The organism is Nostoc sp. 'Peltigera membranacea cyanobiont' 210A (genome assembly GCF_002246015.1).
Lineage (GTDB): Bacteria > Cyanobacteriota > Cyanobacteriia > Cyanobacteriales > Nostocaceae > Nostoc.
Window position 1 is genome coordinate 690,162 of record NZ_NOLJ01000003.1, and the last position, 57,671, is coordinate 747,832.

Below are 57,671 nucleotides of genomic sequence, written 5' to 3' on the forward strand. Positions count from 1 at the left end.
ACAGGGGGCAGGGGGCAGGGGCAAGCTTGCCGTGAGCGTAGCCGAACGGGAGCAGGAGAGAGGGTTTGCAGATTTTATACAGCTTAGTATTGGCTGCTTTAGCTAAACATTACTTAGGTAGCGGTGAACGAATTGAATGGCGATCGAACCTTCTCCCACACCAGATGCCACCCGTTTAATTGAGCCATAGCGGACATCTCCGGCTGCGAAGATTCCGGGAATGTTGGTTTCTAGCAAAAAAGGAGAGCGTTCCAAATTCCACCCACGAGGAGATCTGCCATTATGCACTAAGTCTGGCCCTGTGATGATAAACCCCTGAGCATCGCGTTGAATAACGCCATCGAGCCAATCAGTTTTGGGGCTAGCACCGATGAAAATAAACAGCGATCGCGCTGGCACGGTTTCGGTTTGTCCAGTGTTAGCATGGGCGATCGCAATTGCTTCTAAATGTTCCTCTCCCTTTACTTCCACGACGCTGCAACCCGTGCAAACTTTGATATTTTCAGTCGCAGCAATTTGGTCAATCAAATATTGAGACATACTTGATGCTAGTGACTCACCCCGCACTAACATAATCACTTTGCTGGCATACTTAGAAAAATGCATTGCTGCCTGTCCAGCAGAGTTTGCCCCGCCTACCAAGTAAACCTCTTCGTTGGTGCAGGCGATCGCCTCAGTCATGGCAGCACCGTAATAAATTCCTGCCCCTGTGAGCTTCTCTGCTCCTGGAACCTTTAGCCAACGGTAGGAAACACCGGTTGCAACTAAAAGTGAATGGCAACTAATTTCGCTACCATCTGCTAATTGCAGAATCCGATAAGGATCTTCTAGTCGAACCCCAGTTACTACTTGAGGAGTGAGAATTTCTACCCCAAATCGCCGCGCCTGGGTGACTCCCCGCCTTGCCAAATCACTGCCACTCAAGCCAATAGGAAACCCCAAATAGTTCTCAATCCGCGAACTCGTACCGGCTTGGCCTCCTGGCGCTTCACGTTCAATTAAGACAGTACTCAATCCCTCAGAAGCGCCATAGACTGCGGCTGCCAGTCCGGCAGGGCCAGCACCCACGATCGCTAAGTCATAGAAAGGTCGCTCTGCCTGAGTTTGCAGTCCAATTTTGGCGGCAATCTCTAAATTAGATGGTTGAATTAACCGGGAACCATCGGGAAACAGCACCAATGGCAATTGCTGTCTGCCGTCAGCTTGGGCGTATTCTACTAATTTTGCGGCATCCGGTTCCAGTTCAATATCTAACCACTTAAATGGAACCTGGTTACGTGCCAGGAAATCTTTCACCTGATGTGAAAAAGGCGACCAGCGATTACCAATGACTCGAATGCCTTCAAAGGGTGGGCGAAATCCAGCTAGCCAGTCATCTAGCAAATCATCTAAAACCGGATATAGTCTTTCTTCTGGTGGATTCCAGGGCTTGAGTAAGTAATAATCAAGTCTGGCACTATTAATTGATTTTATCGCAGCATCCGTATCTGCATAGGCAGTCAACAAGGCACGTTTCGCATTGGGAAAGATGCCTTTTGCCCGTTCCAGGAACTCCACGCCTCCCATTTGAGGCATACGTTGATCCACCAAAAATAGAGCAACTGCTTCATTCCGCAATTTGAGTTGCTGCACTACATCCAGAGCCGTGATACCTGAATCTGCCCGGACAATGCGGAAGCGATCGCCATACTGATGACGCAAGTCTCGTGACACCGCTTGTAATACTTCTGGATCGTCATCGACGGTTAAAATTGCTGGTTTCGCCATAACTACTGTTACTTAACAATTGCAGTGTCTAGCCGTTGTCTTCAAAAATTTGTCGTCAAAATATCTACTGTTTAACCAGTTGCTTTAAACGAAAGTATGCCTCTTCTGGTGTCAGCGGTTCCGATTGACTTTGATTGGGTATATAAAATACCCAGGTATCAGGAAAGTAATGCACTACAAAGCTGGGAATCAAACCCAAGCTTACTGCTTGCTTACCGAGTTTTTCAGTTTGTTCTTCTAAACTCAGTTGGTCATGAAATGAGTGTTCAGCCATACTTTTGCATCTCCCTGTACTTTCTTTGACCCTGGAAGAAGGTTCAAAACCAGCATTGCACGAATTTAGCTAAAGGTGATTTACTATTCACCATGTTTTAGAATGAGCTTGAGAATATTTTGGTAGTAAACCTAAATAATTTCAAATATGCTTTCGTAGAAAATCATAAAACTATTTTGGTCATTCAGGGTAACTGAAATTGGATTGAATCAGGCAACAGGGCATTCCTTGCGTTGAGGTCTGAAGAAATCATCTGTTTCCCTCTATACTCGTACTCGGCACTATAAGTAAGTATGCGAGCGCTCCGGCTTGCGTGGGTACAGTGATGGACAGAGTACAAGGGAGCCATAAAATGAATGATGATTGTGTCACCGATGACTCGCTAACGCTTCTGCACTCGCGTTCGCTATCGGTGACACTAGCTAGTTCCCAGAGGAGTTGTAAGACGGATAATTTATGTTGTCTCTCTCACTTGCTTCCAACTGTTGCCTTTTGGCACAAGCAATAACAATGCTTGTCTACCATTGCACCAACTTTAGAGGGAAAAGCTCAATTTCCACAAAATCGCAATCCTTATCTAAACCCCAATGGGAACAAATCTCTCCAATCGGCTAATTGTTGGCTGTAATGACTGGGCTTCAACAAATAGCGCACTTTGCTCATCAAAAGCAGTCCAATTTTGGTTATTGGATAAAGGCTCAGAAGCAACAATAACTTGGTTTGGCTGCTTGAGTTCATCACAAGACCAATAAAGAGTAGGTGCTTGTGTGCGATAAGCATAGCGAATTGCTGCAACTGCTTGACCATCACTGACAATGACATTGGCACTAAAGCTGGTGTCGTGTTCTGATGCCAACTTAGTCAATTTTTGAAGTGTGGCATTTAATGCTGACAACAGAGTGCTGTCTGGAGACGACTGCCATATTTCCATTAGTAGGGCGAAGATGTGTTCAGAATCAGTCGTGCCTTTAATCAGGCGGTAAGTGGAATCAGAAAGGCTCTCACGTATTGGTCTACAAAGAGTTTGTTGAAAGTTTGATATCTCGCCATTATGCACAAACAAAAGTTTCCCACTACGAAATGGCTGACAATTGCTAATGTCAAGCGATTCACCTGTTCCAGCTAATCGGACATAGCCTACAGTACAACTGGATTGTACATAGTTGCTCAACTCTTCCAGATTCGGCTCGTTCCACAGCGGGATAGTATTTCGGTAAATAAAGGGTTTACCCACTTCGTCGTACCAGCCTACACCTACTCCGTCTCCACAAACTACTCCTGATTTTAATTCCAAAGAACTATAACTTTGTTTGTAGAGCGAATGCTCTTGTTTATACAGCAACTCATCTAAGAGGATGGCGTTACCAAGATAGCCAATTAATCTACACATAAAAAAATGATGTTGCTGAAAGAGTAAGGAAAATCAGTCACAAGCCCCGATAGAAATCGAACTTTTTAACTGGACAATTATTGCAAATCATTACTAATTTAACAAATATTGTTTATCTTGTGTATGTTTGATCTGTGACTTTAGTCATGGTTTTGTTGTCTTGCTAAAGATATAGAACAGAAGCTAAAGTAATATTTATTCCTTACCTTTGTTTGAGCTTGATTTGTAAATTATCCGTTCGCATTCAAAGGATTTTAGAGAACTATGCAAATTAAAAAACACATTAATCTTAATCAAGGATGTTTCCTTAATCCCGCAAATCAACAGATAGTTGTCAATTTAGCTAGTGAAGATATTTTAAATTTAATCACGCAAGAATTAAAAACTCGTTACTCTCCAGAAACTCAAAAAACTCTACTTGAGGAGAGTTCAAAATTATTACCTAATTTTGTATTTCAAGAATTATTACAACGCCAACAGCAGGTAGTAGATATTAACCCAGATAGTTTAATTGTCGTTAGCTGTCAGATAGCAGAGGCAGAAGTCGATGATTTGGGATTTGATTTAAATGTCGAAGTATATTTTGTAGTTGGAGATACAAAAGGTCAAAACCATTTTCGGGCTAATCAAATAGTCCTTTGGTCGAATATATGGGGTGATGAAGAACAGCCTTTTGATTTAGAAGATGAACTAGGTGAACAATTCTGGACAAGTTATCAAATTCAGTTGCTTTTTGATGAAAAAGAGCAGCAAACAATTGAACTGGAACTATCACAAACAGATGATTATGCCGCGAGGTTAGAATTTTCCCCATCACTAAAAAGATTTTCACCATCCATAGTTCCCTTTACGGATAATGATTTATAAAAATTACTATCCGCACATACAGTGAATGTAAATTAATCATTTACAGCAGAATTCAGAATTCAGGAGTCAGAATGGGCTACGCCCCGCTGCGCTAACAGGAGTAAAACACGGTTTATATCTGGGTAACAGACTTAGCTTGTGTACCTCACCAACTTGAAATCTGCTGTATATTCACTGAGGGTTTTATTTTTTGGAAGTTCTCTTTTAAAAAGATGAAGTCTTCACTTCAATCCCTCCTACATCCTCATTGTGGTTCGATAATTGAACCCATAAACAAAATGTTTCCCGTCTGATTATCTCTAATGACACAGAAGAAGGGGCGATCGGCAATCATTCGGAATGGTTCTGGTTCTTCTCTCGAAGATGTTGCTACTATTCCCACTGAAGTAGCAGCAGCCGCTTCAGTGCCTTCTTCATTCACTTCAACAAAAGTTTTATGCTTAACTTGGCTAATGGCAAAATTTTTACCCATGCCAGAAAAATTGGCTTTGTTGCTGAAAGCCTCCCCCATACCTAAAGTTTTTAAAGCATGATTGAGTGTAATATCGTAATCTGTTTTGAAACGGGGTAGGCGAATAAACCCTTTTTGATTGTTGAACTGAGTCATCCATTTTTCCCAGTTATCAACATTCAAGTTTTGATAGAATGCTTTGAGGTTAGAGTTTTGTTTGGGTAGGAAGATATAAAAACTGACCTTACCATCTTTACCATAAGGTAAACTAACTGCCTGAAACTTTTCGCTTTCATAGTATCTATAATCACCCTCCTGTGACATCATTGGGTGTTGTTTTCGCCTGCCAGATGTGATGTAAAAAGGGTATGGAGCAGTTTCTTTCTTGTCAAACTCGTTAGTCCAATTACCTTTAAAATATATGGCATTAATCAAAAATAATACCTGATTTGGTTCAATTTTTTCAACTATTTTAGTGATTTTGCCGTTAGTATTTTCTTTGACCCAGTTATTGATAATATTAGATGCGGCGGCATCTTGAAAGTTTAAATTGCTGACTTTGGCTTGATAGAAGTCCTGGGTTCTTTTGAGAAAGTCTGGTGCAAAGCTAACATTTTGATTTGCCCAAAGTGAGTTAGCAATTTTCAATTGCACTTTCGTATCCGAATTGTCTAAAAGCTGTTTTAATACCGCCGCATAAGAAGAGTTGATTTCTGGTAGATTCATCCCCTGTAATTCTAGAGTTTTTGCCATTGCTTGTTGAGTCGAGCCGCTAGCGCCGTTGTAAGTCATAGCAAGAGCGATCGCAACACTCGAAGGTGAGATAAAAATATTCTTCTCACCCCGATCGTTTTTCAGAACTTCTGAAAATAGTTTGAAGCCAAACTTATTGCTAGACTCAACTATTTTTGTATCAGTGTTGGCTGTTTTTTTTTGCAATGGAGTTTCTGGCTGAGGTAAACTAGATTGGGCAAGGGCACTTTTATTACTATCGACTTGAGAACACCCTAATACACTGAATAAAACGACACTTGCAGCGGCCAGAGCATAACGTCTACCTAGACTCACACCGTAACGTCTTTGCAGGAAATTTTCTTTTGCATCACTCAATTTATGGCGATTCATTCTGCTACCTCACTTGCCAAAGATTCCCGATTTGTGCTCAGATTTGACGCAGATACTGTGTCAATAACTAACTATTGCATTTACTCCAATAGAAAAATGGGACTGTTACAGTTTTCGTAACAGCAAATTAGTAGCTCAGAGTAATTAAACACAACTTGTGGAGTTGCTAATTCCTTATTGAGACGGCTATACAGACGACTTATAAAAAATTTTGATTTCTAATAATTTTTATCTTTACGTATAAACGTATTGTAAGCTACGTAATCCTAAAATAACCACTTCTGTGAGGTTTTTATAGATCGAATAAGGTTTCTCAGAGGCATGAAATCTCGTTCCCATGCTCCGTATGGGAACGAGAAAAATACTGTAATTTTACACAGATATTTGTGCTAACTTATTTCAATTAATAGGTACACTCCACCAAGCTAAACTATAGGGTTGAGTAGCTTCATTCAGCTTTTGACGAAACTGGACGCGGATTTTGTAATTGCCACTAGCAGCAACGGGGCAAAAAATATGTTCTACACTATCAATTTGGCTGATTGAGGAGCAAACAGCACCAGCTTCAGAATTTTGAGCATCAGCTTTTACTAAGTATAGGTCGAGATTATTTAAGCCGCGATCGCGAAAATTTTCGCCTACGTCATATTGCTGGTTTTTATTTTTATCGTTGAGTTCTACCAATCGATCCCAACTCAGGGTGACAGCAACAAAACTTCCCTGCTTCAACGGTTTTGCTAATATATAGTCAACAGATGCTCCAACATCAACTGTACGATAATCCCAACCAATAGCCGGCACCGCAGCGGATGCTTGCCATTGACCAGCACTAAATTGCTGATAAGCGCGAAATACATTTAAATGACCCGCTCCCATTTGGGCATCTAAGGGAATTTTTGGATCTTTATAAGCATCAGAATCTAGCCAGTTTTGATTTTGCTTATCAATTAGCGTCCGAGTCATTCCCAACTTTAAGCCATCGCCGCTATCTAGAAGTTTGTCTGCTGAATTCAGCAATACAGCTTTCATCACTTGATGACGCCGAGAATCAATGCTCCAGTGGGGTTGTTTTGTCCGCATCTGTCGGTCTGCAAGTTCCTGCAACAGAGCAACGGTAGCTGTAACTTGAGGTGTTGCAAAACTTGTACCTGTAACCTTGTTCAATTTGCCATCTGGATTGAGCAAAGGAATATTATTACCAGGAGCAACTAAACTGATAGCGCGACGCCCATCAAGGTCAAATTCCCTTCCAGCTAGTCTTTGATTCACCCCTTGGTTAACACCCGCCAGATTAGCCACGTCTACTTTGTTAAAAACTCCCCCTCGGCGGGATGAAAAAGCCACGTTTATTCCGTTAAAATTATCTGTAGGAATAGGAATACCACCTTTCCCCTGGTTGCCTGCGATCGCATACAAAACATCATGAGCGCGACTAGACCAGTCAACACATAAAGTTAGTAAAGCATTGCCGTCTAAAGTAGCTTCCGGTCGAGGATCGCGACTCAGAGGTTCCCCAAAGCTAAAGTTAATCGCACGGACATCGCCACCATTTTGTAGCGCTATGTGCTGTGCCGACAAACACTCCTCTGGCTGACCCATGTTTTTAGTCGAACCCACCGCTGATGAATACAATCGCGCTCCCGGCGCAACTCCTGGCAAAGCTTTGTCTTGACTCACCATCACACCAGCGACATTGTAGGCGTGGGGGTCAACACCAGTATTAGACTTAGCTGGGCCATTGCGTAAGAAAACCGCCGCTAAAGATATGGCACGATTTTTAGACACCGCCTTATCCCATCCAAACATTCCCGGTCGGCCAATTTCAACTTGACCAATAGCAATCTTACGACCGATTAAATTATAAGGAGGTTTGTGTAGCTTCAGAGCATCAATGCCATTAGTTCCTAGTGCAGATTCTAAAGCTGAAGCAATTACCGGCGCACTCAGACAAGAAGCAGTTAATCCCCAAAATATCCAGGTTAGTTTTTTAGTCATTAGTTATTAGTCATTAGTCATTGGTCATTTGTCATTGGGTATGGAGAAGAGACAAGGTAGACAAGGAAGAGGGGGGAGACAAAGGAGAGACTTGTTCAATAATTCCCCCTTGTCCCCTTGTCCCCTTGTCTCCCCTGCCCCCTGCCCCCTGCCCCTTGCCCCCTGCCTCCCCACTCTCCAAAAAACCGGGATCAAAATTATGAGTCTTGTTCAATGTTTTGTTACAATGCGTACAGACGAGGACGCTTAAAAACCCACTAGCCATGACCCAAAACCTATCTCAAAAGCCCATTGTAATTTCTCCATCTATCCTATCAGCCGATTTTAGTCGCTTGGGTGACGAAATTCGTGCCGTAGACGCAGCTGGAGCGGATTGGATTCATGTTGATGTCATGGACGGTCGTTTCGTACCTAATATTACGATAGGCCCTCTGATTGTGGAGGCGATTCGTCCGATTACAACCAAGCCTCTGGATGTCCATTTGATGATTGTGGAGCCAGAAAAGTATGTAGAGGGATTTGCTAAGGCGGGTGCTGATATTATCTCCGTACACTGCGAGCATAATGCTTCCCCACACCTGCACCGCACCTTGGGGCAAATAAAAGAGCTTGGTAAGAAAGCTGGTGTTGTACTTAATCCTGGTACCCCTCTAGAACTAATTGAATATGTTCTAGATTTGTGCGATTTAGTACTAATTATGAGCGTCAACCCTGGTTTTGGTGGTCAAAGCTTTATCCCTGGTGTATTACCCAAAATCCGTAAGCTGCGCCAAATGTGTGATGAACGTGGTCTTGACCCCTGGATTGAAGTGGATGGGGGACTGAAGGCAAATAATACCTGGCAAGTTTTGGAAGCGGGAGCCAATGCAATCGTCGCCGGTTCAGCTGTGTTTAACGCAAAAGATTATGCTGAGGCTATTACAGCAATTCGCAACAGCAAGAGTCCTACCCCAGAATTAGCCAAGGTTTAATTCATTTTTGAATTAATCAATCATTAAACATGGAAGTGAAAAATAATGTAGAGACGTAGCGGTGCTACGTCTCTACAAGGGTTCTAGATTAATTTCACCAGATGTCTAGTATTCACAAAAAATAAGGTGGGCAATTTGCCTACCTTATTTATTTTTATATATAGATAAAAAACTGGAAGCTATTCAAGTTTTGAACTTCCAGTAGTTGCTATATAAATTGAAAGTTTAGAAACCAAAGATAATCCAGGTTGGGAGGACTAGGATTACAATAGTCGAAAGAGAAGCGTATGAGCTACTAGTTCTACCAGCCAAGGACAACAATTTCACCGTAACTTTTCTATTTCCGTTCCTAGAATTGATGTTAAGCGTTTGCTTTATTAACTAAAGCAACATCAACCACAGGATAGAAAGTTTTATCAGCATTACTCGCACTGTCTGCAGTCAGTGAAAGCTGTGTAAAATTTGGATTGGGGGAATCCACCTCGCCAAATTCTCTTTGCTCAGACTTCCTCAGAAAAAGAACCACCAGTAGTAACAGTTGGATTATTGGTCTTGGTCTAGGAGTTATTTACTCCATGAAATGCTGACTACTTTTGTAATCAGTTTGATTTATTTCATAGTTAGAACTAATCGTTGATTTTATTTTTTAAATTAACTTGCTTGCCAAATCACCTCTATTTTGGTTTAGGTTGTAGTTGTTATTAGTTTACCAATATCATTAGTATATATTTGCCATTTTGGCAGATTTTTGCAAAATATTATCAAATTCATGACTGCTATAGAAAACCTGTCATGCTATAAATTTACAATTAGCATAACAGGCTTTCAGATAATCAATCAACTTTAGAGCAGAATCTATTGATTCCAAATACTTTTTAATTGAATCCACAGGATTTCAAGGAAATGTCTTGAACATTTTCTGGTTTTAAAGGCGATTTGCTTGATTGATGTTCGTTAATTTGCTGTGTCAATCTCTGGTCTAAACTACCAGCACAGATTTCTGCTTTTTGCTTTCTAACTACTTCTAGATAAGCTACGTCTTTAATTTTGCTGAAGCAGCTTGATGAAACATTATTATCAGACTGGGAATTATGAGTGTGTTTCAGCATTTTTAGATTTTCACTTTGCTGTTGTTTTGTCCTATCGGCTTGAGAGTTCTCTTTGAGCAATCGATTGTAGGTGCGATATGGAATGTAATGCAGAGGATTATAACCACCAAATCGCAGCATTAAAACACATGCCCAGGAATACTTTCCAGCAAGAATTGCTTCAACTACTTTGTCAAATTGTTGAGCTTTCACTGTCTTATCTAAGTTACTACTAATACCAGCAAGGTCTTGATTCATCATAGTGTTTAGTTATTTTGGGTGAAGTAAACTATTTTCTTCTCTGCGATTGTTGATGTTTCAATTGAGGTGTACAAACTGCACTAGCCTTTTTGCAAATCTTGAATTGCTTGTGGCAAATTATCAGCAGTGGAGCGGTGTTTGATGTTTACAAGGGATACAAATCCATAAGTAAATAAATTTTCTTGGTTCACACGCTTATATTTCTTACTACTGTTGGATTAGGCAATTTCCGGGAAGTTTGCATATTTTTTTAGACTAAGAGAGAAAATATATTTATCTTTGAGCGTTAACAACACCATTCGTATTTATACTATTTTTTGTCGTTGCTGTCATCTACTAATCTAGTGTATTTATAGGTCAAATTTACTGAATATATTCCTATACTTACTTGTGTATTGTGCAGCTTTTAGTTTTGTCCTCTTTTGCTAATTCTTGAGGGGGTCTTACCCCTCACCCGATATCATTTTAAAACCTTTATTATTGTCGAGTAACTAGAAAACAATACCATTAAATAGAATGTAAAACAACTTGTAAAAATATTCTTCGAGAGAGAATAAACCCTTTCATAGCAATAGGATTGAACTTATTTTTCAATAAGTTCGATTAGACAATCATACTTATTGGACTTGTGTTTATTGGTTTGCAAAGACCACAGCTTTAGCGTATCTAAATATAATCGCTGTCAACTGATTACGAATATTTCATAACGAGCAGCCAGTCATTATAAAATAGACCAGTTGTAAAAGAAAATTACTGGTTAGGGATAATATAAATAGATAGTTATAACTAGCCTTAGTTGAGTCAATAAAAAGATCCGCAAATGGATATATTGACTCAAAAACTGTCGCAGGCTAAGTCTGTATAATATTAGAGAATTTAAGAATAGATATAAAGCTAATTAACACAGAATATTATTAAGTTGATTCAGCAAAAAAATCTATAAGATATGAATATTTAACAGATTTAGAGAATTGAGATTACAAATGTAGTTGCAATTGAGCTAAATGGTGGTACAAGCAAGACCAAAAATCAATATGCGATCGCCTTTATCTCTCCAGACAACTACGCAACGAATTATTTGACAATGAGCTATCCAAGGGTTATAATATGAGTCCAGCTTACTCAGACTAGTCCTTACTGATAGCGCTTCACATCCTGAAGTTTGGACTGCTTGTACTAAAGGCTGGTGAAATGCACCTGTAAAACTTACTGGCGTTCAGTTATGCAAACTGTAGGGGTTTAAGCATATGCACCAGTGTCGGCTAATCATTGCCAAACACGCAGTGCCACAATCTGATTAACTTTGCTGTTGAGTAAAGAAATAGGCACGTCATAACCTAGTTTTTGATTGTGAACTTAGTCTGGGAAGCATTAGCAATATTTATAGCTAAAGCTAGTAATATTTGCATTTTTTGAAACAGTAGTCTTAAATTCTCAATGCTTCAACTCTTACCATTACTGAAATTTTCCTTCGCTTCCGGAAACACTCGGAAAATAAAATCGCAAACCTAAAGTCTGCTTTCTCAGATGAAGACAGGTTAAATTTGCTAGGGACGCACATCTATTATAGGTGTCAACTTAAGGTAGAAGTTATTTAAGAGTAAGGGTTCTAGGGTTGCTTGCCCTCATCCCCTAACCCCTTCTCCCAATATGGGAGAAGGGGGACTGGAGAATTCGTTTCCTTCTGCTAATTTTGGGAGAGGGGCTGGGGGTAAAACTTATACATTCAGAAGATTTCAGCTTAAGTTGGCACCCATGACACCTACGTGTGTTGCATCAAAACGAGAACCGCTTTGATAATCAATAGACCTCTTGCATAAATCAAAAATAAGAAAGAACCCCACCCCGCCAAAGCTACGCTTTGTCTCCCCTCCCGAAGAGCGGGGAGGGGTTGGNGGTGGGGTGTTAGGGACTTTTGCAAGAGGTCTAATCAATTAATAACTAAGTAAATTCCCCAAATCGCCATTGGCCGCAGGTAAGTGCTAGCGCGAAAAGTACCAGTTGCGGTGATAGCTTCTGGCGTGCGAAATTGCAGACCATTTTCATAAATTTGCTGCACTACAGCTTGCGTCAACCTTAACGCTTCATCTTTCATTCCCATCTGCACGAGAAAAGCCGCCAGCCCAAAGTTTATTCCCGTCCAAACTTCTAAGGGATGAGTAGCTTTGGGATTTTCTGGTGAACCATCACGACGAACACCATTAGCAGTACCAAACTCACCATTACAGAATTTCAAAAAGCAAGCATCGTAAACAGTTTTCAGCGCAGAAAGGGCGCGATCGCTCGGTACAATATCAGGTAAGTCCAGTAGTCGGGCGTAAAATTGTCCGCACAATTGATCTGCCATCACCACATCGGAACCACTTTTACTATCAAGTCGGTAATATTCGCCATTCCAAAGTTTTTCTTGGTAAATAGGAAGAGATTGTTGTAACCAAGTTTCATAAGTGGATTTTTGCGCCGCCAACTCTGTTGTGTTACCTGTCTGATAAGTTAATAAAATATCGCTAATTGCGATCGCAGCTTCTAACGCCGCTAACCACAATCCCCCACAATAGGCGCTGACACCTTGTAATCGCCAATCATCAAAAGTTTGATCGGGTGCGCCAGAATTTTCAGGAATCCCATCGCCATCGAGGTCAAAAGTTTTCAGGTAGTCGAGGGTTTGAACGATCGCATTCCAGCAATCTGCCAAGAATTCCACATCGTCAGCACCCGTGAGTAAAAAATCACGGTATACTTGCAAAACGAAATCACTACCTAAATCTTTCCATAAATTACAGTCTTGATAGCTGGTGTAGTTGGTTTTCTCCCAAACGTGTTCGTTGGGTGCGCCTAAATCGTGGGGTGTTGCACCTGCAACTTTGCGAACTGCAATCGGGCTTTCGGCCTTAATTGTCAGGTAATAGCCAATTATTCGGGGAGTATCATCACCTTGAGGAATCGCCCGTGCAAATGCCCGAATTACCGACTTTTCTAATTCTGGGAACAGCATCAGCAGCGCAAAAGAGCCATACAACCGCACATCTAGACTTTCATACCAACGGTAATCTAAGCACTCCAGCACCGCAAACTGACCGATGGGGTTAAGTTCTGATGCTGCACTCCAGAGAGTACCGCCGCTGGTGAGGTCATAAAGCTCATTAAATAGAGCCATTTTAAACCAGTTGGGTAAATCTTCCCGGTCGAGAATGGGTTTTTGCCAACTTTGAATTTGCGATCGCCAGGTTTGGTATTCTTGTAATGCAGTAGATGCGATCGCCCAAGCTTTGTTGCCACTTTTACCAAAAAAATCTGTATATCTGCGGTAATAATTGACTCCAGCCGCAAATTCTGTTATCGGCAAATCCCAAGCCAGGACAAAGGGAATTTCGAGAGTTTCGCCTGGTTGGAGAGTGAAACGGATTGCGATGCCTGCGGCCGGCGTAGCCATCGCAGCCCCGATTTGTGTATTCTCTGTTGCTGTAGTATCAACATAATTGGGCAAAGAGCCATCTTTAGCAAAACTTTGCCATATTTCCTCACCCGTCCCCTCAGGATTCCAGCGGCTATGGTGAAATACTTCCACTTGGGGATGTTTCAGCGTTGCAATACACCAAGTTCCATCGCCTTCTTGCAAAGGTTCATCAATACCAACCCGGCCTAAAACACAGGCAAACTGTTGTGTATTTTCAACTATCTGGTTGTAGTTTCCTTGACTTTCGCCCCAGCGCGGTTGGTATTCGTAAACCGGACTACCATCATCGCGCACCCGCACTTCGGGAGATTTGAGAGCGTTTGTAAACCAGCCCACCATATTTTGCCAAGTGAGCATAATGCTGAGAGTAATCGGTGCATCTGTGGGGTTATGAGCATTCCAGAGGAATATTGCCACAGGGTAGCTAGTTTCTTGGTAATTACCCGCCCAGATTGGAGAAAATTGCTCACAAGTCAACTGTGCTTGAAATACATTTTCGTACACAAACCAGCTACGTGGATATAGCGCGTGATAATTGCCCGTCCCCTCTGTGCCGGGAGTTGTAGGATACCACTGCCACGCTTTGAGAGTGCCATCATCGGGCGCTTGCGTAGACAAAGCGTAGGCTTGGGAAGATGTGCTATTGGATTCAAACACACTGAACTGACAAGCGGGAACGTTTTTGAAGGTATGCTCACCGCCGTCGATGTGCCACAGGTTAAAGTCTCCCCGTGAAGAACGACCGATGCAACCTGCACCAAAGCCGCCTAAAGGCATACCATGCCAAGGGCCATCATCAATATTACTTGCATAGCGGACGGTATAAGGTTTGTCCCAACCTAAGCCGATGGGACGGCTCCAAGTACAAGAGGGAATTTTCGGAGAGAGTTGATTTGTCATCGCCTAATGTTACAGCGTGCAGTTACGTCAATGAAGACTAGCGCGATGTGAGATTTTTCTCAAGGTAGTAGCACGGTAATCCCGGATTTCTCACGCATAGTGTGGGGGGTAAGACTTTTTTCCCATCCTCCCACACCTCCCACACCTTCCACACCCCTTGGATTTCTCACTTGTGAGAAATCCAGGTAATGCCCATTGGTATCCAATACTTCTCGCTTTGTGCATTTTTTATTCGGAATCGGGTTTTGGGAAAAGGTTAAGGAGTAAGGGTTAAAGGTTTTTTTCCCTTTAACCGAGAAGTATTGCATTGGTGTCAACTTAAGCTGAAATTTTCTAACTAGTCGTAGCCAGCCCTCAGACATCGCTCACGTAATTACTACTGAACTATAAAGTATAGAGCTTATCCCAGTCACTAAGACTTTAATATTTTGCTCCTACTGCGTATTGCTTAACTGCTACTTGAATTTTAAATCTAGAGTTTTTAACTACAGTGGGTAAATCACTAGTCAATTTGGGTATTTTAAAGCACAGAGGTATTTTTCTCAATAGTTTTAACAAAATAAGATGACACAATACGCCCTTGTGGTTGAAATTGCTCAGTATGACAACAGTTTCGGCAGCCTGACTAAACCTATTAATGATGGGGAGGCTGTGGTTAACACAGAAAAATTTTTGCTGGTGGTAGATGAGTTTGGGGAAGTATCTACAGTTTGTATAGATAAGGAAGAACGGCAGAGATTTATTGAACTATTGACTAGGGTAGTAGAGATTCATGATTCACGGTTAGCAGTTGTAATTACCATGCGAGGTGATTTTCTTCAATCCTGTTTAGATAATCCTTCTCTAACTCACCTGATTCAAACCCCAGTAGTTGTTATACCGCCTTTAACTGGAGTTGATTTAAAGGAGACAATTGCCAAACCTACCAAGCTTCAGGTTCATAGTGTTAAAGAAGCAGGAGCATTAAAAATTCTCCAAAATCTTCAACAAGAACCAGGGAATTTGCCATTGTTAGAGTTTGCCTTAACTAAACTCTGGGAGAAACGCGAGCAAAAGAAAAATCAACTTACCCAAGAAGAGTATGAAAAGTTGGGAGGATTAACTGCGGTGTTAAATCTCCATGCAGAAAATGTTTATCACTACCAAGATTATGAGCAAGAATACCCAACTCAAGAACGCAGTCAGCAAGAAAAAGAATGGATTAAGCAGATTTTTCTGCGGTTAGTGCGAACGGGAGAGGGAGAAAAGGATACCCGACAACGCCAACCAAAAGCCACATTATTAAATATTGCAGGTGATGATGCCAATCAACAGCAACAACTTAGTGAGTTACTAGATGGTGAAGCAGGATTGGTTAAGGGACGCTTATTAGTTACTGGGAAAGATGAAAAAGGAGAAGTCTGCATTAATTTAGCCCATGAAGCATTAATTGAAAGTTGGCAGCAGTTTGCCCAGTGGCGACAACAAGACCGAGACTTGCGACCGTTGAGCGAGACATTAGAAAATACCCGACGGGAATGGTTGAACGAAAGACCTGATGACAAATATTTAATGCCAAAGGGATTGCTGGCCCAAGTGAGGGATAGCTGGCAACAATTGCAGCCTGATTTGCAATCACCCCAACAAGATGAGGATTTTTACCAGCGTAGCGATGCCGATGACAAAGACCGGATTGCCGAGATGGAAAGGGCGCTTACTGAATCCCAGTTACGAGAGAAAGCGGCTAGAGTAGACGATTTATTGCCCTTACAACCCCTAGATAGTCTAGTTTTGGCAATTCAAGCTATGGGGGAGAATCAAGAGAAACTACCCCAGCAGATTCTTGCATCAGTTCAGAACAGTTTGAATCGGGTGGTGAATAAAGCAAGAGTCTCGATTCCCTTCTGTGGTCATGAAGGTAATGTCTCTTCTGTCGCTATTAGCGCTGATGGGCAGACGATTGTTAGTAGTGGTACTGATGGCACTGTGCGGTTGTGGAATTATCAAGGTCTTTCCTTAGCTGAACCTTTGCGTGGTCATCAGGGTAATGTCTCTTCTGTCGCTATCAGCGCCGATGGGCAGACGATTGTCAGTGGCGGTGCTGATGGTACGGTGCGGTTATGGAATTATCAAGGTCTTTCCTTAGCTGAACCTTTGCGTGGTCATCAGGGTAATGTCTCTTCTGTCGCCATCAACGCTGATGGGCAGACGATTGTCAGTGGCGGTGCTGATGGCACTGTGAGGTTGTGGAATTCCCAAGGTCTTTCCTTAGCTGAACCTTTGCGTGGTCATCGGGGTAATGTCTCTTCTGTCACCATCAGCGCTGATGGGCAGACAATTGTCAGTGGTGGTGCCGACGTGGTGCGGTTGTGGAACCGCCAAGGTCTTCCCTTAGCTAAACCATTGCGTGGGCATAAAAATGATGTCTTTTCTGTTGCTATCAGTGCCGATGGGCAGACGATTGTCAGTGGTGGTGCTGATGGTATGGTGCGGTTGTGGAATTCCCAAGGTCTTCTCTTGGCTGAACCTTTGTATGGTCATGAGAGTAATGTGAGGTCTGTCGCCATCAGCGCCAATGGACAGAATATTGTCAGTGGCGGTGCTGATGGTACGGTGCGGCTGTGGAATCGCCAAGGTCTTTCCTTAGCTGAACCTTTGCGTGGTCATCAGGGTAATGTCAATTCTGTCGCCATCAGTGCCGATGGGCAGACGATTGTCAGTGGCAGTGATGGCGGCACTGTGCGGTTGTGGAATCGCCAAGGTCTTCCCTTAACTGAACCTTTGCGTGGTCACGAAGGCAATGTTAGGTCTGTTGCTATCAGTACCAATGGACAGACGATTGTTAGTGGTAGTACTGACGGAACGGTGCGGTTTTGGAACTACCAAGGTCTTCCTTCCGCAAAACCTTTGCGTGGTCATAAGGGTTGGGTCTATTCTGTCGCCATTAGCGCCGATGGTCAGACGATTGTCAGTGGCGGTACTGACGGTATGGTGCGGTTGTGGAACCACCAAGGTCTTCCTTCCGCAAAACCTTTGCATGGTCATAAGGGTTGGGTCTATTCTGTCGCCATTAGCGCCGATGGGCAGACGATTGTCAGTGGTGGTAGTGACGGCACGGTGCGTTTGTGGAATCTGCAAGGTCTTCCTTTAGCTGAACCTTTGTGTGGTCATCAGGGTTATGTCAATTCTGTCGCCATCAGTGCCGATGGGCAGACGATTGTTAGTGGCGGTGATGACGGCACTGTGCGGTTGTGGAATTGTCAAGGTGTTGCCTTAGCTGAACCTTTGCGCGGTCATCAGGGTTTTGTCAATTCTGTTGCCATTAGCGCCGATGGGCAGACGATTGTTAGTGGCGGTGGTGATGGCACTGTGCGTTTGTGGAATCTGCAAGGTCTTGCTTTAGCTGAACCTTTGCGTGGTCATAAAGGTTGGGTCTATTCTGTCGCCATTAGCACCGATGGGCAGACGATTGTTAGCGGCGGTGATGACGGCACTGTGCGGTTGTGGAACCTGCAAGGTCTTGCTTTAGCTGAACCTTTACGCGGTCATGAGGGTTGGGTTTATTCTGTCGCCATTAGCGCCGATGGGCAGACGATTGTTAGCGGCGGTGAAGATGGCACTGTGCGTTTGTGGCGCGGTGACTGGCGTGCATGGTTGCAAGTTTGTTGTGACAGGTTACGTTACCATCCCGTCTTCACCAATCCGCAAACAGAAGAAGCAAAAGCCGCCTGCGAAACCTGCCAAAAATATGTTTGGAGTAAAGTAAGCGGTTAAAAACAAGGCATTGCTGTGCCTCTAAGAAGGTCTGCACTCGACTCAATTGCAAACGGCTATAAAGGCAGTAGCAACACATCCTTGGGTAAAGACGCGATGAATCGCGTCTCTACAAGTGGTCTATTTGTCGCATTCCTTTTTCAAATTGGTATAAATTATGGTGAGCTAAAGGCTTAGGCGTAACCCGCACTTTGACAAAGCTCACCTTTTGAAATTGGAATTTTTATTGGTGTTATTGAAATTAAACTGGTATATGTGGGCACTCTAAAATTAAGCAACATACTGGAGATTAATTTCTATGTCCACAGCCCCAATTAGTGCAACACTAGCACAATCAGATAGAGATGCTGTGTTGCAAGCGATCGCCACCATTAAAGACAAATTACCATTTTTGATTGATTTAAGTAACGAGGAGCGGAAAGCTTTACCTAAGATGGGAGATAAAAGCCGCGCCTTTGTCAGTAAAGCATTGGAGGTAGCGACACAGAACCCAGAGTTTTTGCCGCGATCGTTTGACCTCAATGAGATGCGGAAAGACGTACAATTATTTGAAGCTTTGTATCCAGTATTGCTGTCTTTGTCACAATTACAAGAGTTGCTAGATGATACATCTATAGCAGTGGGTAGTGAAGCTTATGCAGCTGCGTTGCAGGTATATAACTATGCCAAAGCTAGTGGACAAGGCGCTGGTTTAGAAACAGTAGTTGAGGAAATGGGGCAAAGGTTCGCGCGTAAATCTCGGAAGTCCAAGCCTCAAGCCGCAGCGTTGTAGAAAATAGCTCGGTAATTGCACTTCTTAGGTACAATGTTGAAGCTCAGAACTCGGATGTTGGAGTAAATTGCTCGGCGTTCCGAGTTCAGAACTCGAAGCTTCAACTTCAGAACATGGAATTTCGAGATAAGAACACGAAATTTGAAGCTCTAAACAGCAACATCCGAGATCCAAGAGTGAATGATGATGAGTGGAGGGCGATTGCTCTCCTTTTTAACTCGGAACTTCGTGCTTTGAACTGCAACATCCCAGATTTAAGGGTGAATTTTGGTGAGTGAAAGGCGTAGGCGTAGCCCGTCAAAGACATCGCTTTCATAATTCCTAGCAGAGTTGAAGGTACAAAGCTTATCCTTGGCAAAGCAAAACCTTAAGTGCTGGAATTTTGCTTATTTTCAGGAAACTTACACTTCACCTCAATTTCAAAATTACTCTCCGCCGAACCTTCAGTTACGAAGGGGATACCAGTTTTTCCGCCTATCTTTAAGCCAAACTTCAGAGTTACCTCTTCGACTTCAGCAGCACCTAAATTTTTAAAAGCGCCAATGGCATATTTGGTATAAGCTCGAATTTGATGGTGAACTTCCTCAATCTTGACAAATGCCTCTTCCCGAAAGCCGTAGGATTCTTTCTCCTCATCAACCTCCGGTGTAACTATTTCTGGAACACTTGGCGTTTCCTTTGACTCGAACAGAATTGTATAGATTTCCCCGTCTTCTTCAAAGACTAAACGTTCTATGTTCGACATCAAGCCCTCAGAGTTTAGGTGTATTTAAGTTATCTTATTCTGTAACAGACAATTTAAATACGTATAGATGGCTCGTTACGCGCTTGTAGTTGGCATTACAGATTATACAAATCAGCTTTCCAACCTCACAAAACCAGCTACGGATGCCGAAGCAGTCGCGCAGGTACTAAAAACGCATGGTGATTTTGAGGATATCGCTGTTCTCAAAGGGAAAGTTAGCACAAATAAGTTGGCTGAAGCTTTAAAAACACTTTTGCAACAACAAGCAGTTAAAAACGAAGCGCTAATTTACTTTACAGGACATGGCATCACTGTATATGACAGCTTAGGAACCCAACAAGCATATCTAGCAACCTCTGACTTAACAATTGTCACTCAAGGCAAACAAATTATTGAACAAACAGGCGGGATTAGTCTTTTAAGTCTCAACAATTTAATTAGAGACTCCGACTTGAGTAGTCTAGTAGTATTGTTAGATTGCTGTCATAGCGGTGAATTTTTAGAACGCAATCTCATCGAAAAAACTCTGACTGCCTTTATTTCACAGCGCGATTACTACTTTATTGCTGCTTGCAGAGGTTTTCAACAAGCTTATGCCAAAAAAAGCGAACAACACAGTATTTTTACAACAGCTTTGCTGGCTGGTTTGTCAGCAGACAACACTAACGATCGCGGACGGGTGACAGGCGATCGCCTCTTCGATATACTTGCTACAGAACTTAAAAGCAGTGGTCAAGAACCAATCCGCATGGGTTGGGGGCGTTCCATTACGTTAGTGCGGTATCAGCCTAAACAAACAGAGGTAGTTATCGATGAAACTTGTCCCTATCGGGGTTTAGAGGCTTTTAACAAAGAACAAGCACGGTTTTTTTTCGGGCGAGAGAAAGTGATCCAACTGCTGATAGAAAAACTGGGACAAGCGAATTTTGTACCAGTGATTGGCGCGTCGGGGAGTGGTAAATCTTCAGTAGTTCGGGCGGGATTGATTCCAGCTTTAGAAAAGAATGGCTGGCAAATCTTAGAGATAACACCAGATATCGAGCCGTTAGCTGAATTAAGAGGAGTTTTTAAACAATATTTTTCCAACTCAAGACAACTCTATGACTACATCCGCTATCACCCGAATGGTTTACGTCAGGTAATTTCTTGTCTGCCAACTTCCCAGAACTTTTTATTAGTGGTGGATCAATTTGAAGAAGTGTTCACCCTTTGTTCGCAAGAAGAAGAGAGACAACGATTTATTGAGTTATTAACAGAATTTCTCCCTTTAGAAGGATGTTTTGAGGAAAGTTCGCGGTTGGCAATTGTCACTACAATGCGAGCAGATTTTCTCGAACCCTGTTTGAGCTATAAATCGCTGACTAACCTAATTCAGGAACAGGCAGTTTATATGCCGCCATTGGTGGGTGCAGAATTAGAAGAAGCGATCGCATCTCCGGCAAATCTGCAAGGTTATCAATTGGAAAAAGGATTACTGGGAGCTATTCAACACGAAACGATCGGACAAGAGAAAGGCTGCTTACCGTTATTGCAGTTTGCCCTCACTGAACTTTGGGAACAGCGCGATCGGCAAGCTCATTTGTTGACAGTCGCTAAGTACAAGAAATTGGGTGGAGTTATTGGAGCATTAAATCGTCATACAGAAAAACTGTATAAAAGTTTCACAAAACAGCAGCAAGATTGGGTAAAGCAGATTTTTTTGAATTTGGTGCGTACTGGTGCAGAAGCAAAAGATACTAGACAGTGGCAACCGAAAGCGAAATTGTTGAACATTGCTGGTGATAAATCAAGGAATCAAAAAGCTATAAGTAATGTCCTAGAAAAACTAATACAAGGACGCTTAATAGTAGCTGACACGGAAGCGACAGGAGAAGTTTGGATCGATTTAGCTCATGAAGCCTTAATGGAAGGTTGGCAAAGATTTGCTAACTGGCGTCAAAAAGGGCGGGAACTGCGGCGACTCATTGATAGAGTAGAAGATGCTTTACGGGAGTGGCAAAAGCAGCCCAAGGATGAAAATTTAATGATGGGTGGATTGCTGACAGAGGTGAAGGAAAATTGGGACAAATTACAGTTTTTATTATCGCCTCAAGCCAAAAATTTTTATCAACTCAGTAATGCTTTTAAACAGCACCAGGATGCTTTTCAACAGTACCAGATTGCTACCTTAGAAAAGGCACTGACTGAATCAAGATTGCGAGAGAAAGCCGTGAGGGTAGAGAATTTATTGACAGTCCAACCCCTAAATAGTCTAATGTTGGCAATTCAAGCTATGGGTGAGAATTTAGATAAACTACCCCAGCAGATTCTCGCACCAGTTCAAAACAGTTTGAATAAAGTGACAAATAAAGCAATAGTCTCCATTCGCTTTGATGGTCATGAGTATTATGTCAGGTCTGTCGCCATTAGCAGCAATGGGCAGACGATTGTCAGTGGCAATCGTAACGGCACAGTGCGGTTGTGGAACCGCCAAGGTTTTCCCTTAACTGAACCTTTGCGTGGTCATGAAAATGATGTCAGTTCTGTGGCCATCAGCAGCGATGGGCAGATGATTGTCAGTAGCGGTAGTGACGGTACAGTGCGGTTGTGGAACCACCAAGGTCTTCCTTTAGCTGAACCTTTGCATGGTCATAGCGGTGTTGTCACTTCTGTTGCCATTAGTGGCGATGGGCAGACGATTGTCAGTGGTGGTGAAGACAGCACAGTGCGATTGTGGAACCGCCAAGGTCAGTCTGAACCTTTGCATGGTCATAGGGGTGTTGTCACTTCTGTGGCCATTAGTGGCGATGGGCAGACGATTGTCAGTGGCGGTCGTGACGGCACAGTGCGGTTGTGGAACCGCCAAGGTTTTCCCTTAGCTGAACCTTTGCGTGGTCATGAAGGTGTTGTCTATTCTGTGGACATCAGCGGCGATGGGCAGACGATTGTCAGCGGCGGTCGTGACGGTACAGTAAGGTTGTGGAACCGTCAAGGTCAGTCCTTAGCTGAACCATTGCGCGATCATACAGGTGATGTCAGTTCTGTGGCCATCAGCGGTGATGGGCAGACAATTATCAGTGGCGGTCGTGATGGCACAGTGCGGTTGTGGAACCGCCAAGGTTTTCCCTTAGCTGAACCTTTGCGTGGTCATGAAGATGATGTCAGTTCTGTGGCCATCAGCAGCGATGGGCAGACAATTGTCAGTGGTGGTCGTGACGGTATAGTGCAGTTGTGGAACCTGCAAGGTCTTCCCTTAGCCAAATCATTCCGTAATCATGAGAGTTGGGTTACTTCTGTGGCCATCAGCGGTGATGGGCAAAGGATTGTCAGTGGTGGTCGTGACGGCACAGTGCGGTTGTGGAACCGCCAAGGTCTTCCCTTAGCTGAACCTTTGCGCGGTCATGAGAGTGTTGTTAATTCTGTGGCCATCAGCGGTGATGGGCAAAGGATTGTCAGTGGTGGTCGTGACGGCACAGTGCGGTTGTGGAATCTACAAGGTCTTCCCTTAACTGAACCTTTGCGCGATCATGAAGGTTCTATCCATTCTGTGGCCATCAGCGGCGATGGGCAGACGATTGTCAGTGGCGGTCGTGACGGCACAGTGCGGTTGTGGAATCTACAAGGTCTTCCCTTAACTGAACCTTTGCGCGATCATGAAGGTTCTATCCATTCTGTGGTCATCAGCGACGATGGTCAAACGGTTGTCAGTGGCGGTAGTGACAGCACAGTGCGGTTATGGAACCTGCAAGGTCTTCCTTTAGTTGAACCTTTGCGCGATCATGAGGGTGTTGTCAATTCTGTCGTCATTAGCAGCGATGGGCAGACAATTGTTAGTGGCGGTAGTGACGGCACAGTACGGTTGTGGAACCTGCAAGGTCAGTCTGAACCTTTGTGTGGTCATGAAGGTTCTGTCTATTCTGTGGCAATCAGCGGCGATGGGCAAACGATTGTGAGTGGTGGTCGTGACGGCACAGTGCGGTTGTGGAACCTGCAAGGTCAGTCCTTAGCTGAACCTTTGCGTGGTCATGAAGGTTCTGTCTATTCTGTGGCCATCAGCGACGATGGGCAAACGATTGTCAGTGGTGGTAAAGACGGCACGGTGAGGTTGTGGCGGGGTGGTTGGCGTACATGGTTGCAAGTCTGTTGCGACAGGTTGCGTTACCATCCCATCTTCACCAATCCGCAAACTGAAGAAGCAAAAGCCGCCTGCGAAGTCTGCCGTAAATATGTTTGGAGTAAAGTAAGCGGGTAAAAACACACACGGCAATGCCGTGCCTCTAAGAAGGTCTGTACTCAATTCAATTGCAAACGGCTATCAAAGCAGTAAGTGTCGGTTTCCGCTGGCAGGAACTTGCTGCTTACCTGCACCTACGAATACACGAACACGCCCTCACCTTCCTGGATTTGCAATATATCTATGCATTGGTACGGGGGGTAAAAATGATATCAGGTTCGGTTAAACACTTAGTTAAACACTTATAATATCTGTAGGTTGGGTGGAGGAACGAAACCCAAGATGGGATCTAAGTTTGTGTTGGGTAACACTAAAGTTCCACCCAACCTACATTGATAAATTTTATGATAAGTAATCACCCGAACTTGATATGACTGGGCGGCAGAGATGTTAGAGAGTATGCAAACTTATGGAGAAAACGTCTTATATCATGTCTGGCTAATTATTTATAATGCTTTTTTAGGCAGTATTCAGGATTTTTATTCATACTTGTTATTTCTAACGGTACAAGACAAAGAACTAAAAATGGTGCAATTTAAAAGTAGTGTAAATATGGTCAATTATGGACGCTGCCAAACGCCTTGCAACTCTAAATCGCATCCGCAAACTCAGCCGTCTGATGGATACATCAATACGTATCCCTTTGACAGGATTTCGCATTGGCATAGACCCAATCATTGGTCTAGTTCCAGGTGCTGGTGATTTAATCAGTACAGCGTTTTCAGCTTACATTATATTTTTAGCTACTCGGTTTGGCATCCCGCGTCAAGACTTAGCCAAAATGATTTTTAATGTAGGTTTGGAAACAGTCGTTGGTACTGTGCCTTTGGTGGGTGATTTGTTTGATGCTTTCTATAAATCCAACATTCGGAATTTGGCAATTTTAGAGCAACATTTGACAGTAGTTGAACCAGAACTAAAAAAAGTGTCTGATGAACTTTACTCTCAAAAATTCCGCCAAATTTAAGTAGGAAAAGAGCGTAGTTTACGGCCGCAGGCATTACCATTGCACATTGACTATGTATTTTCTAGTAGATTACTAGCCAGTTGTAGAGAAGCGATGACCGAGCGCTGTGGGTGGTCTGTTGAGTTCTTCTACAGCGTTGGGTCAACAACTGGCGATTTGCGTCTGTTCTGTTGATATCTCATTTAAACGGCAATTCAGAGACAAGTTATGCCAAATTGCCAGAAACTTTGAAGGTGGTATCGTCACTTCAACTTTTTCTTAAAAGAGAAATGGAAAGAATTGATGGGCGAACCTATCGGTTAAATTCAGCCTTGGTGTAATTGAAAATATTGTAGAGTATAGAATTGTCCTAAGTATTGCCCTACGCAACTCCCCCTATGACTACCGCACCCTTAAGCTGGGAAGAACTAGAAACGCTCACGGACTATCAAATAGATACCGTTAATGGTCTCACCAATGCTAGAGCCAGGTTGCGCTTGTTTGGTCAGCCGGAATCTGATGTGCGGGTAACGCTGTACCGCGATAACCACGCCTGGTGTCCTTACTGTCAAAAAGTTTGGTTATGGCTAGAGGAAAAACAGATCCCCTACCGCATCGAAAAAGTGACAATGTTCTGCTATGGGGAGAAAGAAAGTTGGTACAAACGTAAGGTACCATCAGGAATGCTCCCCGCGATCGAGCTAGATGGACGGATTATTAAGGAAAGCGATGACATTTTGATCGCTTTGGAAAAGGTATTTGCTCCATTGAATCAAGGGATGGAAGACCGCGCGGTGCTGACTCTACGTCAATTAGAACGACTTTTATTTAGAGCCTGGTGCGCTTGGTTATGCTCTAGAACCGATTCCTTTCAACAAGAACAACGCAACCGAGAACAATTTATCGGAGTGGTGGCTAGGGTAGAGTCGGCTCTGGGTAGCACCCCAAGCCCTTATTTTCTAGATAACTTCGGCATCGTTGATGTCATTTTTACGCCATATCTCGAACGGATGAATGCGAGCCTTTACTACTACAAGGGCTACTCACTGCGAGAGGAAAACCCTCGTTTGAGCGCATGGTTTGCGGCAATGGAAAGCCGACCGACCTACTGCGGTACCCAGAGTGACTTTCACACCCACGCACATGATTTGCCGCCTCAGATGGGGGGCTGTTGGGAAAACGGCGAAACCCAGATGCTTTTCAATAAAGCGCGGGTGGATAACGGCCCCTGGTTCGGGCTACCAGATGTTACTTATCCAGAACCAGAAAACTCCCGCATGGAAGCTCTTAAACGAACAATCGATCACCGGATCAATATTATCCGAGTCAACCCCTTAGATGATAAATTGTTTGATCGAGCGCTACGTTGTGCTTTAACACACATGATGACAGGGGAAGACTGTGTACCTCCATCGGGATCTGATGTCGCTCTCCGATATTTGCGCGATCGCATTAATGTACCACGAGACATGTCTATCTACGCAGCCAAGCGATTGAGGGAATCCCTGGAGAAAACCGCAGCCCTTGCAGGTGATGGGCAGCCAGCCCCCATTCCCACTAAGCATCGACGAGATCAAGACCCGTCTAACTTTGCCATCAAGTAGGATTTCAGATATTTATGCTTAAGCGAATGGCGGCAACCATGTAGCGAAATCTAGTCTAATAACTCAGTATAATTACGAGCAGCTTCAAGAGAACAAGCCCAAACTGTATTTTAGAAATAGTAAGTGCTACTGTTGAACACACAGCCTTTTTTACATCTAGGCTAAGTCCTCGCTTGCGGCTACCAACAACTGTGATTTGATAGCCAGAAAATATTCTATTTGTTAATATTTAAAAATGCCACAGTGCTTGACCAATTAACGGATTGGTTGAGTAAGTAACGAATAAACAAATTTTTAATAGTCTGTATTTCCTCAGTTGTCAAATTTGCAGCCAGACGATCGGCATAACTTGGTCGATTAAGATTAGAAGTAAATAAACGCTTGAGAAAATTGTCAGAGATGTGCATTGGTGTCAAATACTCTTCAAGAACCACTTGTACGTAGTGTCCATTTGAAGCAAAAGCCTGACGCAAATCGTCAGCGTCCCAGTTAAGCATGGGGTCAGACGCATCTGTATAAATAGCTTCTTCTGCTAAAACTAATCGCTCATACAATTGGGCATCGAGATTTTGGCTGGGCAGTAAGCGGTAAAATCTTTGGGTATGACGAGGTACTGTCTCAGCTAAAATAAGCTTGACTGAGTGCGGGATCAATTGACCTAAAACTTGAGCAGCAAGTCCCTTATCTGATTCCGAGGCTAGTATATTGCGCCCGATAATAGAGTCAAACTGTAGATTTGGTGCAAGAGATGCCAGCATAGCAGGTATCTGTGCAGCAGATGCAGTAAAAACTATTGGTCGCATTGTTTCAGGAAGTGCCGCAGCTTGTTCAATTAAAGCATTGGCATCAGAGCTATTGCGAACACAGGCATAAACCCCGCCTTCAGGAACTTGCCGGATTGCTTCCCAAGTAAGTAAACCAGTAGCGGCATTTAAATCCAATACTAAATGATGACGTTGTAATTGAGCGAAAGTGAAAATGCGATCGCGCACAGATGCTAATTGTGTACTTACCTGAGAAAGTGTGCGTTGCAACCAGCGCTCATCTGCTCGATCAACAGTTCCATAAGTCATGACTTCTATTGGTGCAACACCAATACCTTCTACTATTGCAGCAAGTTGAGCTTCTCGACGACGTGCCACTTGTGTTGCGATTTGGTGTTCATAACCTTGGGTTGATGGTTGGTAAAATAATTGACCTTGCAAGCTCTTGGGTAAATATTGCTGTTCTACCCAATGATCTCGATAAGCGTGAGGATAGAGATAACCCGCTCCATGCCCAAAACCTTTTTTATCCCGATTGGCATCTTTAAGATGAGTGGGAACTTCTGCAACATTTTCAATTTCTACTGCTGCTAAAGCATCAAAAAAACCCATAAGGCTGTTGGACTTGGGTGCAGTCGCTAAATAAAGTACTGCCTGTGCCAAATGATAACGCCCTTCCGGCATTCCCACACGATCGAATGCTTCGGCACAGGCATTGGTGACGACAACTGCTTGTGGATCGGCTAATCCGACATCTTCGCTGGCCAGAATTAACATCCGACGGAAGATAAATCGGGGGTCTTCACCTGCATAAACCATTTTAGCCAACCAGTAGAGTGCTGCATCTGGGTCAGAACCTCGTAAGCTCTTGATAAAAGCACTAATGGTATCAAAATGGGCATCCCCTTCTTTGTCGTATAAAACAGCACGCTGCTGAATTGATTCTTCTGCCACTGCTAGGGGAATATGAATAACACCTGTAGCATCGGGTGGTGTAGTCTCTACAGCCAGTTGCAAAGCATTCAATAATGAACGAGCATCACCGTTAGCAACATTAACTAAATGATCTAAAGCATCTGCGTCAATTTGTACTGTTAACTTGCCATAACCGCGTTCAGAATCAGCTAGTGTTTGCTCAACAATTTTATATAAATCTTTATCAGTTAATTGCTGAAGTTGAAAAATCCGCGAACGGCTGACAAGTGCTTTATTGACTTCAAAAAAAGGATTTTCGGTGGTAGCACCAATGAGAATGATTGTACCATTCTCTACCCAAGGCAATAGAGCATCTTGCTGAGACTTATTAAAGCGATGAACTTCATCGACAAAAAGAATAGTTCGTTGATTATGGAACTTGCGCTGTTGTTGGGCTATTTCAATTGCCGCTCGAATTTCTTTAACTCCCGAAAGTACGGCATTGATAGCGATGAAGTGAGCGCGGGTGCTGTTGGCAATAACCCGCGCTAAAGTAGTCTTGCCAGTCCCTGGTGGCCCAGAAAAGATTAATGAAGACAGTTGATCCAAGCTAATAGCACGCCGCAGTAGCCTTCCTTGTCCGATAATATGATCTTGACCAACAAATTCATCAAGTGTCCGTGGACGCATTCGAGCCGCTAGGGGTGCTTCTTCTTCAGTTATTTTTGCAAGATGCTGGTCAAATAAATCCATTATTTAATTACTGCCAACTCTGATTTTTAAGAAAAATAAATTACTATCTGATTAATTCTGACAACATTTGCTCTAGAATTTCTTCGTCTAAGGAGTGCAGCATTGGTGGGCAACAAGAAATTCTTTGATCGCCCAAATCAAATCAATTGTCTTTTCTGAGAAATTCCTCATCGTAATGTCGCATACTCTATTGGCTGTCTCTTCTATCCACTGGGGTGTTATTCTTCAGGTTTTTGAGTATACATTCTATGCATATCTGAGAATTGCAAGGATTTTTCATCTAAAATCCCAAATTGGTATGATTTATTTTTCGGAAATCCCTGAGTATAATTCTGATACCAATTGAAAAAAATCCAGAAGCCAGAATTCACAAGTCACAACTTTCGTCGTCAGGGTCTTAAACCTCTGTAATTTATCCACCAGTCGGACTCCAATACAAGCAAGATAATTCTGGCGAAAGTTGCTGGAGTGCGATCGCAGCAATTAATGAATCGGTGTTAAGTGCATGACAACAAACTTTTATCAACCATGCGCTATCAGTTTGGCGGGCATCATAAAAAAGCTAATTCCTAAAGAGGTTAGTCATGGGAACTCCTGATTCAGACGCACTGGTATTTTTTGGGGCAACAGGTGACTTGGCCTACAAGAAAATCTTCCCCAGCCTTCAGGCAATGGTACGACGGGGCAATCTTAATGTCCCAGTGATTGGGGTTGCCGGACGACCTTGGACGACGGAGCAACTTCGGGAAAGGGCACGTGATAGCCTAGAACATCATGGTGGTATAGATCAAGCCGCATTTGAGAAACTTTCTGGACTACTCCAATACGTTGCTGGTGACTACAACAAACCAGAAACTTACGAAAAATTACGTCAAGCCCTTGGTGATGCCACTCGTCCCCTATACTATCTGGCAATTCCACCCAGCCTGTTTGCACAAGTAGTATCAGGATTGGGCGAATCAGGGTGTGCTAAAAATGCGCGGGTGGTAATTGAAAAACCATTTGGACGGGATTTGGAATCAGCACGCGAGTTAAATAAAATTCTGGCATCAGTTTTTCCCGAATCTGCCATCTATCGCATCGACCATTACCTGGGCAAAGAACCACTGCTGAATTTACTCTATTTTCGGTTTGCCAACTCTTTTCTCGAAGCCATCTGGAATCGCAACTATGTTGAAAGCATCCAGATTGTGATGGCAGAGGACTTTGGCATTCAAGGAAGGGGGCGCTTCTATGAGGAGACTGGTGCAATTCGAGATGTAGTGGAAAACCATATGCTGCAAGTATTGGCTTCAGTGTGCATGGATGCTCCCGCCAGTACTGCTACCGATTCCATTCGGGATGAAAAAGAGCGTATTCTCAAAGCTATACCTTCAGTGCAACCCGATGATATTATTCGCGGTCAATTTTCTGATTACCGCAATGAAGAAGGTGTTGCGCCTGACTCCCAAGTAGAAACTTTTGTTGCCGTGCGGTTATTTATTAATACGTGGCGGTGGTCAGGAGTTCCCATCTACATCCGGGCTGGGAAAAAATTGCCTGTTAAAACTACTGAGGTGATGGTCAAGTTCAAGTGTCCACCTTTAGATGTGTTCCAGGAGGGAAGACAAGAAAACGCTAATTATGTTCGTTTTTTACTAGATCCAGAGGTAATTGTGGGATTGGGCGCTCGCACTAAAATCCCTGGAGAAGATATGATCGGCTCTGCGGTTGAACTCCTGGCCTTTTATGGAGGTGGCGACGAGATGGAACCCTATGAACGTCTGTTAGCTGATGCTATGCGGGGCGATCCCACCTTGTTTGTACGGGAAGATACTGTAGAAGAGGAATGGCGGATTGTCCAGCCAATTCTCGATAACGTCACACCCGTTTACGAGTATGAGCCAAATACATGGGGGCCACCTGAGTCAGATCAACTGCTCTTGCCAAAGGATCAATGGTATAATCCCTTGTCTAAAGAGTAGTATATATTACTCATAATCTGGGCAATATCAAGGAATTTGGCGAGATGCGATAATTTTAATCATTTACAAAGTATTTTTTGCGCATTTAGCAGGGGATGCGGTTTATTTATAAATCCTGTATTCAACCTGTGACAGATGAGTTAGCAATTCGCGGTTATCACCAAGAATGGAAGCACCTGATGAAAGCTAATTTCAAGCTAACCGCACAAGCAGTTGAACATGATTAGGCAATCCAAATGAAAAGACCTGGATTTATTGAGCGTCATCACCTGTGGACAGAAATCCAAAAACAAGCATCTGAAAAGATCGAGGCTGTTGTCAAAGAACGGGATTTATTGTTGATTCGTACCGCTTGGTCAGACCAGCATGGGATTGTTCGCAGCAAATCGCTCTTACCCCAGACATTTTTCAGTGCCTTAGAAAACGGTATGCAAATCAGCACAGGGACATTCCTGTTTGATACTGGTGGTGCAATAGTATTTAACCCGTTTGTGCCTGGCGGTAGTTTAGATATGCCTTTGATGACAGGTGCGCCAAATCTTGTGGCTGTTCCTGACCCTGATACCTTCAAAATTCTCCCTTGGGCAAAACGTACTGGCTTTATTCTCTGTGACGAGTACTTTCAAAATGGTCAGGCAATGCCCTTTTCCAGTCGCGGTATTTTGCGCCAATCATTGGTAGAGTTACATCAAAGAGGATTGGAGCATATTGTCGGCTTAGAAGTTGAGTGGTATCTGGCAAAGTTGGAAGATCCGATGTTAGCGATCGCTAATGTTGGTACTTCTGGAAAACCTGGTGAACCTGCCAAAGTTAGCGCTGTAGAGCATAGTTTCCAATATCTTTTAGAATCCCATAATCCAGAGATTCACGACTTGCTGCGTATTCTGGCAGAAAACTTAGTTGAAATGGGATTGCCTTTAAGGAGTGTAGAAAACGAAGGAGGTGCCGGTCAATTTGAATTTACCTTTGACCCGATTCCGGCATTACAAGCTGCGGATACAATGATGATATTCCGAATGGCGACCAAGCAAATCTGCCGTCAACAAGGTTACATCGCATCATTTATGTGTCGTCCAGGATTGCAAGGTTCTTCTTCCAATGGCTGGCATTTGCACCAATCCCTTGTAGACCAAAGCACAGGCGAGAACGCTTTCATGTCTGCAAACTCCAAATCCCTAATGTCAGACTTAGGTAAACATTTCGTTGGTGGTCTTCTGAAACACGCCAATGCTGCTTCTGTGTTCACAACCCCAACAATTAACGGCTACAAAAGATTTAGGCCTTATTCTCTAGCTCCTGACCGTGCCGGATGGGGATTGGAAAACCGAGGGGCAATGATTAGATTACAAGGCGGTTTTGATGACCCCACCACCCATATTGAAAACCGAGTTGGAGAACCAGCAGCCAATCCTTATCTGTATATGGCATCGCAATTGATTTCTGGGCTAGATGGTGTAGATCGTAAAGTTGATCCTGGCTCCCCAACAGAGTCACCTTACGCTACAGAAAGCCCGACCTTACCCAAAAGTTTGCCAGAGGCGATTTCATATTTGAGTCAAAGCGAACTTTTTTCTCAGAAAATGGGGCAGCAGTTCATCAACTTCATCATCAAAATGAAAGAGAGTGAAATCAATCGCTTTTTGCAGTCTGTCGCTGATCGTCCACCAGAAGACTATTTAAAGCAGGTGACTAACTGGGAGCAAAGAGAATATTTTGAATTATTTTGAAGTGAATAATTCTTGGAAATCTCGCGCTTTTAAAGATCGCCCCGTACATACTTGCTTAAGAAAAATTATTATATTTTTAACTTTATACAAGCATAATTGCGCAAAAGTAAATATTTATAAAGGATGAATTAATACTTGTTTTGGTAAGTCAATACCTTCGCCAATTTCCGAGGGTGAGTTGATGTATAAACTCTTATTTTGGCAAAGATATTGGTAAGTATTATGTCATATCATACAGGTACAGTATAAATTTAGATTCACTTGTTATAGGAGGAAGATTGTGTCTGAAAACAAACCAGAAGAGTTGAATTCACAAGCAGTACCATTCTTTGCTCGATTCTTGGAAGGGCAAAGCCTTGAAGACCTTTCTGATGAAGAATCAAAAGCGATTATCGGTGGATGCAATAATGCCACAAACCAGAATAATGATGAAGGTGTCCAAACTCTGAAGTTTCCATCCGATCAGGAAGATGGCACTACAGTAACCAAGAAGCACCCTTCTAATAATGACAAGTACGCTGTTACTCAGAAGTTTCCTTCAGATAGTGATGACAGATAGTCGTCTTGACCTTCATAGCTGCATACTTTTGACTACACCAAAGATGCGGTTTTAAAATTATTGTCAGTATAAAAATACATTTAGCTTTGCCAACTTCATCTAGGGGTTGGCTCCCTATTAAAATTAAGTTCACTTTTTTAATATTTTGCTTTTTGCTTTCTCAGTAGTTGACAATCGTGAAAATGCCAAAACTAATAAAAATATTTTATGCACCTTCAGCGTGATGATCGCTGAGATTTTAAGTAATTCAGCTAATTGATTACGACTTCTCTTTAGCTGGCGTTGCAATACCGCGTTTAACTAGACTCGCTTCAAGTTCCTGAATGAATTTTAAGTCTTCCTGCAATAGAAGCTGGCTTTCGCTAGAAGAAAGATTTTTTTCCAGAAAAGCAAATGCTTGCCGAAATTGACGCGGATTTGCTTTAATTAGCGAGTCAAAGTGACAGGGAATAATCTGCTGAAAATCCCACCTTGCAACTGTATCAGCCCAGTTGAGGACTTGGCTTGGGGCTTGAGGAAGAATGAGGATTTGCAAAATTGGTGCGACAAATGGTCGTCCCTGACCTCGTAGAGCGTCGAATGCCTGTTTCCAGGTTTCTTGCCAGCGAAAAGGAAATAAACCAAAGTACGTTTTTAGCGATCGCTGTGGTGCTTTGAGAGCATCACGAAACATCTGTCCGATTGAAGCAACTTCTAAGGCACTAGGACGGAAGTAAAGCGCAAATAGTGAAATGCGTTGCCATCCCTTGCGACGGTTGTCTTCATTGTCCTCGATCGTTTCCGAGGCATTGTCCCTGGCATGAAACAGTAAGGGATAAGGATCTAATTGGAGGATTTCTGGTGGGTCAACTGGCACAGAAAGGATAGAATCAGTTACAAGCAGAGTGTGCGATCGCTTGTGAAACACTGCAACTTCTGCAAAAGATCCTCGTCCCAAGTCGATGTCCAATATTGCATAGTCAAACTCCAGAGCGAAGGGAGCAAGGCTTGAGTTCTCTGGGAGTTCTTGAGTTCGTTTTTGGGGAAAGCCTAGCCAACTAAGCGGCAGATTGAACGGAAAACTCCACTGGTGCGGCGCAACAAAGACTTGTGCTTGAGGAAAGCGACGAGCAAAGGGGCCAACGAAGACTTTATGCTCCAGACCAGAACTGGTTGGCAGTAAAATGTACTTAACTTCACCGTGCTTTGCTACCAACTCATTAACCAAGCGGACACACTCAGTTGTTGGAGCAACGGGTGCATAGACCAGAAGTCCTCCAGCAGAGAGCTTGACGATAGTCATGCGAATCGGCACGATGGTGTAGAGAATGCCGTGAAGCTGATCGAATGTCCAGATAGTGTCCTGAACTATTTCCTGACGAAGTGTCCGCCGCCTGCCGTAGGGGTAGAGTGGGACAGCAGCCCAGAATGGCCATGACCAATCCTTGGGGTTGTTCAAAGGAGACATCCCTCGATCTTGTAGTTCAACCTTCGACTGAGATCGTTGTGAGTTCATCGTCGTTCCATTGTCCTGGCGCGGGCCAGTTATGAGAGTGCTGTAGTGGCTACAAGATTGATATAGCACGCTTGTCGGGCGAGGGCAACTGGCTAAAATCCCTACACAACACAACACTTGTCGGTAAAAGATTCTTTTTACCGAATCTTCCCATGAGCCGGGGCGCGAGGGTTTATGGGACATTGGATTACCTACCTCCAATTGCGATCGGCGCTTCTCTATCGCGGGCTAAGTCATTGTCTACATTTTGTATACAGAGGTAAACAAGCAGTTGAAAAGTGACTTTTCAAAATTGAATAAGCATTAATACTTAATTAAATATTTTGTAAACTTATTGATTTTTTGAGCAATACTATCTATACTTAAAAAGTAAGTAAAAAGTAAGTAAAAAGTAAGCCAAAATTAAGTAAGTTAATTTTGGTATCTGTTTTTGCAAAGCTGTACGGTGTTAAGTTATGAAACAAGAATCCTCAAAAATTAGACTGAGCCTGGATGTTTCCTCTGAATTGAATGAAACTATTACTCAATTAGCTAAAAAATCCGGAGGAAGCAAAAGCGATATTTTACGTAAAGCAATAGCTTTAATGGAAGTTGCTGTTGATGCCAAAGAAAGAGGTGAAAAAGTTGCATTATTAAATAAAGATCAGACAGTAAATAGAGAAATTGTTGGAATATAGTCTGTCTTAAGTTACTTTATTTAATTAGTCATGTTCAACAGTCCTCAACTTTTTGGCGTCCTTTTTTAGCATTTAATACTAAAATTCCTTAATATAATGTATTAAGGAATTTTCCTATTTGTAAGGGGTATAAATGACTGATTATAATGAAACAACTAAAAGTTTAAAAAATATTCATGACTTGGACGTACTCTGTAAACAAAAAGGATACAATCAGTATGATTTAAATCAAATTGATGTATCTACATTAATAGAATTATTGTTATACAAAGGTGAATTAGATGAAACTGTATTAATTGAATCTTTAGAAATGGAAATTATTAACAAGCAATTGGAAAAGTTGTCTGCAAGGCTTTCGTGTAGTAAAGAACAAGTGATTTGTAAAGCAATTGCTTTGTATGAGATTGCTTGTAACGCTCCTATCGATAATAAAAAAATAGCATTAGTTGATGATAAAACTGATTATGGTGAGCAAATTACTGGGTTTTAATTATTTTGCTATTTAACTAATATAAGGATTTTATTTTATATATTTATGACATCAAATAATCCTAATAACCAAACACAGAATGTATCTGGTACGCCAATAGATTTAAATCAAAAAGCTAAAAATATAGAGCTAAAGTTAGATGAAACAGAATATATTATTAAAAGTCCAAAAAGCAAAGTTGAAGAATGGAGTAAAATTGGACGTGAAGTCTCAATAACTTTAGCTTCTCTTACTGCCATAGGCTTTATGTGCTATTTTTGTTTTCAAACAATTCAATCAAATAAGACATCATCTGATGATAAAAAATGGGCACAATCTACTCTTACATTCATTGTAGGAGGAGGGGTTGGATATATTTCAGGGAAGAGTCAAAAAGATTCTTGAGTTACTAAAGGTCACAAACGTGGCTCACCACAGCTAAAGTATTTATTCTTCGTTGAGTGTGTGGGCACTTTCTATAAAATCGAGCATTCTGTTAGTCAAAAGCCCAGAAAAAAGGGAGTGCGACAATCGGCTGTGGCTGGTGAAGTTGCGTGTTGCGGTAACTTCCGACTTCAGCAGCTAGTTCGTGGAAGTCGGAAGTTAGGAGTTGCGATCGCGTTTCACAAGGCCGACAATCCCATTAGGGGTTAAGTCCCAATCGCGAGAGAAGCGCCATCGCGCTCCGACTGCATCAGAATTTGCATTGATGACCGTTGCAGTTTTCGTTGTACCTAAACTGCGATCGCGAATGAGCGGACGGTGAGTAACTTGTTAAGATGATGTTGACTCAAAATCAGTCACAGCAAACCATCACTGACCACCACTTAGAAGCATGAAGCATCTGTCAGACTACAACTTCTTCGATCCAGAAGTGCTTGTGTGCCCTTATGAATTCTACAAGCTGGCACAGGAGCAAGCACCAATTATGGAGCTACCAAGTCCCACAACGGAAGCAAAACTCTTTCTTGTTACTCGCTATGACTTAGCGATCGAAATTCTTAAGGATACAAGAGTATTCTCTAGCAATTTCTCGACTTTACTAGCTGGCAAAGAACAACACGATCAGGAGTTGCAGAAAATTGCGGCTCTTGGCTGGCCTCAGATGAACACCCTACTGACGGCAGATCCACCAGAACACGAGCGATTTCGCTCGCTGGTGAATAAGGCATTCACCTCATCGCGTATCAACAAAATGCGTGACTTGATTGAGCAGATTGTTGATGAACTGATTGACAGTTTTATCGATCGCGGCAAGTGTGAATTCGTCAGTGAGTTTGCCGTACCCTTACCGCTCAAAGTTATTGCTCAACAGTTAGGTGTGCCGCAAGCAGATTTGCCGAAGTTCAAGCAATGGTCTGATGCTTTTATTGCGCGTTTAGGTAACTTACTTTCTAGGGAGCAGGAAATCGAGTGTGCTAAAGATGTTGTTGCTTTTCAGCATTATTTTCATGATGTCATCGAGTCACGCCAAAAACAGCCTCAAGATGATTTGATCACTGACTTGGTACAGGCAAAAGTGGATGGAGAGCGATCGCTCGACACTGCTGAACTACTGAGTATAATTCAGCAAATATTAGTGGCAGGCAATGAGACTGTCACCAGTGCGATCGCAGGTGGGATGTTGTTGCTGACAAACAACAAAGAGCAGATGAAGTTAGTACAAACAGATATTTCTCTGTTAGAAAACTTTGTTGAAGAAGTTTTACGAATGCAAAGTCCGACAGCAGGAATGTGGCGAGTTGTGACGGAAGATACAAAGCTTCAAGATGTCGATCTCAAAGCTGGGTCTTTAGTGATGCTCCGCTTCGATGCTGCTAACCGCGACTCGCTAAAATTTATTGAAGGTGAGCGTTTCGATGTGCGCCGCCATAATGCCAGCAACCACCTATCTTTTGGTCATGGGATTCATTTCTGTTTGGGTGCTATGCTTGCTCGTAAGGAAATGCAGATCGCATATCAGCGTTTGCTGCTACGCCTGAAGGACATTCGCTTGGCACAAGAAGGATACCAATATTTACCAAATGTACTCATGCGGACACTGAAGCACCTCAATATTGAGTTCGACAAGGCATCATGAACCACCAGTTCGGTAATAAATACTACTAGAATTTCGATAGGAGGTAAAAACAATGCTACGAACCATTGAAGGAATTTATAAAAACGGCAAAATCGAACTAGCTGAAAAACCACAAGGTATTACTGAAAGCAAAGTCTTTGTTAAGAGGTAATCCACAGTTGGCTGTCTTTGTCAATGCGTAAGTTCTATTGTTGTAACATTTAATGTTCGATAATTTTAAAGAGTAAACAGCTTGCAAATAGAGAATTGGCGTTCTTCGTGACGTACCTACACCTGCTCGAAGAGAGGTGTAGGCTTCTCAGAGACTCTTCGTTGAAGACATAATCTGAGCTTTTAGATCGTGCGTCCCACGATTCTTTATATTTAGAGAAGCATTTAGATCCCGACACAAACTGACCCTACAGTTAGGACAATTGTGCATTCTTTGGGCTAATGGCTTCTTTACTTTGTGACCACAACTAGAACACTCTTGGCTTGTACCGTTTGGATTCACAGCTATTACCTTCAAACCAGCGTTTTCGGCTTTGTTTGAAAGTATGGTTAAGAACTGTCCCCATCCAGCGTCACTTATACTTTTAGCCAATCTTGATTTAGCCAGTTTTTTTATATTTAATTTTTCAACAGCAATAACATCATACCTTTTGAGTAAAGAGTTAGCAGTTTTGAAATGGAAATCCTTTCTAGTATCAGCAACTTTTTTGTGTTGCTTACCTAGTTTATTAATAGCTTTCTTGCGTCGGCTAGAACCTTTCTTTCTTCTAGAAACCTTGCGTTGTGCTGATTTTAATTTACGCTCGGCTTTACGTAAAAACTTAGGCGCTGCTATCCTTTCTTTGTCAGAAGTAACAATAAAATCAATTAATCCAACATCAATACCAACTATATTCTTGGCATCAAAATCAGGCAAAACCTGGGGAATTGATTTGTCATCAAGGCTTAAAGTGACATAGTATCCATCAGCTTTTTTGGTGAGAGATACAGTTTTAATATCGAATCCATCAGGTATTGGACGATGAACAATCACCTTAATATCCCCAATCTTTGAGAGCGTTATTCTCTTGTTGATAAAATGCTCTTTCTTGAATTGTGGATAGGTGAAAGTTTTATATTGACATGCAGCTTTGAATCTAGGCTTACCGCTACGCTTGCCATTAGCATCACCTTTTATCCAACGATCAAAAGCTATCTCAACTTTTTTTGGTACTTCTTGCAACACCTGAGAGTGAATGCTTTTGTACCAAGGACGGTCTTTTTTTAGTTGGGTTAGCGTTGCTTGCTGATTAAAGCGATTAGGTTTATCTTTTAATTCTGGGATATGGCAAGCAACAAGTGAACATCTATCTATAGAGCAACGATTTTGCTCATACCAGTCAAACCTTTGAGCGAGCTGATAGTTATATTGACACCGCAGCATATCTAATGTTTTGTCAATATGCGCTGCTTGTTCTCTAGTTGGCTTTAATCGGTACTGATATGATATTTTCACTTTTTCGACCAAATCGGTGTTATTTTTTTAATATACACTGATGTAGATATAGTTGCAGCAAAATATGAAAAATGATTTTGTTTCTAATGTTGGTCTGTTAGCGACCTGAAAGTACATTTAGTATTGGTTACTAAATATCGGCGTAAAGCATTTACATCTGAGATGCTAAGTAGACTAAATGTTGTAATGCAAGAATTACTAGAAAAGTGGGATTGTAAGCTGGTAGAATTTAATGGAGAGGAGGATCATGTACATTTGCTTTTTAAATATCATCCAGACGTTGAACTTAGCAAGTTAGTCAATAATCTAAAGTCTGTATCATCTAGAAAACTCCGGCAAGAATTTGCAGAACACCTAGAGAGTTTTTATTGGAAAGATGTGTTCTGGAGTGGTTCTTATTTTGTTGCTAGTTGTGGTGGTGTTACCGTATCAACTCTTAGAAAATACATTGAAGCGCAAGAATCGCCCTCTGAATCAATTTAGAAATTGCTCGTTGACTCCATGTCTTCTTCCCTCTCTACGAGACGCTAACGCGAACGCTGTCGCATTGGTCAGAAGACAGTCGTCAACTCACTCGCATTCATCCCACACTCCGTCTAGTGAGATGTGGGACTTCTGCTGTAAAAGTTAAATTACATATCAATGTATTGGAAATGGGGCTTTAGGCTATTAATCGGATTTTTGGGGCTGTGGCTACTGTTGGATCTGGGTTCCCGTCTGGGAGCAGAAATTTTTTGGTTTCGGGAAGTCGGCTATCTCCAAGTATTTTTGTTGAGGCTGGTGACTCGTGGTATTTTGTGGGTAGTCGTGGCTGGAATAACTGCTGCCTATCTACTGTTAAACCTGGCTTTAGGACAACGGCTAAAATATTCCCAGTCTCTAAAGATTGAGCAAGCAGAACTCAACAGTGAATTAACAAATTTTCTCAGTCCTAATTATCCAAGACGCGACGAAACCCAGATACTTGCGCCACAACGCTTTCAAGCATTAAAATTGCGCTGGTTATTACCCTTAACTCTGATATTGAGCCTGTTAATTGGGTTAATGCTGGCTCACTATGGTCAAATTGCTCTTTTCTACTGGCATTCTCCAGTTAATCAGGCTATTCTACCCATTCCCGCTCTATTTCGACCGGAGACAATCTGGCAGCTTTTGAGGCAGATTGTCTCTCAAATCTGGTATCTCGGTTTAATTGGGGGAGTAGCGATCGCCATCTTAATCTATCCGCAATTTTTACTGACTGCGATCGCAATTCTCTCTAGTCCCATTTTTGCCTTCATCATATTCCGACACTGGCCCAAGGTGCTGCAATATTTGCACCCTACTCTTTTCAACAGCACTGAGCCTTTATTTGGTCGAGATATCAGCTTTTACGTATTTTCCTTACCCTTTTGGGAACTGCTAGAACTCTGGCTGATGGGATTATGTTTGTATGGCTTCGTCGCCGTTACTCTCACTTATCTCTTATCGGCGGATAGTTTGAGTCAGGGAATTTTCCCCGGTTTTTCGCCCCAGCAGCAGCGTCATTTATTCGGTATGGGTGGCTTGTTGATGCTGGTAGTGGCTCTGAGTTATGGGCTGAGTCGCTATGAACTCGTGTATTCTAGCCGGGGAGTCAGTTATGGTGCTAGCTATACCGATGTGACAGCCCAGTTGCCAGCTTACACCGTTTTGTGCATTGTGGCAGTAGCGATCGCCTTTTACCTCCTTTGGCGAACGTTTTTCTGGAAACCCAAATCTCGGTATCGTCGCTTTGTCTTTTACGGGTTAGGGGTTTATTTAGTATTAGTTGTAGCTGCTGATGTTGTTTTACCTACTGTGGTGCAATATTTAATTGTTCAACCTAATGAGTTGCAACGAGAGCAACCCTACATTCAGCGGACTATTGCCTTAACTCGCCAAGCATTCGATTTAGAGGCGATCGATGTTAGAACCTTCAACCCGCAAGGAACATTGACTGAAGCTGATATTCAAAAGAACGACTCGACAATTCGGAATATTCGCCTTTGGGATCAGCGACCACTGTTAGAAACTAACCGTCAGCTGCAACAAATTCGACCGTATTATCGGTTTCCCGATGCCGATATCGATCGATATACTCTGAAAACAGATGCAACTTCACGCCGACCCTCTCAAAAGCTACCAGAACCTAAGCAGGAAGCAGTTGAATCAACAGAACGGCGGCAGGTACTGATTGCCGCACGGGAATTAGACTACACTGGCGTACCACAGGAAGCCCAAACATGGGTTAACCGCCATTTAATTTATACCCACGGTTTTGGGTTTACTGTTAGCCCAGTTAATACAGTTGGGGCGGGTGGTCTACCAGAATATTTTGTCAAAGATATTAGCGGTGATAGTAGCGCTCTCACAACTTCCAGTAAAGCCATTCGTGAAAGTATTCCGATTGGGCAACCACGAATTTATTACGGTGAAATCGCCAATGCCTATGTAATGACTGGCACAAGAGTTAGAGAGTTAGACTATCCTAGCGGTAGTGACAATGTTTACAACTCTTACGATGGTCTGGGTGGTGTTGAAATCGGTTCAGCATGGCGACGCTGGCTATTTGCCACGTATTTGAAAGATTGGCAGATGGTGCTGACACGAGACTTTTTGCCAGAGACAAGGGTGCTATTGCGGCGAAATGTCAAGGAAAGAATTCAAGCGATCGCGCCCTTCCTAAAATTTGACAGCGACCCCTATTTGGTTGCTACTACCGCTAATCAAGATTTCCCCAGTAATCCCAGTTATCTTTACTGGATTGTTGATGCTTACACAACGAGCGATCGCTATCCCTACTCAGACACTGGTAGCGATGGTATCAACTACATTCGTAACTCGATCAAGGTAGTGATTGATGCTTACAACGGCAGCGTTAATTTTTATATTGCCGATCCCAACGATCCCATCATTGCCACTTGGTCAAAAATATTTCCCAACACCTTCAAACCGCTTAATACTATGCCAGTGACTCTCCGCAGTCATATCCGGTATCCAGTGGACTTCTTCAAAATTCAATCTGAGCGGTTGATGACCTACCACATGACCGACGCCCAAGTATTTTACAACCGGGAAGACCAGTGGCAGATTCCTAATGAAATCTATGGCACTGAACCCCGTCCGGTAGAGCCGTATTATTTGATTACTAGTTTACCCACCGTAGACTTTGAAGAATTTCTGCTGTTTTTACCCTATACTCCGAGACAGCGGACTAATTTAATCGCTTGGTTAGCGGCGCGATCGGATGGCAAAAACTACGGTAAGCTGGTGCTATATGTCTTTCCTAAAGAACGCCTGATTTACGGAACAGAGCAAATCGAGGCGCGGATTAACCAAGACCCAGTAATTTCTCAGCAAATTTCCTTATGGAATCGCCAGGGTTCGAGAGCAATTCAAGGCAATCTACTAGTAATTCCCATTGAGCAATCGCTGCTGTATGTCGAGCCAATCTATCTAGAAGCCACACAGAATAGTCTGCCAACTTTGGTACGGGTAGTAGTTGCTTACGAAAACCGGATTGTCATGGCGCAAACCTTAGAACAAGCATTGCAGGGAATCTTTAAACCAGAAGTTACACCAGCGCCGGCGATTATCCGTCCCTTTGAAGAAGCAGTCCCACCAGGTTAAGCGATTTTAAAACTAAAAAGTTAGATAAGTATCAACATAAAATGAGTTAAAAAAAGCGCATTTTTTTAACTCTATGTTCCCTATTTTATTTCAGTTTTTTCATCTGAAAATTTTCCTTTCAAAATTGCAGTGACTTTTTTACATACCCCCAAACTCCTTTTCCCAAGCTGCATATAAGATTCAAATTACCGTGTAATAGCCTGATAATCAAGGGGTAATAGAAAACATCCTACTTTTCCTACTTTTCCTACTTTTTATCTATAATCTTTTCCTATACATGGGCAATTTTCAATCAGATATAAGATTAGTATTTGATTTTTGAAATGCACGTAGTTGACTGTCTACGCAAAATAGTGCATTAGATGTAGGTTGGGTGGAGCGGAGCGCAACCCAACATATATAGGAATCCGGTTTGATTCCTGAATTTAGTTGCGTAGACAGGGTACAGAGAACAGTAAAGAATGGATATATCCGTACTGAGTCTTGTTCAAAAATCAAATAGGAGTCCTATATTAATCAGGATGTTGGGTTACGCAAAGCCTCCACCCAACCTACAATTTTTTTGCTTTTCCTATATATAGGCAATTTCCAATCAGATATGAAGATGAATATTAAAATTAACTGATGAAATATTTCTTATGGGATATTGATAACACACTAAAAATTTATTCACCACTGATGAGCTAGAAAATTTATTATGTCTTTTTCATCTCAGAAAAATCGATTTTTCAGTAAGTTTAATCGCCGAGATTTCAGGACTAGCCAGTTAAGTTGGCTGATTATATCTAGCATCTTTTTATTTTTAGGAACTACTGGTGGTGTAGTGCAAGTCAAAACAGCACAGAAGTCAGGGTTCACACTACAACTTTTACATGCTTCCGACCAAGAAGCAGGTGTCCCAGCGCTGAAGGATGCACCGAACTTTTCGGCGGTGTTGAATGCACTGAAAAATCAGGATGCTAATGGTGATGGTAAACCTGATTATCCTAATACCTTAATCCTTTCATCTGGAGATGCTTATATTCCCAGTCCCTTCTTATTTGCCAGTGACACAGTTTTTGGTGGTCAGGGACGAGGAGATATTTTAATTTTAAATGCTCTTGGGTTTGGTGCGATCGCCTTTGGTAATCACGAATTTGATTTAGGTACGGGTGTTGTCGCCGACTTACTCCGTGCTAAAGAAGATTACCCAGGTACAAAATTTCCCTATCTCAGCACGAATCTAGACTTCACCACTGATAAAGACCTGGCAAAATTAGTTACTGCTGATGGACAAGAGGCAAGTAAAATTCCGAATAAAATTGCCCGTAGCACCATCATTACCGTCAATGGTGAAAAAATTGCTGTAGTTGGGGCGACAACTCCCACACTGCGAACTATTTCTTCTCCCGGTGGTGTGACTGTGTTGCCTAAAGAATTTAATAACCGTGATGCCGCAGATATCGCCGCCTTAGCTGCTGAAATTCAAGCTTCTGTTGATACACTGCTGACAAAAAACCCAGAGATTAATAAAGTAATTCTGTTAGCACACATGCAGCAAATTGCGATTGAGCAAAAGCTAGCACAATTACTTAAGGGAGTAGATATTATTGTTGCTGGCGGTTCCAATACCTTACTAGCCGACAAAACAGACCGTCTGCGAGTGGGTGATAAATCTGCTGGAACTTATCCAATCATCAAAAAAGCCGCAGATGGAAATCCGATAGCTGTAGTTAATACCGATGGAAACTATCGTTATGTTGGTCGTTTAGTAGTTAACTTTGATGCCAAGGGAGTAATTATTCCTAAAAGTATTGACCCTAAAATTAGTGGTGCTTATGCGACTGATTCCCAAGGTGTCGCAGCTGTAGGTGGAAAACCCGATGCCAAAATTGTTGCCATTACAGAAGCACTCAAAAAAGTGATTATTGCCCAAGATGGTCAGATTTTTGGGAAAACCAACGTTTTCCTCAACGGCTGGCGGGGTGATGTCCGCACCCAAGAAACCAATTTAGGGAATTTGACAGCCGAAGCTAATTTAGCGATCGCTAAACGATACGATCCTAAAACTGTCATTTCCATCAAAAATGGTGGTGGTATTCGTGACAATATTGGTATCTATACTTTTCCCCCAGGTTCGACTCGCTCACAGGATGTTATCAAACTACCACCCCAAGCAAATCCTGTAGCAGGTAAGAAAGAAAAAGAAATTTCCCAACTTGATATCGCCAATGCTTTACGGTTTAACAATAGCTTGACTTTAGTAACTATGAATGCTAAAGAACTAATAGCAGTAATTGAACACAGTGTAACAGCCATAGCGCCGGGTGCTACCCCTGGTAGTTTTCCCCAAGTAGCAGGATTAGCCTTTAGCTTTGACCCAGATTTGCCAGCAGGTAAACGTGTTAAATCCCTAGCTATCAAAGATGGAAAAGGCAAAATTATTGATGTAGTAGTGAAAAATGCAGAGTTAGTGGGTGACTCTAATCGCATCTTCCGCGCTGTCACCTTAAACTTTCTGGCAAGTGGTGGTGATGGTTATCCTTTTCCTAAAAGAGAGCGGGTTGATTTGACATCAAAAGATGCTAAACGTACAGGTTTAGCTACCTTTGCTGCTGATGGTTCTGAACAAGATGCGTTAGCAGAATACCTGGCTGCTAACTTTAAGCAGATTCCATTTGTTCAGGAGGATGTACCACCTACCAAAGATACTCGCATTCAAAATCTGAAGCTGCGTAAAGATGTGGTATTTTGAATCATATCATGTCCGGGGAATTAAACATAATACCCGGAACCCCACCCCGCCAAAGCTGCGCTTTAGCTCCCCTCCCCGCCTGCGGGGAGGGGTTGGGGGTGGGGTTTTTTTATTATGGGTAATTTGGCGGACATAATATCAATGGTCAGAATTCCAGTAATTGATTTCACTAATTTTACTAAGGGCAACGCAATAACTCGGCAAGCTGTCATCAAACAAATCTATGAAGCTTGTCATGAAATTGGCTTCATGTACTTGCAAAATTCGGGAATATCAAAAGAGCTGATTGAGGAAGTATTCACTCACAGCAAATCTTTTTTCAATTTACCTTTAAAAGTTAAGCAAAAGCAAGCTTGGAGTAATGAATTTAGTAATATGGGTTACGTTGGGATTGAGAGAGAACATCTTGACCCCAATCAACCAGGCGACTTAAAAGAGGCGTTTAATGTAAACAAACAAGCGGTAGGGATAGATGCTTCTCTTGTCACCTTTTATGATAATTGTACAGAACTTGCTAACACGATATTACAAGCTTATGCGTTGGCGTTGGAATTGCCAGAAGATTTTTTTACTATAAGACATAATCAACAAAATCATACCTTGCGACTATTACACTATCCGCCATTGCAGACACCACCGAAACCCGGACAGGTGCGTGCCGGTGAGCATTCCGATTATGGCAGTATTACCTTACTTTTCCAAGATGACATTGGCGGGTTAGAAGTACAGACAGTATCTGGAGAGTGGATTGTCGCGCCTGCAATTCCTGATACTGTAATAGTCAATACTGGCGATTTAATGCAACGGTGGACAAATCATCGATTTTGCTCAACTAAGCATCGAGTGATGATTCCCACTGATAAAAGGGTGAACCAGTCGCGGTATTCTATCGCTTTTTTCTGTCATCCTAATGATGATACAGAAATTGCTTGTTTGGAGAGTTGCCAGAAAGAACAATCGCCTATCTATCCCCCTATCCTTGCGGGAGAATATCTTTTAAGCCGTTTACAAGCAACTTATGGTAATTCTTAGGCAGGAGGCAGGAGGCAGAAGGCAGGAGGCAGGAGGCAGGAGGCTCAGTTGGAATCCCCCTAAATTTATTTATGGGATTTAATAAGGACGTTGTAAATATGCGCTGCGCGTCACTACATACATCTTTTTTTATTTTTCATAAATAAATTTACTTGCTCTAAACCCGCTCTTCTGTGGGCAAAAAATATATTTTCTTCCTCCTGCCTCCTGCCCTCTGCCTTTCTTCGGTAATTCGTAATTAAGAAAGATATTTAATATGAAAACCTACGATTGGATTGTGGTTGGTGGCGGAATTACGGGTGCTGCACTCGCTTATGAACTGGCTAAAACTGGCTTTTCTGTACTTTTGTTGGAGCAATACAGCAGACCAGAGAATGCAACTCGCTATAGTTATGGTGGGCTTGCCTATTGGTCGGGTAATACACCACTAACTCGGCTATTGTGCGAAGAAGCGATTGCACGTTACCATATCCTATCTCAAGAGTTAGACGCTGATATCCAATTTCGGGAATTAGATTTATTACTGACTATTTCAGCCCATAACGACCCAGAAGCAACTGCGGCATCATATAATGATTGTGCCATTCCACCCCGTTTACTCAGTGTCCAAGAAGCTTGTGAGTTGGAACCGCAGCTAAATCGAGAGGCGATATCTGGTGCTTTAACTGTCAAACACGGTCATATTCATCCAGAAAAAACAGCACAAGCTTACATCCAAGCTTTTGAACGGGCTGGGGGTGAAATGCAGATTACCCAAGTATTGCAGATATTGCAAGATGGTGTCCAAACCACCAGTGCAACTTTCCACAGCGCTAACGTTGTCGTTTGCGCGGGTGGACTCAGCCGCCAGCTTCTCAAATCTGCTGGTGTTTCCATTAAGCTGTATTTTACCCACGCAGAAATTATTGAAACCCCAGCCGTTGATGTCAGGTTACGCACCTTAGTTATGCCAGCGAATCAGCAACGGTTTCACCTAGAAGCTGAATCTACTCAAGTTGATGAATTATGGGATGAACTTGGTAATGAGTTAGTACCACCGATTTTAGATGTGGGTGCAATTCAGTTTCAAGATGGTAGTATCCGCATCGGTCAAATTAGCCGTGCGATCGCAGATCCTCAAGCCAAGGTAAACTCAGATGTAAGCGAACAATGGTTGCGAAAAAGTGTTGGTCAAATTTTACCAGCATTGGAAAATTTACCAGGGACTTGGTATCACTGCTTAGTGGCATTTAGTAGCAATCAACTTCCCTTAATTGGTGCTATTCCAGGATTGGAAAGCGTTCATGTTTTCTCTGGGTTTAGCAATCCCCTAGTACTGATACCACCTTTGGCAAAGCGCTTTGCTAATTTTGCAACTGGCCAGGAAGATGAAATTATTACACAAATGCTAATCTAAAAGCCTCGCAGTTAAAGACATAAATATTATTGATGCTGATACATGAGGTACAGTCAAACTTTGGAGTTATAAAAAGTGGATATAATATCATGTTCGCGTAATCAGTTATGATTCTCATAGTGATTGCACCCCACCCCTTAATCCCCTCCCCGCCTGCGGGGAGGGGAGACAAAGCACAGCTTTGGCGGGGTGGGGTTCTTCGGGTTTAATAAACAATCAAGCGGACATGATATAACTGCATTGATTTTAGTTAAATCTCATGCTTGATTAATTGACAATAGTGCATCTTGTCTGTCTAAAATAAATAATTAGAGTTCGCCTAATTTTCAGTAAAGGAATAGCAGCAATGTCTTCCATTGAGGACAACAAAATAATTGCTCAACGGTGGATTGAACTTATTAGCGAGCATAAGATCGAAGAAATTTGCGAGATAACCGCCCCGACTTGGAAAATGCACGGTGGTTTACCAAGACTTCCCCTTGGCCCTGAAGGAGTACGCAAACTCTTTGGTTCATTTGGGGCTATCCAGCAGAAATGGACAATTGAAGATGTAATCGCTGAAGGTGATAAAGTTGTTGTGCGTGCGACTAATACCTGCATTCAGGAGAGTTTTCTTGGCATACCAAGTCACGGCCGTCAACAGACTTTCACTGCTACCTTCATTCATTATATTGCCGACGGCAAGATAATTGAAACCTGGCGAAACGCTGACGACCTTGGACGGGTTCTTCAGCTTGGGGCACGGATTGAACCAGGAGTATCTGAATAATAGCAGTAGTTGATTAAAACTATTGTTGTCTTAACCAGCTATCTGTTCAGCACATACCAGGCTTTTGAAAAGAGATAAGTAGGTAGACATAATTAAATATAAAATAAACTCCTAGTTTGTAGTGAGCGATTTATCGCTCAGAGCAAGAATTATCAGGACTAAAGTCCTGACTACAAACTTTAAATTTATTTATGCCTAGATACTTAGCAGTTTTTAACTGTCTAGAATCAAAGACGTTCGTGGAAGAGAAAGTTTTTACTTTTCCATAACGTATTGCATAGATATGAGAATCTTTATAAAGTTCACAAAGCTTAATCTTAAAAAGTTTGTTTTTTATTACAAAAACAAACTTTTTTGTATAAGGCGTCACTTTTTACTAGTAAACTATCGCACTAATATCACACTTTAAAGATTGGTGCGATTCGTTGATTGCTGAATCACGGTACACAGTCCGTAAATAAGCAATCCAGTCTCAACCCAACAATGGGAAACAGATTGAACTCTCGGTCAGATGTAGGTGAAAGTCCTACCAATCAGACTCAGATTTGACTCCTTACCTGCCCACACTGACCAGACTCGGTTTTCTGGAGGGTGAAGCTGGGAACAGGGCGTAATCAGACGACCGTTGCGGGTTGACACTGGCGCTAATAGGAAGTTCCTACGGTGAAACAGAGCCTAGAAAAGCAACCTATAAAGAAGCAGGGCGCAACATTAAAAACCTTGACTAGATTGGAGCTAATTCCCGCCGCATTCCAATCTAATAGCGGTAAAGAGTCCAGGGAATCCAATGGTTGAATTGGCTACACCTAACGGAACAATCAATCTTTCCGAGGGAACGAATAAAAACGAGTTGTGGGTCTAGGGGCGGTCGAACCCCAAGTAGACCAGACGAGCGGATTAACCCCCACAATTCGGGTAGGACAGACCGTAATTGGTCTGAGGTGTTCAGAAAATACAAACTCTAGAAGAGAAAATGATTAGACACAGTTACAAAACTAGTGAATCTTGGAGAGCTTTACCGTGGAAGAAATTCCGCCGAAACCTTTTCCGCCTTCAAAAGCGCGTATTCAAAGCTGTTCAAGTTGGAGACAAGCGGAAAGCTCGGTTACTCCAAAAGCTTATTATGAAATCCACCTCGGCTCGATTTCTTGCAATTAGACTTGTATCTCAGCTAAATGCTGGTAAAAAGACGGCTGGTATTGATGGCAAGAAATCCCTCTCATTTGAAGAACGCTTCAACCTTGAAGAATTACTAAAAATGAATAGTGGAAATTGGAAGCATCAAGGATTACGGGAAATCCCCATCCCTAAGAAGGATGGGACTACCAGAATGCTTAAGATACCTACCATCGCGGATAGAACTTGGCAATGCCTCGCAAAATATGCACTTGAACCAGCACACGAAGCCACTTTCCACGCTAGGAGTTACGGGTTTAGAACTGGGCGCTCTGCCCACGATGCACAAAAGTACATCTTTAATAACCTCCGCTCTGCTTGCAATGGAATAGAGAAACGAGTTATAGAACTCGACATCGAAAAATGCTTCGATAGGATTAACCACTCAGCAATTATGGATGAACTCATTGCTCCAAAAGGCTTAAAACTCGGTATCTTCCGATGCCTCAAGGCAGGTGTAAATCCAGAATTCCCTGAACAAGGAACACCCCAAGGAGGAGTGGTCAGTCCGTTACTAGCTAATATTGCGCTCAACGGCATTGAAAGTATACACAGATACCACAGGGATCAAGGGTATAGAATCACCAATAAAACCCCAGCCAGTAGTATCATCGAACCATCAGTCCGATACGCGGATGATATGGTCATTATACTTCAACCCAAAGATAACGCGACAGAAATACTTGAAAGAATCAGCGAGTTCCTCCGCAAACGCGGAATGAATGTAAGCCAAAAGAAAACCAAAGTTACCGCCGCGACAGATGGGTTTGATTTCCTCGGCTGGCACTTCAAAGTCCAGAAAAACGGAAAGTTTAGAAGTACTCCTTCAATAGACAACTTCAAAGCTTTTCGCAAGAAAGTAAAACACATCGTCAACAACTCGAATTATGGTGCTACCACAAAGGCTGAGAAATTAGCCCCGGTAGTTAGAGGTTGGAGAAATTACCATAAGTTCTGTAGGATGGACGGTTCTAGAAACTCCCTGTACCACATCGAAACAAGAGCTTACAAGGTATTTAACAGGGAAACCAAGCAAAACCGCTACTCTAGCAAGAAACTACTAGACAAAGCATTCCCAGCTGTTTCCCACTCCGAAAACAAACACATTTCTGTCAAAGGAACTAAATCACCTTACGACGGAGATACAGCCTACTGGAGCGAACGCAAAATTAAGCTCTACGATGGCAAAACTTCTTTTGCTCTTAAGAAGCAAAACCATAAATGTGCATCCTGCGGCTTAAAGTTCATTGATGAAGAACAGATTCATCTGCACCACATCGACGGAAATCACGCCAACTGGAAGAAAAACAACCTTGAAGCAATTCACGAGAGTTGCCATGATTACAAGCACATGAGCAAAAGCGCAAGCTAAGAACATCGGGAGCCGTGTACACAGAAATGCGTATGCACGGATCTAACTGAGAGGTGCGGAAGATAATACTTCCCATCGACTCAACCATATTGTCAGCTTTCTATAAGTTGGCTGATTCATCAAGAGGAAAATTCATAAAAAGATGAGAAGACAATTTAACCGACGCAAGTTTATAATTTACGGTTCTTTAACTTTTGGAAGCAGCTTTTTTTTGAAAGCTTGCGCGAATAATTCTCCAACTGCAACACAGACTCCAGCCGCACCTCCCACTGCTTCCCCAGCGGCGGCTACTGCTGGTGACACTATCAAAGTAGGTATTTTGCACTCTCTGAGTGGTACGATGTCTATCAGTGAAAAAAGCGTTGTTGATGCTGAAAAGTTAGCAATCAAAGAAATTAACGCTGCTGGTGGTGTTTTAGGTAAACAAATTGAAGCAATTACCGAAGATGGCGCTTCTAACTGGGATACTTTTAGAGAAAAAGCAACCAAGCTAATCGATCAAGATAAAGTAGCTGTAGTCTTTGGTTGTTGGACTTCTGCTAGCCGCAAGAACGTTAAGCCAGTATTCGAGAGCAAAAACCACATGCTCTGGTATCCTGTGCAATACGAAGGTCAAGAGTGTTCTAAAAATATTTTCTACACTGGCGCTGCACCAAATCAACAAATCGAACCATCTGTTGATTGGCTGTTAAAAAATAAGGGCAAAGAATTCTTCTTAGTTGGCTCTGACTACGTTTTTCCCCGGACTGCTAATACCATCATTAAAGCTCAACTAGAAGCTTTAGGCGGAAAAACAGTTGGTGAGGATTATTTACCTCTTGGTAACACAGAAGTTACACCAATTATCACTAAAATTAAGCAAAATTTACCCAATGGTGGCGTGATTTACAACACCTTAAATGGTGATAGCAATGTTGCTTTCTTCAAACAATTGAAAGGGGCTGGATTGACACCAGATAAATATCCCTCCATGTCTGTAAGTATTGCTGAAGAAGAAGTGAAAGCAATTGGTGTAGAGTATCTCAAAGGTCATTATGCAGCTTGGAACTATTTCCAAACAGTAGACACACCTGCTAATAAGAAGTTTGTAGCAGCTTTCAAAAAAGAATACGGTGAAAATCGGGTGACAAATGACCCAATGGAAGCAGCATACATTGCAGTTTATTTGTGGAAACAAGCAGTCCAAAAAGCTGGTACTACAGATATAGCTAAGGTAAGCGCTGCGGCTTATGGTCAAACTCTAGATGCACCTGAAGGTAAAGTGACAATGGGTGCTAATCATCACATATCCAAAATTGTGCGGATTGGTCAAGTTAGACAAGATGGTTTATTTGATATTGTCTATGCTACTCCAACAGCAGTTGAACCAGTTCCTTGGAATCAATTTGTGAAAGAAACTAAAGGATTTGCTTGTGATTGGAGTGACCCTGCTAAGGGTGGTAAGTTCAAGAAAATCTAAGTAATTCGTAATTCGTAATTCGTAATATTCTCGTTTCCAGGTTCTACCTGGAAATGCTGCTCATTGGGCTGCTGCCGCGAGTTAGGAGGCGAAGCCTCCTTAATAGGCATTCCCAGTCTGAGACTGGGAACGAGGCAGAAGAGATACTAACTACTCGCTGATAGCTGTTGTGGAGAAATAAGTGTTAGCAGGATTCTTAGAAGCTGTATTTAATGGTATTAGTATTGGCGCGGTATTATTAATCGCGGCGTTGGGACTAGCAATTATATTTGGATTGATGGGCGTCATCAATATGGCGCATGGTGAATTGATGATGTTCGGTGCTTATACAACTTATGTTGTCCAAAATGTCTGCAAACAATTGGGTGGGGTGTGGTTTGAAGTCTATATATTTTTGGCTTTGATTATTGCTTTTATATTCACGGCTGGTGTGGGATTAATTCTAGAAAAAGGCGTGATTCGTTATCTCTATGGACGCCCATTAGAAACTCTATTGGCAACTTGGGGAGTAAGTTTAATTTTTCAGCAGTTTGTCCGCAGCGTGAATTGGGTATTGATAATTGGTCTAGGTTTATTTTCTCTGCTGTTTTTTGGAGGTTTATGGATTTTAAATTCTCGCACAGATTTGGGAAGGGTTCGTAACTGGATTGTGGCGGTGATATTTTTATTATCGCTGGGGGTGACAATTACAACAGGCAATTTATTGAGTCAAACTTATCAGTTAGCAGTAACTCAACCTTGGTTTGGCGCTCAAAATGTAGATGTAACAGCACCGACTTGGTTACAAGCAGGGATATCTTTAGGTGGTGTACAATTGCCCTTTGCCAGGTTATTTATTATTGCTTTAACAATAATCTGTGTGGCAGGAATTTACTTATTTTTACAACGTTCTAGCTGGGGTTTAAGAATTCGGGCGGTGACGCAAAACCGCAGTATGAGTGCTTGTTTGGGTATCCCAACTCAAAAGGTGGATGCGATTACTTTTGCACTAGGTTCGGGTTTAGCTGGTGTGGCGGGATGTGCGATTAGTTTGCTTGGTTCTGTAGGGCCAAATACGGGACAAAACTATATTATTGATACTTTTATGGTTGTTGTCGTTGGAGGTGTGGGCAATTTAGCCGGGACAATTGTGGCGGCGTTGGGTATTGGTACGGCTAATTTTTTAATTGGTTCTGGAACTCTGGCTTTGTTGTTGACTCCTGTTAAACCTTTGGCTGATTTGTTTACTTTTTTTGCAACGACAAGTATGGCGAAGGTGATGGTATTTGCGCTGATTATTGTGTTTTTGCAGTGGAAGCCTGGGGGGATTTTTCCGCAGAAGGGACGTACTGTTGATGTTTAAAACGAACCGCGAAGACGCAAAGGACGCGAAGAAAGAATGAGGAAGAAGGGAGGAGGGTTATTAATTGAGGCGGGGGTGGCGATCGCGATCGCACTTTTCCTTATAATTATCATGCCACTTGTGCTGTCGGAGTTTCGCCTAAATTTGTTGGGACGATTTTTGTCACTGGCGATCGCAGCTTTGGGTATCGATTTGATTTGGGGGTATACTGGTTTACTAAGTTTGGGACATGGTATTTTCTTTGGTTTGGGTGGATATGCGATCGCAATGTACCTGAAGCTGCAAGTCCCTAATGGAGAATTGCCTGATTTCATGGGACTTTATGGGGTTACTGAACTTCCCGCCTTTTGGCAACCTTTTTATTCGTTTCCTTTGACAATAGCTTTGGTGGTATTAATTCCGGGGTTATTGGCGGGTTTGTTGGGATATTTGGTTTTCCGAAATCGTCTCAAGGGAGTTTATTTTTCCATCTTGACTCAAGCCGGAACTATTGTATTTTTTAACTTCTTTAATGGTCAGCAACAATTTTTCAACGGTACGAACGGACTGATAGATTTTACAACCTTGTTTGGGGCAACGGTCAGCGATGCCAAAACGCAGTTTGTTTTCTACACGCTGACGGTAGTGTTTCTCGCAATCACCTACGGGATTTGTCGCTGGTTGACAACTGGACGCTTTGGGAGGTTGTTGATAGCGATTCGTGATGATGAAAGTCGGGTAAGATTTTCTGGCTATGACCCTACAGATTTTAAGGTGTTGGTGTTTGCAGTTTCAGGTGCGATCGCAGGTATAGCAGGAGCATTTTACACCATTCAGAGTGGTTCTGTATCACCTAGAGCAATGGATATTGCCTTTTCGATTGAAATGGTGATTTGGGTAGCAGTAGGCGGACGCGCTACTTTAATTGGCGCGATTGTCGGAACTTTGTTAGTCAATTATGCTCGCACTTTTTTAAGCGAACAATTTGCCGAAATCTGGCTATTTTTCCAAGGCGCACTATTTTTGATAGTTGTCACAGTCCTTCCTGACGGTATCGTGGGATGGTTGCGTAGTCAGAATATTTCTCTTTTCAACCGTCGTCAAGAAATTGCGACATATCCCACCTTGGAAGAAGACCCGGAAGTGCAACATGAACGCGAAAATATTGGAAACTGAAAATGTAACTGTTAGTTTTGACGGTTTTAAGGCTTTAAACCAGCTTAATTTTAGTATGGATGTGGGTGAATTACGAGTAGTAATTGGCCCTAATGGTGCGGGAAAGACAACGTTTTTGGATGTGATTACGGGGAAAGTTCAGCCAACCGTGGGGCGAGTTTTATTCAAAGGAAGAAATCTACGTTCTTTACCCGAATATAAAATTGCCCGATTAGGAATTGGGCGCAAGTTTCAAACACCTCGAATTTACCTGAACTTAACGCCCCGTGAAAATTTAGAAATTACCAGTAACAAGAAGAAAAATGTCTTTTCTACTTTGTTTGAACATTCTAATGCTATTGAAAAAAATAATATTAAAGGATTATTAGAAACTATTGGTTTAACGCCAAAAGCCGATATCAGAGCAGCTTTACTTTCTCACGGAGAAAAGCAACGTTTAGAAATTGGGATGTTAGTAGCACAGTCACCAGATTTATTACTTGTTGATGAACCGGTTGCTGGTTTAACAGATGAAGAAACACACAACATCGGCGAATTGCTTTTAGCACTAGCGCAGAGTCATTCAATTTTAGTAATTGAACATGATATGGAATTTGTGCGTCAAATTGCCAAGAAAGTAACGGTGTTACATGAAGGTTCGGTGTTGTGCGAAGGTAATTTTGAAGAAGTGCAAAATGATTCTCGTGTAATTGAAGTATATCTGGGAAAACAGGAAGAATGAAAAATGCGATAACTTCTCTTCTCTACGAGAGGCTGCACTTCTCTACGAGACGCTCCGCGTAGCTTGCTTCCCGGTAGGGGTACGTTAAGCTGCGCGATCGCATTTTCTATTTCCCTAATAATTCTGCTCGATTTGCGCTGTTAAACACCTGCTCTACTGTTAGCGCCCAGTCAGCAACTACCACTGATTCCATGCAAGTCGCACCTGTAAATATCTTATCCTCATTGACGAGACATAAATTTGCTCTTTTAAGATACTTCTAGTTAAGAAGAATAGTAGGTTGGGTTGAGAACAGCGAAACCCAACAAAGCCTTGATAATGTTGGGTTTCGTTAGCTCTAAAATTCAGATAGGGCAAGCTTTTCAATAAGTGGATAGAATTTGTCAAAGCCAGTTACCAACTAAAACATAAGGTGCCCAGTAACCAGGACGACTGTAATTGGGATAATCTTTTAACAACTTTACTTGGGCACGACGCAAGGCTTCAGCCTTTGTCACCTCATTTTTAACTAACTCACGATAAAATTCACCAATTAAGATAGCAGTAGATTTATCACTGATATGCCATAGTGAAGCCAAGGTACTACGGGCACCGGCTTTCACGGATGCTCCCGCTAGCCCTAGCGTGGCGCGATTATCACCAGTAGCGGTTTGGCAAGCACTTAACACCAGCATTTCCAAAGCTTCTGAGCGAGTTTGATCTCGACGGCGCAGTAGGCTATCAAATTGCGTAACATTAATCGGCCCATCATCTGCAAGTATAAAAGTATTCTCAACACTGGAGCTAAATTGACCGTGAGTTGCCAGATGTAACACATTAAATGGTACAGTATTTACCTTACTCTCTAGGTTTTTGCTGTTGAAGTCTCGATCTAGTAACTGGGTGGTAGAGGCGATCGCTTGGGAAATAGAGTCGAATTCTGATTTAATTTCTGGTAGCGGTGGAAACTGCTGTTTAAAGCCTTGTGGTGGTTGCACTAACCCGGCAGCTAGTACATTGAGTTTTGTTTGTGCCAAGGGTTTGAGTGCGAGTAACTGGAGTCCTAAGCTGAGTGCCACAGCGTATTTTTCTACCAGATATTGCTGACCGTCATACAATATGGCCATTGGCACATTTCGCAATATTCCATCCAGTACAAATACAAGGGTTTTGACTCCACTATCTTTTAAATCTGACTCAATTTCCTTGATTAACCACCCATAGACTTCTTGTGATAACGCTTGCACTTCCTCAGTCCGATCGGGTTCTAATAGATACTCTCTGAGTTGTTTTATAGTACCTTCTACGTCATTCTGTGACTTATTTACTGTATAATTACGCAGTGGTTGTTTAGGAATTTTGACAATCACTTGCAGTTGATCGGGCAGAATAATTGGATAAATGATTGCGGCTGTGGGATTATCTTTATCTACCACTG

The 57,671-nt window shown here is 42.4% G+C and carries 38 protein-coding genes and 1 pseudogene (1 of these 39 only partly in view); 26 read left to right on the top strand and 13 right to left on the bottom strand.

Going from position 1 to position 57,671, the window contains the following annotated elements; genetic code table 11:
* Positions 1 to 102: 102 nt before the first annotated feature.
* The 3 genes from CDG76_RS12255 to egtC all read right to left on the bottom strand — a co-directional run bounded on the left by CDG76_RS12255 (position 103) and on the right by egtC (position 3,431).
* A complete protein-coding gene (locus tag CDG76_RS12255; protein ID WP_094349270.1) occupies positions 103 to 1,767 on the bottom strand; it encodes an FAD-dependent oxidoreductase in 1,665 nt (554 codons plus the stop codon).
* A gap of 64 nt (positions 1,768 to 1,831) precedes the next feature.
* Positions 1,832 to 2,041 (bottom strand): hypothetical protein, encoded by a 210-nt coding sequence (locus CDG76_RS12260; RefSeq protein WP_094349271.1) that lies wholly within the window; start codon positions 2,039 to 2,041, stop codon positions 1,832 to 1,834.
* 577 nt (positions 2,042 to 2,618) lie between these two features.
* Positions 2,619 to 3,431 (bottom strand): ergothioneine biosynthesis protein EgtC, encoded by an 813-nt coding sequence (gene egtC, locus CDG76_RS12265; protein ID WP_094349272.1) that lies wholly within the window; start codon positions 3,429 to 3,431, stop codon positions 2,619 to 2,621.
* Positions 3,432 to 3,695: 264 nt separating this feature from the next.
* Between egtC and CDG76_RS38270 the strand changes: the two genes are divergently transcribed.
* On the top strand, positions 3,696 to 4,298 hold the full coding sequence (locus CDG76_RS38270) for a hypothetical protein (protein ID WP_223265219.1): 603 nt from the start codon (positions 3,696 to 3,698) through the stop codon (positions 4,296 to 4,298).
* A gap of 244 nt (positions 4,299 to 4,542) precedes the next feature.
* Here CDG76_RS38270 and CDG76_RS12280 read toward each other — a convergent pair whose 3' ends face one another.
* Entirely contained in the window at positions 4,543 to 5,874 is a 1,332-nt protein-coding gene (locus CDG76_RS12280; protein ID WP_094349273.1) for a serpin family protein, read from the bottom strand.
* 399 nt (positions 5,875 to 6,273) lie between these two features.
* Positions 6,274 to 7,869 carry a S8 family serine peptidase gene (locus tag CDG76_RS12285; protein ID WP_094349274.1) on the bottom strand — a complete coding sequence of 532 codons (1,596 nt, stop codon included), beginning with the start codon at positions 7,867 to 7,869 and terminating at the stop codon, positions 6,274 to 6,276.
* A gap of 263 nt (positions 7,870 to 8,132) precedes the next feature.
* Here CDG76_RS12285 and rpe point away from each other — a divergent pair, with 263 nt between their 5' ends.
* Complete coding sequence (rpe, locus tag CDG76_RS12295) at positions 8,133 to 8,840, top strand: ribulose-phosphate 3-epimerase (RefSeq protein WP_094349276.1); 708 nt, start codon at positions 8,133 to 8,135, stop codon at positions 8,838 to 8,840.
* Positions 8,841 to 9,715: 875 nt separating this feature from the next.
* Here rpe and CDG76_RS12300 read toward each other — a convergent pair.
* From CDG76_RS12300 to CDG76_RS12310, 3 genes are all read right to left on the bottom strand, one after another.
* Positions 9,716 to 10,186 carry a HetP family heterocyst commitment protein gene (locus tag CDG76_RS12300; protein ID WP_094349277.1) on the bottom strand — a complete coding sequence of 157 codons (471 nt, stop codon included), beginning with the start codon at positions 10,184 to 10,186 and terminating at the stop codon, positions 9,716 to 9,718.
* 1,933 nt (positions 10,187 to 12,119) lie between these two features.
* A complete protein-coding gene (locus CDG76_RS12305; RefSeq protein ID WP_094349278.1) occupies positions 12,120 to 14,546 on the bottom strand; it encodes a GH116 family glycosyl hydrolase in 2,427 nt (808 codons plus the stop codon).
* Positions 14,547 to 14,605: 59 nt separating this feature from the next.
* Positions 14,606 to 14,908, bottom strand: coding sequence for a hypothetical protein (locus CDG76_RS12310; protein ID WP_094349279.1), 303 nt, complete (start codon positions 14,906 to 14,908; stop codon positions 14,606 to 14,608).
* Positions 14,909 to 15,110: 202 nt separating this feature from the next.
* Here CDG76_RS12310 and CDG76_RS12315 point away from each other — a divergent pair, with 202 nt between their 5' ends.
* Both CDG76_RS12315 and CDG76_RS12320 read left to right on the top strand, forming a co-directional pair.
* Positions 15,111 to 18,299, top strand: coding sequence for a WD40 repeat domain-containing protein (locus CDG76_RS12315; protein ID WP_094349280.1), 3,189 nt, complete (start codon positions 15,111 to 15,113; stop codon positions 18,297 to 18,299).
* A gap of 298 nt (positions 18,300 to 18,597) precedes the next feature.
* Positions 18,598 to 19,071: a hypothetical protein gene (locus CDG76_RS12320; protein ID WP_094349281.1), complete on the top strand. Its 474-nt coding sequence runs from the start codon at positions 18,598 to 18,600 to the stop codon at positions 19,069 to 19,071.
* 367 nt (positions 19,072 to 19,438) lie between these two features.
* On the opposite strand, the gene CDG76_RS12325 is transcribed toward CDG76_RS12320, so the two are convergent.
* Positions 19,439 to 19,816 carry a CU044_2847 family protein gene (locus tag CDG76_RS12325; protein WP_094349282.1) on the bottom strand — a complete coding sequence of 126 codons (378 nt, stop codon included), beginning with the start codon at positions 19,814 to 19,816 and terminating at the stop codon, positions 19,439 to 19,441.
* Between the two features lie 67 nt (positions 19,817 to 19,883).
* Between CDG76_RS12325 and CDG76_RS12330 the strand changes: the two genes are divergently transcribed.
* The 3 genes from CDG76_RS12330 (at position 19,884) to CDG76_RS12340 (ending at position 26,579) form a co-directional block, all read left to right on the top strand.
* Positions 19,884 to 24,047: an nSTAND1 domain-containing NTPase gene (locus CDG76_RS12330; protein WP_094349283.1), complete on the top strand. Its 4,164-nt coding sequence runs from the start codon at positions 19,884 to 19,886 to the stop codon at positions 24,045 to 24,047.
* A gap of 544 nt (positions 24,048 to 24,591) precedes the next feature.
* Positions 24,592 to 24,996, top strand: coding sequence for a DUF4112 domain-containing protein (locus CDG76_RS12335; RefSeq protein ID WP_094349284.1), 405 nt, complete (start codon positions 24,592 to 24,594; stop codon positions 24,994 to 24,996).
* Between the two features lie 377 nt (positions 24,997 to 25,373).
* Entirely contained in the window at positions 25,374 to 26,579 is a 1,206-nt protein-coding gene (locus CDG76_RS12340) for a glutathione S-transferase family protein (protein WP_094349285.1), read from the top strand.
* A gap of 215 nt (positions 26,580 to 26,794) precedes the next feature.
* On the opposite strand, the gene CDG76_RS12345 is transcribed toward CDG76_RS12340, so the two are convergent.
* Positions 26,795 to 29,011: an AAA family ATPase gene (locus CDG76_RS12345; protein ID WP_094349286.1), complete on the bottom strand. Its 2,217-nt coding sequence runs from the start codon at positions 29,009 to 29,011 to the stop codon at positions 26,795 to 26,797.
* Between the two features lie 584 nt (positions 29,012 to 29,595).
* On the opposite strand from CDG76_RS12345, the gene zwf reads away from it, so the two are divergent.
* From zwf to CDG76_RS12360, 3 genes are all read left to right on the top strand, one after another.
* Positions 29,596 to 30,975: a glucose-6-phosphate dehydrogenase gene (gene zwf, locus CDG76_RS12350; protein WP_094349287.1), complete on the top strand. Its 1,380-nt coding sequence runs from the start codon at positions 29,596 to 29,598 to the stop codon at positions 30,973 to 30,975.
* Positions 30,976 to 31,211: 236 nt separating this feature from the next.
* Positions 31,212 to 32,702 (top strand): glutamine synthetase family protein, encoded by a 1,491-nt coding sequence (locus tag CDG76_RS12355; RefSeq protein ID WP_094349288.1) that lies wholly within the window; start codon positions 31,212 to 31,214, stop codon positions 32,700 to 32,702.
* A gap of 280 nt (positions 32,703 to 32,982) precedes the next feature.
* Positions 32,983 to 33,261, top strand: coding sequence for a microviridin/marinostatin family tricyclic proteinase inhibitor (locus tag CDG76_RS12360; protein ID WP_094349289.1), 279 nt, complete (start codon positions 32,983 to 32,985; stop codon positions 33,259 to 33,261).
* A 259-nt stretch (positions 33,262 to 33,520) separates the two neighbouring features.
* On the opposite strand, the gene CDG76_RS12365 is transcribed toward CDG76_RS12360, so the two are convergent.
* Positions 33,521 to 34,756 carry a DUF4336 domain-containing protein gene (locus CDG76_RS12365; RefSeq protein ID WP_094349290.1) on the bottom strand — a complete coding sequence of 412 codons (1,236 nt, stop codon included), beginning with the start codon at positions 34,754 to 34,756 and terminating at the stop codon, positions 33,521 to 33,523.
* A 455-nt stretch (positions 34,757 to 35,211) separates the two neighbouring features.
* Here CDG76_RS12365 and CDG76_RS12370 point away from each other — a divergent pair, with 455 nt between their 5' ends.
* From CDG76_RS12370 to CDG76_RS12385, 5 genes are all read left to right on the top strand, one after another.
* The gene (locus CDG76_RS12370) at positions 35,212 to 35,433 is read left to right on the top strand and encodes a ribbon-helix-helix protein, CopG family (RefSeq protein WP_094349291.1); all 222 of its coding nucleotides are present in this window, start codon (positions 35,212 to 35,214) and stop codon (positions 35,431 to 35,433) included.
* A 133-nt stretch (positions 35,434 to 35,566) separates the two neighbouring features.
* Complete coding sequence (locus tag CDG76_RS12375; protein ID WP_094349292.1) at positions 35,567 to 35,923, top strand: hypothetical protein; 357 nt, start codon at positions 35,567 to 35,569, stop codon at positions 35,921 to 35,923.
* 45 nt (positions 35,924 to 35,968) lie between these two features.
* Positions 35,969 to 36,307: a hypothetical protein gene (locus CDG76_RS12380; protein WP_094349293.1), complete on the top strand. Its 339-nt coding sequence runs from the start codon at positions 35,969 to 35,971 to the stop codon at positions 36,305 to 36,307.
* Positions 36,308 to 36,367: 60 nt separating this feature from the next.
* Positions 36,368 to 36,556, top strand: a complete 189-nt coding sequence (locus tag CDG76_RS38275; protein WP_143854078.1) for a hypothetical protein — start codon at positions 36,368 to 36,370, stop codon at positions 36,554 to 36,556.
* A 181-nt stretch (positions 36,557 to 36,737) separates the two neighbouring features.
* Entirely contained in the window at positions 36,738 to 37,982 is a 1,245-nt protein-coding gene (locus tag CDG76_RS12385) for a cytochrome P450 (RefSeq protein WP_094349294.1), read from the top strand.
* A gap of 298 nt (positions 37,983 to 38,280) precedes the next feature.
* On the opposite strand, the gene CDG76_RS12390 is transcribed toward CDG76_RS12385, so the two are convergent.
* Entirely contained in the window at positions 38,281 to 39,468 is a 1,188-nt protein-coding gene (locus tag CDG76_RS12390; protein WP_094349295.1) for an RNA-guided endonuclease InsQ/TnpB family protein, read from the bottom strand.
* Between the two features lie 64 nt (positions 39,469 to 39,532).
* On the opposite strand from CDG76_RS12390, the pseudogene tnpA reads away from it, so the two are divergent.
* The 11 genes and pseudogenes from tnpA to urtD all read left to right on the top strand — a co-directional run bounded on the left by tnpA (position 39,533) and on the right by urtD (position 56,254).
* A pseudogene (gene tnpA, locus CDG76_RS12395) lies at positions 39,533 to 39,951 on the top strand (IS200/IS605 family transposase).
* A gap of 159 nt (positions 39,952 to 40,110) precedes the next feature.
* The gene (locus tag CDG76_RS12400) at positions 40,111 to 43,098 is read left to right on the top strand and encodes a UPF0182 family protein (protein WP_094349296.1); all 2,988 of its coding nucleotides are present in this window, start codon (positions 40,111 to 40,113) and stop codon (positions 43,096 to 43,098) included.
* Between the two features lie 697 nt (positions 43,099 to 43,795).
* On the top strand, positions 43,796 to 45,832 hold the full coding sequence (locus tag CDG76_RS12405; RefSeq protein WP_094349297.1) for a bifunctional metallophosphatase/5'-nucleotidase: 2,037 nt from the start codon (positions 43,796 to 43,798) through the stop codon (positions 45,830 to 45,832).
* A 141-nt stretch (positions 45,833 to 45,973) separates the two neighbouring features.
* Positions 45,974 to 46,864 (top strand): isopenicillin N synthase family dioxygenase, encoded by an 891-nt coding sequence (locus CDG76_RS12410; RefSeq protein WP_094349298.1) that lies wholly within the window; start codon positions 45,974 to 45,976, stop codon positions 46,862 to 46,864.
* A 256-nt stretch (positions 46,865 to 47,120) separates the two neighbouring features.
* Positions 47,121 to 48,260 (top strand): NAD(P)/FAD-dependent oxidoreductase, encoded by a 1,140-nt coding sequence (locus tag CDG76_RS12415; RefSeq protein WP_094349299.1) that lies wholly within the window; start codon positions 47,121 to 47,123, stop codon positions 48,258 to 48,260.
* 346 nt (positions 48,261 to 48,606) lie between these two features.
* On the top strand, positions 48,607 to 49,029 hold the full coding sequence (locus CDG76_RS12420; protein WP_094349300.1) for an ester cyclase: 423 nt from the start codon (positions 48,607 to 48,609) through the stop codon (positions 49,027 to 49,029).
* A gap of 973 nt (positions 49,030 to 50,002) precedes the next feature.
* Positions 50,003 to 51,577: a group II intron reverse transcriptase/maturase gene (locus tag CDG76_RS12425; protein WP_094349301.1), complete on the top strand. Its 1,575-nt coding sequence runs from the start codon at positions 50,003 to 50,005 to the stop codon at positions 51,575 to 51,577.
* Positions 51,578 to 51,719: 142 nt separating this feature from the next.
* Positions 51,720 to 53,036 carry an urea ABC transporter substrate-binding protein gene (urtA, locus tag CDG76_RS12430; RefSeq protein WP_094349302.1) on the top strand — a complete coding sequence of 439 codons (1,317 nt, stop codon included), beginning with the start codon at positions 51,720 to 51,722 and terminating at the stop codon, positions 53,034 to 53,036.
* Between the two features lie 181 nt (positions 53,037 to 53,217).
* On the top strand, positions 53,218 to 54,378 hold the full coding sequence (urtB, locus tag CDG76_RS12435; protein ID WP_094349303.1) for an urea ABC transporter permease subunit UrtB: 1,161 nt from the start codon (positions 53,218 to 53,220) through the stop codon (positions 54,376 to 54,378).
* A gap of 36 nt (positions 54,379 to 54,414) precedes the next feature.
* Positions 54,415 to 55,533 (top strand): urea ABC transporter permease subunit UrtC, encoded by a 1,119-nt coding sequence (urtC, locus tag CDG76_RS12440; RefSeq protein WP_094349304.1) that lies wholly within the window; start codon positions 54,415 to 54,417, stop codon positions 55,531 to 55,533.
* The gene (gene urtD / locus CDG76_RS12445; protein ID WP_094349305.1) at positions 55,508 to 56,254 is read left to right on the top strand and encodes an urea ABC transporter ATP-binding protein UrtD; all 747 of its coding nucleotides are present in this window, start codon (positions 55,508 to 55,510) and stop codon (positions 56,252 to 56,254) included. Before urtC ends, urtD begins: the two co-directional genes overlap by 26 nt.
* Positions 56,255 to 56,637: 383 nt before the next feature.
* On the opposite strand, the gene CDG76_RS12450 is transcribed toward urtD, so the two are convergent.
* Positions 56,638 to 57,671, bottom strand: the 3' end of a protein-coding gene (locus CDG76_RS12450) for a CHAT domain-containing protein (protein ID WP_094349306.1). It continues 1,630 nt past the right edge of the window; the window shows 1,034 of its 2,664 coding nt (coding positions 1,631–2,664); its start codon lies off the right edge, out of view — the gene reads right to left on this strand; it ends in the stop codon at positions 56,638 to 56,640.

Bases quoted from the DNA above. Each gene is read 5' to 3' on its own strand.
- CDG76_RS12320 (WP_094349281.1), top strand. From the start codon at position 18,598: ATGTCCACAGCCCCAATTAGTGCAACACTAGCACAATCAGATAGAGAT.
- CDG76_RS12325 (WP_094349282.1), bottom strand. From the start codon at position 19,816: ATGTCGAACATAGAACGTTTAGTCTTTGAAGAAGACGGGGAAATCTAT.
- CDG76_RS12355 (WP_094349288.1), top strand. From the start codon at position 31,212: ATGAAAAGACCTGGATTTATTGAGCGTCATCACCTGTGGACAGAAATC.
- CDG76_RS12420 (WP_094349300.1), top strand. From the start codon at position 48,607: ATGTCTTCCATTGAGGACAACAAAATAATTGCTCAACGGTGGATTGAA.
- CDG76_RS12280 (WP_094349273.1), bottom strand. From the start codon at position 5,874: ATGAATCGCCATAAATTGAGTGATGCAAAAGAAAATTTCCTGCAAAGA.
- CDG76_RS38270 (WP_223265219.1), top strand. From the start codon at position 3,696: ATGCAAATTAAAAAACACATTAATCTTAATCAAGGATGTTTCCTTAAT.
- CDG76_RS12255 (WP_094349270.1), bottom strand. From the start codon at position 1,767: ATGGCGAAACCAGCAATTTTAACCGTCGATGACGATCCAGAAGTATTA.
- urtD (WP_094349305.1), top strand. From the start codon at position 55,508: ATGAACGCGAAAATATTGGAAACTGAAAATGTAACTGTTAGTTTTGAC.
- CDG76_RS12330 (WP_094349283.1), top strand. From the start codon at position 19,884: ATGGCTCGTTACGCGCTTGTAGTTGGCATTACAGATTATACAAATCAG.
- CDG76_RS12335 (WP_094349284.1), top strand. From the start codon at position 24,592: ATGGACGCTGCCAAACGCCTTGCAACTCTAAATCGCATCCGCAAACTC.
- CDG76_RS12425 (WP_094349301.1), top strand. From the start codon at position 50,003: ATGATTAGACACAGTTACAAAACTAGTGAATCTTGGAGAGCTTTACCG.
- CDG76_RS12305 (WP_094349278.1), bottom strand. From the start codon at position 14,546: ATGACAAATCAACTCTCTCCGAAAATTCCCTCTTGTACTTGGAGCCGT.
- zwf (WP_094349287.1), top strand. From the start codon at position 29,596: ATGGGAACTCCTGATTCAGACGCACTGGTATTTTTTGGGGCAACAGGT.
- CDG76_RS12410 (WP_094349298.1), top strand. From the start codon at position 45,974: ATGGTCAGAATTCCAGTAATTGATTTCACTAATTTTACTAAGGGCAAC.
- CDG76_RS12400 (WP_094349296.1), top strand. From the start codon at position 40,111: ATGTATTGGAAATGGGGCTTTAGGCTATTAATCGGATTTTTGGGGCTG.
- CDG76_RS12370 (WP_094349291.1), top strand. From the start codon at position 35,212: ATGAAACAAGAATCCTCAAAAATTAGACTGAGCCTGGATGTTTCCTCT.
- CDG76_RS12315 (WP_094349280.1), top strand. From the start codon at position 15,111: ATGACACAATACGCCCTTGTGGTTGAAATTGCTCAGTATGACAACAGT.
- CDG76_RS12415 (WP_094349299.1), top strand. From the start codon at position 47,121: ATGAAAACCTACGATTGGATTGTGGTTGGTGGCGGAATTACGGGTGCT.
- urtA (WP_094349302.1), top strand. From the start codon at position 51,720: ATGAGAAGACAATTTAACCGACGCAAGTTTATAATTTACGGTTCTTTA.
- CDG76_RS12340 (WP_094349285.1), top strand. From the start codon at position 25,374: ATGACTACCGCACCCTTAAGCTGGGAAGAACTAGAAACGCTCACGGAC.
- egtC (WP_094349272.1), bottom strand. From the start codon at position 3,431: ATGTGTAGATTAATTGGCTATCTTGGTAACGCCATCCTCTTAGATGAG.
- CDG76_RS12310 (WP_094349279.1), bottom strand. From the start codon at position 14,908: ATGTCTGAGGGCTGGCTACGACTAGTTAGAAAATTTCAGCTTAAGTTG.
- CDG76_RS12405 (WP_094349297.1), top strand. From the start codon at position 43,796: ATGTCTTTTTCATCTCAGAAAAATCGATTTTTCAGTAAGTTTAATCGC.
- CDG76_RS12345 (WP_094349286.1), bottom strand. From the start codon at position 29,011: ATGGATTTATTTGACCAGCATCTTGCAAAAATAACTGAAGAAGAAGCA.
- CDG76_RS12385 (WP_094349294.1), top strand. From the start codon at position 36,738: ATGAAGCATCTGTCAGACTACAACTTCTTCGATCCAGAAGTGCTTGTG.
- CDG76_RS12365 (WP_094349290.1), bottom strand. From the start codon at position 34,756: ATGAACTCACAACGATCTCAGTCGAAGGTTGAACTACAAGATCGAGGG.
- CDG76_RS12260 (WP_094349271.1), bottom strand. From the start codon at position 2,041: ATGGCTGAACACTCATTTCATGACCAACTGAGTTTAGAAGAACAAACT.
- rpe (WP_094349276.1), top strand. From the start codon at position 8,133: ATGACCCAAAACCTATCTCAAAAGCCCATTGTAATTTCTCCATCTATC.
- urtC (WP_094349304.1), top strand. From the start codon at position 54,415: ATGAGGAAGAAGGGAGGAGGGTTATTAATTGAGGCGGGGGTGGCGATC.
- CDG76_RS12380 (WP_094349293.1), top strand. From the start codon at position 35,969: ATGACATCAAATAATCCTAATAACCAAACACAGAATGTATCTGGTACG.
- CDG76_RS12300 (WP_094349277.1), bottom strand. From the start codon at position 10,186: ATGAATCAAGACCTTGCTGGTATTAGTAGTAACTTAGATAAGACAGTG.
- CDG76_RS12375 (WP_094349292.1), top strand. From the start codon at position 35,567: ATGACTGATTATAATGAAACAACTAAAAGTTTAAAAAATATTCATGAC.
- CDG76_RS12285 (WP_094349274.1), bottom strand. From the start codon at position 7,869: ATGACTAAAAAACTAACCTGGATATTTTGGGGATTAACTGCTTCTTGT.